Raw genomic sequence first — 54943 nt, forward strand, 5'->3', positions numbered from 1 at the left:
CGGGCGATTTCACGCCGCTCTCGGCCCTGCAGTCGTTCAAGGCGTTGGGCTGAGCGAGCGGCTCAGGCGCCCACTTGAAGATCGGCGCTGGCCACCGCCAGCACACGTGGCCCGAAGCTGGTGATGTTGGTCAAGGTGGCGTTGTGGTGATCGATCACCTGACGCAGCGAGAGCACCGCGTTGCCGGCCGAGGTGTCGCCGTCAGACACCAGCGTCACCGGGTAGCCCAGCGCCAGTGCGCGTCGGGTGGTGGTGTCGACACAAAACTCGCTGTGCATGCCGCAAACGATCAGCCTGGTCACGCCGTGCGCCTTGAGGAGCGCGTCGAGGTCGGTGCCCTGGAAGGCGTCCGGTGTGGTCTTGCGCACGCGCCAATCACCCGGCTCCGCCTGCAAACCATCGGCCAGTTGCCATTCGCGGCTGGCGTGCTCCAGGTAGCCAGCCACGGACTCGTGCTGGATGAACACCACCGGCGCCCGCGCAGCGCGGGCCCGGACCGCCACCTGGTTGATGCGCGCGATCACCGCATCGGACTCGAAGGCGCGGCCCTCACCTTCGCACAGGCCTCGTTGAACGTCGATGATGAGCAGCGTGGTTTTCATGCGTTTGAGACGGAGGTGTTCAGGGTGAACCGCTTGCGCGGGGTCAAGCCATGGTGTGCGTGAAAAGTTGTTCGTTGACTTCCTTGCCCCACCGCGACCCCCGCTGCGTTTGCGCCAGCACGAAGCCGTGCTTCTCGTACAGGTGGCGCGCCGCGTGCAGTTCGTCGAACGTCCAGAGGAACACCTTGCGGTAACCGCGCTCGCGGAAGAAGTCCATGGCGGTGGCCAGCAGTTGGGTCCCCACGCCCTGGCCCCGCGCAGCGTCGGACGTGATGAACCACCGCAGGTGTGCTCCCGCCGTGTCGTGGTGCGCGCCATCGATGATCACCGAGCCCTGGATGCCGGTGGCGTTTTCGGCCAGCCAGAGTCCGTCGCGGCGGGCATCGAAACGCAGGCAGAAAGCCGCCAGCTCGGTGGCCACCTTGGCCTCGAACGGGGCGCCAAAACCAACCGTTCGCGCATAGAAGCTGGCGTGCATGTCCACCACACGACCGATGCAACCAGGCAGGTAACCCGAGTGGATGTTCATGTTGTTCACGGGAGGGGCCGAACCACCAGTTCGTTGAATCCGGTGGCCGGATCGTGCTCGCGGGTGAGCGTGCCGTTCGGCAGCAGCGCCAACAGGATCTCGGCGGTGGTCCTCACGGTGCTGCCGTGGCCCAGGTGCCCGCCGAACACACGACCCGATGCATCGGACATCGACACGTGCAGGTGTGCACCGGCCGCGCTCAACGTGCCGGACAGGCTCACGATCTCCAGCGGCCCGGCGAGCGTCACGTTGTCGGGAGCGTCGGCGTACCGAAGGCTGGCCTCCACGAGGCTGCCGATGCCGGCCACCACAAAGGCGGCGTCGGTGCCGTGGCTGGCCGGGAGCGCTTCCAGAGCGCGCCGCAGATCGGTTCCGGGGGAGAGTCGAAGAGGGACGAGCAGCATGAAGTGGCTGAGGTTCGGCTGGTTGGGTGGTCAATGTCGGCAGGCGAACAGAGAACCGCCCGACCCCAGATGCCAAGAGGGGCAAATCCTCATCTCGACTGCTTCCATGCGACACGAAGCTTTCGTGGACCCTTGGCAAGAAATGACTCCATGTTTTCAATCACTTCTTTGCGTCTCGCCTCATCGGCGGGAATGTCAAGTTCCCACAGAAGAACATCTCCATGGACGTCGTACTCGACGACAACGGAAAACTGACCTTGAGCATCTTCGTACCGCAGTGTCTTGCAATACATGTGCAAGGGTTCGATGCTGACGGTGCAGGCTTGCGGGGACAAAGGTTTGAACATGGCGTGCATCTCTGAAGCTCAACCAGCAAACAGGTGGAGGTGCTGCCCATCAGCGCTGGTTTTGAATCATTCTGCATGCGTTTGGAGATACAACACACGCATACCACAACCAGAATCCAACCCCTCCATGAAAACCTTCCACAACCCCCACCACGCCGCCCACGCCGGCCAGCAAGAAATGTTTCGCGGCCGCCTGGTGCCTTGCCACGAGGTGCCCGCGCGGCTGGACTTTGTACTGGCCGAGCTGCAGCGCCGCCCACTCGGTGCGCTGCAAACACCCAAGGTGGACGACGCCACGCTGGACGCTGCGATCGGCCGCGTGCACAGCGCACGCTATGTGGACTTTCTGCGTGGGGCCTGGGCCGAGTGGGTGGCCATGGACCCGAGCAACGCCGCGCGCGATGCCCTGCCCTCGGTGTGGCCGCTGCCCAACCGCCATGGCTTTCGCAACGACGTGTTGCCCACCAACTTTGCGGCGCGCCTGGGCCTCTTCAGCTTCGATTCGGGCTCACCGCTCACGGCGGGCACCTGGGTTGCAGCGCGCGGCGGGGCCGCTTGCGCGCTGGCGGCGGCGCGGGACGTGGCCGCTGGTGCGCGCAGCGCGTTGGCACTTTCTCGTCCCCCGGGACACCATGCCGGGCCCGATTTTTTCGGTGGTTATTGTTTCTTGAACAACGCGGCCATCGCAGCGCAGGCGCTGCGCGCCGCGGGCCACGCCCAAGTGGCGGTGCTGGACGTGGACTACCACCACGGCAACGGCACACAGACCATCTTTTACGAGCGGGCCGACGTGTTGACCGTTTCCATCCATGGCGACCCGGCCACCGAGTACCCGTTTTTTCTGGGCCACGCGGACGAGCGCGGTGCGGGTGCGGGTGCGGGTTTCAACCTCAATCTGCCGCTGCCAAGGGGCACCGGCTTCGGCACCTGGCGCGACACCCTGGACACCGCCCTGCAAGCGGTCCAGCGATTCGGCGCCACGGCCCTCGTGGTGCCCATGGGGCTGGACACCTTCGAGGGCGACCCGATCTCGGGCTTCACCCTGAAGAGCGCCGACTACTTCGCCGTGGGCAAAGCCCTGGCGGGTGCCGGGCTGCCCACGGTGTTCACGTTTGAAGGCGGCTACGCCGTGGACGCCGTGGGCACCAACGCGGTGAACCTGCTGGAAGGTTTTCAGCACGCGGCTTGAGGGCGCGCCGGGTTGTGCGCCGGCCCTTGGCAGACGGGTTCCGTGGCGCAGGGTGCTGTGAGAAGCGTCACGCCTGGCAAGCAAACCGGGCCGCCGGGCTCGAAAAACGCACGTTTTTCCATCTGAATCAACGTGAGGTGAATCCAGCAGTGGGTGTGGGCGCGTACTCAGAGGGTCAGGCCATACCGCCCCTCCCTGGGGGCTTTCGTCAACACCCCACGACCCGTTCACCATGCTGCACCCGAGAAACCTCACCACCTCCACCGCGGCGCGCTTGCTGCCCCTGGCTGCGGCCGCCGCGCTGCTGACCACATTCCCTGCCCACGCCGACACCGGCAAGCTGCTGCTCACGGGTGGTGTGAGCAGCGTCGAAGGCGCAGCGGGCGGGGGCATTTCGCCCTGGGCCGTCATCGGCAGCCAGGCCACCGAAGGCGAGGTCGGCGTGTCGGCCTACGCCAGCCGCGCCGTGACCCGGGACCACGGCCTCAGCGCCTACGGCGTGGCCGTGGGCATCCACGACCGCGTCGAACTCTCGCTGGGTCACCAGAACTTCGACACCGGTGTCACCGGCACGGCGCTGATGCTGCCGGGACTGCGCCTGAAGCAGGACATCGTGGGCGCCAAGGTGCGCGTGGCCGGCGACGCCGTGCTGGACAGCGACAGCCTCATGCCACAGATCGCCGTGGGCGTGCAGTTCAAACGCCTGCAGTCCTCCGGTCTGGACAGCACGCTCAACGCGCTGGGCGCCCAGCGCAGCGGCGCCGACGTGTACGTGAGCGCCACCAAACTCTTTCTCGCGCAAGGCATTCTGGTGAACGGCACGCTGCGCGCCACCAAGGCGAACCAGGGCGGTCTGCTGGGCTTTGGTGCCACGCTGGGCGGTGCGGACAACGGCTACGAGCTGCAGCCCGAGTTCTCGGTCGCCTACCTGATCAACAGCAAGCTGGCGGTGGGTTTTGAGTACCGCGGCATGCCCAACAAACTGCAGCGCGCTGGACAGGCCGCCGGCTTGAGCGACGGCCTTCGCGCCGACGACTGGAAAGACATCTTCATCGCCTACGCACCGAGCAAGAACGTCTCGCTCACCGCCGCCTACGTGGACCTGGGTCGCATCGTTCCGGCCACCACCGGTGGGCGCAAACAGACCGGCGTGTACCTCTCGGCCCAGATCGCTTTCTGAACCTTTCCCCTTTGAGCCTCACCATGAAAAACCTCATCACCTCCGCCGCCCTCACCCTGCTGGCCCTGGCCAGCGGTGCCACGCTCGCCCAGTCCATGCGGCCCGCGCCGTCGGCCGCCAGTGCCTACCCCGTGGCACCGGCCGCCGGTCTCTACCAGGCCTTTGGCGAAGAAGCCGGCATCCGCAGCCTCATGGACGACTTCGTGGTGCGCCTCAAGGCGGACCCACGCATCGGCGAGCAGTTCCAGGACACCAACCTGACCAACCTGGCGAAGTCGCTCAGCGACCAGCTCTGCCAGCTCTCGGGCGGCCCCTGTGTCTACAAGGGCCCCGACATGAAGACCGCACATGCCGACCGCGACACAACGCGCGCCCAGTTCAACGCGCTGGTGGAAGTGCTGCAGCAAAGCATGAACGCGCGCGGCATTCCGTTCACCCGTCAGAACCAGATGCTGGCCCTGCTGGCGCCCATGCACCGCGACGTGGTCACCGTTCGCTGAAACACCCCCGGGACCCACCATGACACGCTCGCACACCGCCGCATGGCTGATCGCCGCTGCCCTGTTGCCCCTGGCCGCCCAGGCCGCCACCGTGCAGGTGACGGTGCTCGGTCGCGACGGCAAACCCCTGGCCGACGCGGTGGTGGTCATCGAGCCCGGCGCGGGCGCCAGGCCGGCGGCACCGGCACCGGTCTCCGCCGTCATCAACCAGCAAAAAATGCAGTTCTTGCCCGGCACCATGGTGCTGCCGGTGGGCTCCAAGGTGACCTTCACCAACCTGGACTCGTGGGAACACCACGTCCGTGGGACGCCCGCGGGCCTGGCTTCCCTGAACCCGGGCACCCAGCCCGGGTTTGAACTGCGCCTGGACGGAAAAGTCGACGGCAAGGAACCCGCGAGCGCCGAGGTCACGCTGAGCAAGGCGGGTGGGGTGCAGCTCGGCTGCCACCTGCACGGCTCCATGCGCGGTTTCATCTTCGTGGCCGACTCACCCTGGACGCTGCAGACCGACGCCAACGGCGTGGCCACCTTGCAAGGCGTGCCCGAGGGCGCTGCCAAGGTGCGCGTGGTGCACGCCGACCAGATCCTCGAAGGTCCGCCCGTGGCCGTCAACATCACGTCCGTCACGGCCCTGAGCCTGCCCACGCAGGTGCAGCCACGTCGACGCCGGCCATGAACATGACGCCCGCTTTCCACCAAGCCCCGGTGTGGGCATGGGGCCAAGCGGTGCAGCACAATGCCTGCATGAGCGCACAACCCGATGACCTGCTGATGGACTTGATCGACCGCGTCGCCCGGCGCGACGAAGCCGCCCTCAAGGCCCTCTACGACCTGACCTCGTCCAAGCTGTATGGCCTGTCCATGCGCGTGGTCGGCAAGGCCGAATGGGCCGAAGACGCGCTGCAGGAAACTTTTCTGCAGATCTGGCGCAGCGCGGGCGATTACCGCGCCTCGCTCAGCCCACCCATGGCGTGGTTGGGGCTGATCGTGCGCAGCCGTTCGCTCGACTACCTGCGCCGGCGCAGTGCCGAACGCATTCACCTCACCGACGAAATCGACGACGCGATGTCCGACACCCTGGAAGGCGATTCGCCCAACCCGATGGACACCACGCTGGCCAGCCAACAGGCCTGGGCGCTGCACCAGTGCCTGGGCCAGCTGGAGAACCGCCAGCGCGAGGTGGTGAGCCTGGCCTACCTGCGCGACCTGAGCCACGGCGAACTGGCCGAGCAGCTCAGCCTGCCCCTGGGCACGGTGAAGACCTGGATCCGCCGTGGACTGGACCAGCTGCGCACCTGCATGTCGCGCTTTGCGTGAAGAGACCGTCATGAACCTGATCCAACACCCCGAACTGCTCGACCGGCTGGCCGCGGCCCATGCGCTGGGCACCTTGCGCGGGGGCGCCCGCCGCCGCTTCGAAGCCATGGCGCGCGAGCAAGCCCCGGTGCGCGCCGCCGCCCTGGTGTGGCAAAGCCGCGTGGCCAGCATGAACGAGCTTCAAACGCCGCAGCAACCCGCGCCCGCCGTGTGGACGCGCATTGAAAACCTGGTGCAGGGCGAGCGCCAGCAGCAGGCCATGGCCGCTGCGCGCGCCCCAGCTGTGAAGCCCCAGCCCGGCGGCTGGTTGCGCAGTCTCGCGCTGTGGCGCGGCGCCGCCGGTGCCGGCGCACTGGCCACGGTGTTCGCCATCGTCACGGCCGTCGGCCTGCGCGACAACCTCGGTGCGCAGATCGACGAACTGCAGGCCCAACTCTCGGCCACCCCGCAGATCGAATACGTGGCGGTGCTCAACGACGACCAGGCCAGTGCTTCGATGCTGGTCACCTTCGACCCGAAGAACGGCAAACTCACGCTTCAGCGCGTGGGTGGTTTCCAGGAAGCGAGCGACAAGTCGCTGCAGCTCTGGGCCCTGCCGCCCTCGGGTGGCCCGCGCTCGCTCGGCGTGCTGAGTCAGGAGCGCCTGTTGCAACTCACCGCGGGGGCGGGTGACGTGCGCGAAGTGCCCACCCTGGCCATCAGCCTGGAACCCAAGGGCGGTGTGCCCAGCGAACGCGGACCGACCGGACCGGTGCTGTTCAAGGGTGCGCTGATCCAGAAGATGCTCTGAACCCGCAACGCCGCGCGGTCACTGCCGCGCCGTGCGCACGTTCGCCGGTGGCGACTGCGGGTGGCTGGTGCGCCAGGGGTTGATGTCCAGCCCGCCACGGCGCGTGTAGCGCGCGTACACCGCCAGCTTGGTGGGCTTGCAGCGTGCCAGCACATCCATGTAGATGCGCTCCACGCACTGCTCGTGGAATTCGTTGTGGTTGCGGAAACTCACGATGTACTGCAGCAGCCCGGCCTGGTCGATCTGCGGGCCGCTGTAACTGATCTGCACGCTGCCCCAGTCGGGCTGGCCGGTCACCAGGCAATTGCTCTTGAGCAGGTGGCTCACCAGGATTTCGTCGACCGGTTTTTCGTCGAACGCAGCGGTGAGCAGCTCCGGCGCGGGCTGGTAGCGCGTGCACTCCACATCGAGCCGGTCGATCGACAGACCGGCCAGTTCCTGAACCTTCTCGCGCTCCAGCTGTTCGGGCAACAGCAGCCTTACGCCGGCGCTGGACTGCAGGCTGCCGCCGTGCCAGATGGCGGCGCTCACGTCCGTGCGGATGCGGTCTCGCACCGCGTCGGCGCTGGCAAACGCGGTGTTGTTGAAGCTGTTGAGGTAGAGCTTGAACGACTTGCTCTCCACGATGTGCGTGCTCTCGCAGGGAATGGTGATGTGGGCCAGGGCCACCTGCGGTTTGCCACGCGGGTTCAGCCAGCTGAGCTCGAACGCGGTCCACAGGTCGGCACCGAGAAACGGCACGCTGCCGGTGATGCCGATCTCGCGGCGTTTGGTCTCGCGCGGCAGGGGAAACAGCAGGCCGGCGTCGTACTGGTCCACGTAGGCCGAGGCCTGGCCAAGCTGCGATTGTTCGGGGGTGTTCTGGGTCATGTCGGGGCGGTGTTTGAGGCGCTGGTTGCGAAGGCCTGCGCGGCCTGGAGGTGCGGAACGATGTGGTCGGCCAGCAAGGCGGCCACGCCGGGCGGCCAGTCGTGGCCCATGCCGTCGATGGACTCGAAGCGTGCACCGGCGATGCGGGCGGCGGTGTCCTGGCCACAGGCCAGCGGCACCAGGGGATCCGCCGTGCCGTGCAGGACGAGCGTGGGGCACGCGATGCCTCTGAGCACGGTGTGGCGACCGGTGTCGGACGCCACGGCAAGCAACTGCCTCGCCACACCGGCGGGGTTGTGGCTGCGCAACGCATCGGCCAGCACGCGTTGCTCGAACGCCGGCACATCTTGCGGGAACGCCGGGCTGCCGATCAGGCGGAACAGGTGGAGTGCGTGCGCTGCCACGTGCTCGGGGCGCCGGCTGCGTGGGCGTTTGAGCAGGGCACGGGTGACAGGCGGGCGCGGGCCCGGCAGACCGGGCGCACCGCTGGAACTCATGACGCTGGTGAGGCTGAGCACGCGCTGGGGCACGGTGGCGGCCACGCGCTGCGAGATCATGCCGCCCATGGACACGCCCACCAGGTGGGCGCGCTGCACGCCCAGCGCATCGAGCAGCCCGATGGTGTCCAGCGCCATGTCTTGCAGGCTGTAAGGCGATCGGATCGGCAGACCCAGGCGGGAGCGCACCAGCTGCCAGCCGATGTTGGGCACGCCCAGGTGGTCCAGCTGGGTGGAGAGACCGATGTCGCGGTTGTCGAAACGGATGACGCGGTAGCCGGCCTGCACGATGGCCTGCACCAGCGAGGTGGGCCAGGCCGTGAGTTGCATGCCCAGGCCCATGGTGAGCACCACGGCGGGGGCACGCTCGTCACCGTCGCTCTCGAATTCGAGGCGCAGGCCGTTGTGGGTGATGTTCAAGGCGGGCATGTCAGATGAACTCGCGTTCGCGCAGCCACTTGGTGGCGACCCATTTGTCACCCTCGATCACGGGCGCGCCGCCGTGCAACGTGCGGGTGGACGGGTGCGGCCGGTCGTAGCTGAAAAACACGGCGTTGCCGCGCACGGGTGCCACTTCCAGCCCCGCGTCGGGAAAGGTGGTGCCGCCGCCGCGCGCAGGTTCGCTCAGGTACATCACCAGCGTGGCCAGGCGTTGCCCGCCGCGCTTGAGGATGTTGGGCGTGCCGGGTTCGTCGGGGTCGAAGTAGTCGTAGTGCGGCTTGTACTCGGCGCCAGGGCGGTAGTGCAACACCTGCAGGCCTTCGCCGTGTTCCACCGGCCAGTTCAGCAGACGGGCGATGCGCGCCTCGATGCGCGCGACCTCGGGCGTCTGCCCACGCGCGAAAAACGTGCCGCTGCTGGTGCGGTCGGGGTTGAGCTCCTCGCCGCCTGTCTTGGTGGCCACGGTGAGCGAGCGCGCCAGTTGCGGGCGGGCCGATTCGATCAGCGCATCGCATTCGTCGGCACCCAGCAGGTTGCCCAGCACCACCACCCGCGGTTGGCTGAGGGAGGCAATCACCTGGACCATGCGATCGCCCGCGTCGATCTGGCGGGGCGATCGGCTCAGATCGAGGTCGGGCAGGTGCCGGGCGCCTTCGCGGCGCAGCACCGGGGTGGACCGATGCGGGGCGGTCGCCGGCTCTTTCCAGGTGGCCTGCAGCGCCTTGAGCGCCACCGACTCCTGCCAACCCGACGCCACCATGGAGGCCATCACCGTCTCGCGCGAGAACCCGGCCGCGGCCTGCTCCACGATCCACTGGCGCAATTCGATGGTGACGGACTGGTTCATGGCAGGGCCTTCAGGCTTTGGCCTCGCGGCGGAACACGAGGCGGTCAGGTCCGGAGGCGGCGGCGTTGAACCGGTAGCCTTCGAGGTCAAAGTGTTTGAGCTGATCGGGTGTGCTGACCCGTTGCTGCACCGCATACCGCACCATGAGACCGCGCGCGCGTTTGGCCATGAAGCTGATGATCTTGTACCCGTCGGCCTTGCGCTCTTCAAACACGCAGGTGACCACGCGCGGCAGCAGCACCTTGCGGTCCACCGACTTGAAGTATTCCTCGCTGGCGAGGTTCACCACCACCGGACTCACGTCGGCCCGGGCGCGTTCGTTGAGGTGGTCGGCGATGGTGCGGCCCCAGAACGCATAGAGGTTCTTGCCGTGGCTGGTGGCCAGGCGGGTGCCCATTTCCAAACGGTAGGGCTGCATGAGGTCGAGCGGACGCAGCACGCCATACAGGCCACTCAGGATGCACAGGTGTTGCTGCAGCCAGTCAAGATCGGGCTCGGCCAGCGTCTTCGCGTCGAGCCCGCCGTAGACGTCGCCGTCAAAAGCCAGCACCGCCTGCTTGGAATTCCGGGTGTTGAACTGGGGGCGCCAGGCCTGGTAGCGCGCCACGTTCAAGCCCGAGAGCGTGTCCGACAGGCTCATGAGTTCGGCGATCTGCTGCGGCGACTGTTCGCGCAGCACATCGATCAGCTCGGCCGCCCGTTTCACGAACAGGGGCTGGGTGTGGGTGGCCACGTGGGGTGGCGTCTCGTGGTCGAGCGCCTTGGCGGGAGAGATCAGGAAGAGCATGCTGTGAAGACGGGAGGAGGCGGGGGTCTGGACCACGGACGGTGGCCGGCTCGGACAGGTGGAATGCGCCCCAGAGGCGCTGACGATTATCGCCAACGCCATACCTTGCCAGACAGCATCCAGGCCCCGGTGGTCAAGCGGCAAACTGGAGTGAAACGCAAGTGCTTACGATTACGATAAGAGAAATGCATTGCATAATGTTGAATCGCTTTGGCTTTTGAGGAGACCTTCATGAACGCATCCACCTTGCCCGCCCCGGCACCGATCCAGCAGCTGCACCACTACGCCCACCGGGCGAAAGACGCCGAGGAAACGCGCCGCTTCTACGAGGACATCCTGGGTCTGCCGCTGTACCACATCATCCAGAGCGATCACGTGCCCAGCACGGGCGAGTACTGCCCGTACACCCATTTTTTCTTCCGCCTGCAGGACGGCTCGTTCATCGCCTTTTTCGACCTCGGAGACGACGAGGCCGCGCTGCCGAGCCCGAACACGCCGAAGTGGGTGAACCACATCAGCTTTCGCGTGAACACCGAGCAGGAGTTGGAGAACACCAAGGCTCGCCTGGAGGCCAGCGGCATCGAGGTGCTGGGTGTGACGGACCACCACATCTTCAAGAGCATCTACTTCTTCGACCCCAACGGCATCCGCCTGGAGCTCACGGCGCAGCTGGCCGACGAGTTCGAGATGCTGGAAGAGAGCAAGACAGCGCACGCGCGGCTGGCCGAATGGAACAAACGCAAGGAACAGTGGCGGCGCGAGCGGGCCGAAGGCAAGACCGCGGCACCGCTGAAGCCGCAGCAGAACGACCGGCCTGAAGTTGGCGGGCTTGTGAAGGGCTGATTTTTTGGCGTTGGCGTGGGTGCCACCGTTGTGCCCCGCACCACCGATGCGCGAAACAAGGCGAAACGAAACACGAGGAGCAAGACTTCATGACCGCGTACCGCGAAACAGCTCACACCAACAGCTACGAGTTCACCGCCGGCGCCGGCTACCAACTGCCCGAGTACCCGTTTGTCGAACCCCCGGAGCTGCACAGCCCCACCCCCGTGCGCCACCCGGTGGTCATCGTGGGTGGCGGCATCACCGGCCTCACGCTGGCCTGCTCGCTGGCCCAGCTCGGTGTGCGCGCGGTGCTGATCGACGAGGACAACACGGTGGGCGTCAAAGGCGCCTCGTCGCGCGGCATCTGCTACACCCAGAAGTCGCTCGAAATCTTCGAACGCCTGGGGCTGTACAAACGCATCGCAGCCAAAGGCGTGCAGTGGAGCGTGGGCCGCACCTTCGCGGGCGTTGATGAGGTCTACAGCTTTGACTTGCGTCAACAAGGCAACTTCCACCTCTCCAGCCAGCCGCCCTTCATCAACATCCAGCAGTTCTACATCGAAGGGTTTCTCGTCGAGCGCATTCAGGAACTGGGCGCGGTCGAGTTGCGATGGCAGAACCGGCTCACCGCGTTTGAACAGAACGCCGACTTCGCCACCCTCACGGTGGAGACGCCTGCCGGCAGCTACCGCATGGAAGCCGAGCAGGTGATCGACGCCACCGGCTCGAACAGCCCGCTGCGCAAATGGCTCAACGTGCCGTTTGACAGCAAGCGCGGCGATGACCGCTGGTGCATCGCCGACGTGCGCTTCACCACCCATCCACCGCAGGAGCGCCACACCTGGATCGAAGCCCCGTTCAACGACAACCGTGCGGTCTGGCAGCACCTGATGGCAGACGACGTGTGGCGCATCGACTACCAGATGGCACCCGACGCCGACCCCGCCTACGTGAGCCGCGAAGACGTGGTGCGCGAACGGCTGGCGCGCCAGTTCGGGTCCGATGTCGACGTGGAGATCGTCTGGGTCGGGCCCTACGCCTACCGCAGTGAGTGCGTGCACGCCATGCGCCACGGCCGCGTGTTCCTCATGGGGGATTCGGCCAAGGTGGTCAGCCCGTTCGGCGCCCGGGGGGGCAACACCGGTGTGGCCGACGCGGACAACCTCGCCTGGAAACTCGCCGCCGTGCTCAGCGGCAAGGCCGACGCCGCGCTGCTGGAGAGCTACAACGACGAGCGCCTGGACGCGGCACAGCAAAACGTGTGCGTGACCAACCGCACCGCGCGTTTCCTGCGCGCAGCCGAGGGAGCGGAACGTGTCTTTCGTCAAGCCGCCATCGGTCTGGCCAAACAGCATCCGTTTGCCCGCTCCCTGATCAACACCGGCCGCATGGCCGTGGCCAATCCCTATGGCCGCTCGCGTGCCTGCAGCTATGCCGCGACCAGTGCCGCAGGTCAGTCGGTGCAGAACGTGGGGTTTGCATGGGCCGACGGCTCGCAAGGCCACGTGAACGACCTGCTCAACTGGGCCCGCGGCGACCTGCTGGTGCTGGTGTTCGGCGACCTGCCGGGCGCCGAAGCGCAACGCCTGCGCCACCTGTGTCTGGACGCCCCCGTGCGCGGCGTGCAGGTGCTCGGCGCCAAGGGTGCGGCACAGGCGCTGGAGCATGTGCGCGACGCCAAAGGTCATGTGCGGGGTGCCTGCCAGGCCTCTGCGGGCGGATGGGCGCTGGTGCGCCCCGACGGCTACCTCGCGGCCACCGGAGAAACCATCAATGCCCAGTTGGTGCGGGCGATCGAACGATCCCTGGGCCTGCGCGGAGACCCAGCATGAACACCCACCCCCACTTTCAAGACGCCGACGCCTTCTACGAACAGCTGCTCGACGCCCACGCGGGGCTCAGCCGCGAGGACTCGGAGCTGCTCAACGCGCGCCTGATCCTGCTGCTGGCCAACCAGATCGGCGACGCCGCTGTGCTCAAGGCCTGCGTTGACGCCGCGCGCGACAGGCCCACCCCATCGGCCTGAGGAGCCTGTCGAATAAAATTCGCCGGTATCCCCCTTTCCCCTGACGGCATCCTGCGGGATGCCGTTTCCACTTCTGGCGCGCCCCATGACCGACACCCTGAACCAACCCGGCCTGCAATCCCTGGCCAAATCGTTCGAACCCGCTCCAATCGAGGCCCGCTGGGGCCCCGAATGGGAACAGCGCGGCTACGGCGTGGCGGGCTTTCGCGGCACGGGCGCACCCCAGGCGGACGCGCCCTCGTTCGCGATCCAGCTCCCGCCACCCAACGTGACCGGCACGCTGCACATGGGCCACGCGTTCAACCAGACCATCATGGACTCGCTCACGCGCTACCACCGCATGTCCGGCGCGAACACGGTGTGGGTGCCGGGCACCGACCACGCCGGCATTGCCACGCAGATCGTGGTGGAGCGCCAGCTGCAGGCCCAGGGCATCAGCCGCCACGACATGGGCCCCACGCCCGCCGAGGCGCGCAAGAACTTCGTGGCCAAGGTGTGGGAGTGGAAGGAAGAAAGCGGCAACACCATCACCACGCAGATGCGCCGCATGGGCGACAGCGTGGACTGGAGCCGCGAGTACTTCACCATGGACCCGAAGCTCTCGACCGTGGTCACCGAAACCTTTGTGCGCCTGTACGAACAAGGCCTGATCTACCGCGGCAAGCGCCTGGTGAACTGGGACCCGGTGCTGATGTCGGCCGTGTCCGACCTCGAAGTGGAAAGCGAGGAAGAAGACGGTTTCCTCTGGCACATCGCCTACCCGCTGAGTGATGGCAGCGGCTCCCTCACCGTGGCCACCACCCGCCCCGAAACCCTGCTGGGCGACGTGGCGGTGATGGTGCATCCGGAGGACGAGCGCTACACGCACCTGATCGGCAAGACCGTGAAGCTGCCGCTGTGCGACCGCGACATTCCGGTGATCGCCGACGACTACGTGGACCGCGCTTTCGGCACCGGCGTGGTCAAGGTCACGCCCGCGCACGATACCAACGACTACGCCGTGGGCCAACGCCACAGCCTGCCCATCATCGGCGTGCTCACGCTGCAAGCCGCCATCAACGAGAACGCGCCAGCCAAGTACCAGGGCATGGACCGGTTTGTGGCGCGCAAGGCCGTGGTGGCCGACCTGGAAGCCGCCGGCCTGCTGGTGGAGACCAAGAAACACAAGCTCATGGTGCCGCGCTGCGCGCGCACCGGCCAGGTGATCGAACCCATGCTCACCGACCAGTGGTTCGTGGCCATGCAGTCCAAGGGCAACGAGAAGAACACCAGCGGCACATCGATTGCCGACAAGGCGATTGCGGCCGTGCAGTCGGGCGAGGTCAAGTTCGTGCCCGAGAACTGGGTCAACACCTACAACCAGTGGATGAACAACATCCAGGACTGGTGCATCAGCCGCCAGCTCTGGTGGGGCCACCAGATCCCCGCCTGGTACGACGAAGCGGGCAACGTGATCGTGGCGCGCAACGAAGCCGAGGCGCAGGCGAAAGCCCCGGGTCAGACGCTCGTGCGCGACCCCGACGTGCTCGACACCTGGTACTCGTCGGCGCTGGTCCCCTTCAGCACCATGGGCTGGCCCAACCAGAAGGACGGCGCGACCGAGGACTTCAACCTCTACCTGCCCAGCACCGTGCTCGTGACGGGCTACGACATCATCTTTTTCTGGGTCGCCCGGATGATCATGATGACGACGCACTTCACCGGACGCGTGCCGTTCAAGCACGTCTACATCCACGGCCTGGTGCGCGACGCGCAGGGCCAGAAGATGAGCAAGTGCGAAGGCAACGTGCTCGACCCGGTGGACCTGATCGACGGCATTTCGCTCGCTCCCCTGCTGGACAAACGCACCACCGGCCTGCGCAAGCCCGAGACCGCGCCCAAGGTGCGCAAGCAGACCGAAAAGGAATTCCCCGAGGGCATTCCGGCGTACGGCGCCGACGCGCTGCGCTTCACCTTCGCCGCACTCGCTTCGCTGGGCCGCAGCATCAACTTTGACAGCAAGCGCTGCGAGGGCTACCGCAACTTCTGCAACAAGCTCTGGAACGCCACGCGCTTCACGCTGATGAACTGCGAGGGCCAGGACTGCGGCCTGGAAGACCACACCAAGGCCGAATGCGCGGTGGGCCAACCCTTCCACGGCTACCTCAGCTTCAGCCAGGCCGACCGCTGGATTTCTTCGCTGCTGCAGAAGACCGAGGCCGAGGTGGCGAAGGGCTTCGCCGAGTACCGGCTCGACAACGTGGCCAACACCCTCTACGACTTCGTCTGGAACGAGTTCTGCGACTGGTACCTGGAGATCGCCAAGGTGCAGATCCAGACCGGCGATGCCTCACAGCAGCGCGCCACCCGCCGCACGCTGATCCGCACGCTGGAAGCCATCCTGCGTCTGGCGCATCCGGTGATCCCCTTCATCACCGAAGAGCTGTGGCAGAAGGTCGCGCCGGTGGCCGGCCTGCCGGGAGAATCGGTGAGCATCGCGCGCTATCCGCAAGCCCAGCTCAACAAGATCGATGAGGCATCGATTGCCCACGTCACCAAGCTCAAGTCGCTGGTGGACGCCTGCCGCAACCTGCGCGGCGAGATGAGCGTGTCACCCGCCACGCGACTGCCGCTGTACGTGTTGGGTGACACTGCTTACATGCAGGCCATGGGCCCGGTGCTGCAGGGGCTGGCCAAGTTGAACGAAGTGAAGGTGTTCACCGACGAGGCCGCATGGGCCGCTGCCGCGCAGGCGGCGCCGGTGGCCGTGGTCGGCGAAGCCCGCCTGTGCCTGTTCATGGAGATCGATCTGGCGGCCGAGAAATTGCGCCTGGGCAAGGAAGCCACGCGTCTCGAAGGCGAGATCACCAAGGCCACCGCCAAGCTGTCCAACGAAGCCTTCGTGGCCAAGGCGCCACCGGCGGTGATCGATCAGGAGAGAAAACGCGTCGCCGACTTCACCGCAACGCTGGAGAAGATGCGCGAGCAGCTGCAACGGCTGGGCACTTGAGCGAGAAAGAACTCGAGAGGAAAGGCGCAGGCAAGCCTCTCCGGCGAGAGGTGCCTTGACCAAGAATGCCGCGGGACTGGCTCCGCCAGACCGCAGGCAGTGCCCCCCTTTCAAGGGGGGTCGCGCGAAGCGCGGCGGGGGGTTACGCCTGCTCTGCGCGGCGGGGGGTCAGCTCCTGTGCAACGCGATCGAGCCCCACTGCGAGGGTGTCACCGCCTGCGGATCCTCGGGCTCGCTGTACTCCAGGCTGTCCAGCACGGAAAAATCACTCACCCGCCCTTCCTGACCCACCGCGTGCGGCGAGAGGGTTTCGTGGATCCGGTGCGCCACGTACCAGCTCGCGCGCAGCTTGGCTTCGCGCGTGTGTGAACCCAGACGCGGCGTGAGATGCAGGTTGGGTATGCCGTGCAGGGGGGTGCCCTCGGCGGCGAACTGCGGGTTGGCACCATCCATCAAACAGGCGTCGATGCGCCCGTCGCACAGCGCCAGCGCCAGGGCATCGGCATCGAAGAGCGTGCTGCGGCTCACCCCCACCCAGAGTTGACCAGGCTTGCAGTGGTTGAGCAGGCGCTCGTTGATCCAGCCACGGAAACGCGAGGCATAGACCATCTGCAGCGAAATCGCGTCCGATCGCGACAGCAAGTCCTGCAAGGTGACAGGCTCGACGTTCAACTTGTTCCAGATGGAAGCAGCGTGGTGCACGGCGGGGTCGTAACCCAGCAAGCGCACGCCCAGGCTCTTGAGCATGGGTGCGAGGGTGTGGGCCACGGGCGCCAGTCCCAACAGACCCACGGTGCTGCCGGAGAGCTCCCGACCCATGCGCACCTGGGAGATCTTGCGGCCCAGCAGCGCGCTGATCATGCCGCGGCGGTACAGCATGAGCAACCCGTACAGCAGGTACTCGGCATTGGATCGCACCGTGGCGCTTCGTGCCTGCAGCACGCGCACGTTGCGCCGGGAGCAGGCATCCAGGTCGGTGTTGTCGCTGGAGATCTGCATGCGCGCCACGATCTCGAGTTTGGGCGAAAAGTTCAGGAACTCTTCGGACACCACCACGTGGGGCGGCAGCACGATGGCGCGCGTTTTGTAGGTGGCCTTGCGCAACTCCACCGGATCGTCGCCCAGCTCGGGACGGTACGTAACCTCGTGCCGCTCCTGCAGCCAGGACAGGGCCTCAGGGACCAGAGGGTCAACGAGCAGGACTTCCATGAGAGCAGGCTTGTGCAAGCCGGCTTCAGCGGCGCTTGAGCAAGGTCAAGTGTTCGTCGCCCACCGTTTGCTGCTCAACCAGCAAATTGCCGGTTTGCTTGGCAAAGGCCTGGAAATCGCGGACCGAACCGGCGTCGGTGGAAATCACCTTCAGGGTCTGGCCGCTGTGCATGTCGGCCAGCGCTTTTTTGGCTTTCAGGATGGGCAGCGGGCAGTTCAAACCGCGGGCATCAAGTTCTTTGTCGGCGTGCATGGGGACTTTCCTTGGAATGGTCCATTCTAAGCGGCGCGTCTTTTCCATGCAGCGCGCTTTCGCGCTACAGGACCGGGTCCGCAGGCCGCTGAAAGTCTTCCATGAACACCGGATCCAGGCCGCGACTGCGCAACCAGTCGGCCAGCGCAAACCCAGTGCCGGCGCGCCAGCAGCGAATGCGGACGGGATCCATGAGCTTGTATTCGACCAGCTCGGGCGAGAGCTTGACCTCGCCGTGGGCGACCGCGTGATAGGTCACGATCACCTGGTTCATGCGCTGAAAATCGTGCACACCAACCAACGTGAGTTTTGTCACGTCCAGCGATGTTTCTTCGGCGATTTCGCGACGGATGCCCTCTTCGGGCGACTCCCCGGCCTCCATGAAGCCGGTGATGAGTCCGAACATGCGGCCCGACCAGGCCGCATTGCGCGCGAGCAGGACCCGGCCATCCACTTCGACGATGGCGGCCAGCACCGGCGTGGGATTGTTCCAGTGGGTGAAGCCGCAGGCGGGGCAGCGCAGACGCTGCTTGTCCCCACCATCTTCGGCCTGCGTGATGAGCGCCAGCCCGGTGGCGCACTGGGGACAGTAGCGGAATGCGCTGGCGGACATGGCGTTCGTCAGGCGGGGAACACGCCGGTGGACAGGTATCGATCGCCGCGATCGCACACGATGAACGCAATGGTCGCGTTCTCCACCTCAGCCGCGATCTGCTGCGCCACCCAGCAAGCACCGGCCGCCGAGATGCCCGCGAAGATGCCCTCCTCCCTCGCCAGCTGCCGGCACATCGCCTCGGCATCCGATTGGCTCACGTAGACCAGCTCGTCAACCGCGCTCGGGTCATAGATCTTCGGCAGGTATTCGGTCGGCCACTTGCGGATGCCGGGAATGCGCGAGCCCTCGCTGGGCTGTGCGCCGATGATGCGCACAGCGGGGTTCTTTTCCTTCAGGAAACGCGACACGCCGGTGATGGTGCCGGTGGTGCCCATGGCGCTCACGAAGTGCGTGATGCGCCCGTCTGTCTGTGCCCAGAGTTCGGGGCCCGTGGTCTCGTAGTGCACCCGCGGGTTGTCGGCGTTGGCGAACTGGTCCAGCACACGGCCCTTGCCTTCGGCCTGCATTCTTTCAGCCAGATCGCGGGCCGATTCCATGCCGCCGCTCTTGGAGGTGAGGATGAGCTCGGCACCAAATGCCTTCATGGTCTGGGCGCGTTCGATGGACAGGTCCTCCGGCATGATCAGCACCATGCGGTAGCCCTTGATGGCCGCGGCCATGGCCAGCGCGATACCGGTGTTGCCCGAGGTGGCTTCGATCAGCGTGTCGCCGGGCTTGATCTCGCCGCGCTCCTCGGCGCGCTGGATCATCGAGACAGCGGGCCGGTCCTTCACCGAGCCGGCCGGGTTGTTGCCTTCGAGCTTGCCCAGCACCACATTGCCCCGTTGGGCGTTGGCCTGGACTCCGATGCGCTGCAGGGCCACCAGCGGGGTGTTGCCAATCGCGTCTTCAATCGTGGGGTAGTTCATCGTTTGCACTGTGCCATAATTTGCAACCCCTTTCAGAGCGCCCGGGTGGTGAAATTGGTAGACGCAGGGGACTCAAAATCCCCCGCCGCAAGGCGTGCCGGTTCGATTCCGGCCCCGGGCACCACAGAACAGGCCGCACAAGTTTCTTGTGCGGCTTTTTTGTTGTCTGTTCAGTTCCGTGAACCGGCCAGGCCTTGAGCCACGGTGGGGTAGTGCAATCGAAGACCGAGTTCTTGCCGCATGCGCCCGTTGTGCAGCCGGCGCGACTCGCTCATGAAGCTCAGCAACACCAAGGGCAGCTGGTCACCTGCCGCGTCGCGCGCCACACGCGGTGGGCGTGGCAGTCCATACAGATCGGCTGCCAGGTCGAAGTAGTCGCCCATCTTCAGCTCGGTGTCGTCCACCACGTTCACGTTGCGCTGCGGCCGCCCGCGCCACAGCGCCAGCACGCAGGCGCGCGCCAGATCGTCGGCGTGGATGTGGTTGGTGAACACATCGTCCTCGGCTCGCAGCACCGGCGTTCCGCGTCGCAAGCGTTCGCGCGGCGTGCCGCCTTCGCGGTCGGGCGCGTAAATGCCGGGGATGCGCAGCACCGTGGTGCGCACGCCGGTGGCTCGACCCAACCAGTGCACGGCGGCCTCGGCGTCCACCCTTCGCCAGGCCCTTGGTGTGAGTGGTTTCGCCGGGGTGCTCTCATCGACCCAACGGCCCTGGCAATCGCCGTACACCCCCGAGGTGGAGCCATAGACCAGCGTCGACGGCAGCGAGCGCTGGATCAAGGCGCGGGTCAGTGCCCGGGTGCGTGGGTCCAGGCGCCAGTCTGCGAGCTCCCCCGATGGCGGTGGCGCGAGGTGGAGCACCCGGGTGGCCAGACCGGCGAGGCGGCGCAGGCTCTGCGGCTGGTCCAGGTTGCCCTGCAAGGGCGTGATGCCCTGCGCGCGCAACGCGGGTGCGCGCTCTGGGCTGGAGGTCAGTGCGAGCACGCGCACACGCGGCGAGCTTCCCAGCTCGCGCGCGGCCCGTTGGCCCACGTCGCCACAACCAATGATCAACACCCGTTCACGCCGGAAGCGTGCGGGCAAAGCGCCAAGGAGGCTCATGCATTTTCCGAATTTGAGACAATGACCGGCTGCCGGACAGGCGCTGCAGTGCTGTCGGGACTCTCCATTCATCAAGTGCCAGTATGACATTCACCATCACCGTCGAGCCCAGTGGGCGCACCTTCACCGCCCAGCCCGACGAGGCCATGCTGGCCGCCGGCATCCGCCAGGGCATCGGCCTGCCCTATGGCTGCAAGGACGGCGCCTGCGGTTCGTGCAAGTGCAAGCTGGTCTCGGGCACCGTGGTGCACGGGGCGCACCAGAGCAAGGCCCTGAGCGCCGACGAAGAAGCTGCGGGCTATGTGCTCACCTGCTGCGGCGTGGCGCAGAGCGATGTGGTGATCGAATCGCGGCAGGTCACCGAGATCGGCGCCTTCCCGATCAAGAAAATGCCGGTGCGGGTGAGTGCGCTGGAGCGCGCCTCGCACGACGTGATGGTGATGCGCCTGCAGCTGCCCGCCAGCGATGCCTTCCAGTACCACGCCGGCCAGTACGTGGAATTCCTGCTGCGCGATGGCGACCGCCGCAGCTACTCGATGGCCAACGCGCCCCACACCCAGTCGGCACAACCTTCGCTGGAGCTGCATGTGCGTCACATGCCCGGCGGCAAGTTCACCGACCACGTGTTCGGACCGATGAAGGAGAAGGACATCCTTCGCATCGAAGGACCTTACGGCAGTTTTTTCCTGCGTGAGGACAGCACCAAGCCCATGGTGCTGCTGGCCTCGGGCACGGGCTTCGCACCCATCAAGGCCATCATCGAGCACATGCAGTTCAAGGGCATTACCAGGGAAGCCACGCTGTACTGGGGCGGCCGCCGTCCGGCCGACCTGTACCAGAGCGCCTGGATCGAGGCGAAGCTGGCCGAGATGCCGAACCTGCGCTACGTACCGGTGGTGTCCAACGCGCTGCCCGACGACGCCTGGACCGGTCGCACCGGGTTTGTCCACGAGGCGGTGCTGCAGGACATCCCGGACCTCTCGGGCCACGAGGTGTATGCGTGCGGCGCGCCCATCGTGATCGAGTCGGCCAGACGCGACTACACGGGGCAAGCTGGTCTGCGCGAGGAAGCCTTCTTCGCCGACGCCTTCACCAGCGCTGCGGACAAGGTCTGAGCCCCCAAAGACAGCGCCAGAGGGTGCTGTCTTTGTTGGTGCTCAAGGTTTACCCAGCGAGCAGTTTTTTCAGGTCCGCCGCCAGCGCCGGCGCGCCGGTGCCGTAGCGGTGGTAGAGGCGGATGCGCCCTTGGGGGTCGTACACGTAGCTGCCGGCCGAGTGGTCCATCGTGTAGCTGGTGGGCGTGGGACCGTCGACTTTCTTGTAGTAGATCTTGTAGCTCTTGGCCAGCTCGGGCAATCTGTCGGCGGGAGCGTACAGCGCGAGAAAGCTGGGATCAAAGCTGGCCATGTACTGTTTCATGATCTCAGGCGTGTCTCGCTCGGGATCGATGCTGACAAACAGGCCCTGCACGCGCTCTCCCTCGGGCCCCAGCAAGCGCTTGGCCTCGGCCAGTTCGCTCATGGTCGTGGGGCACACGTCGGGGCACTGGGTGAAGCCGAAGAACAGCACCACCGCCTTGCCTTTGAAGTCGGCGAGCGTGCGCGCTTGACCGTTGTGGTCGGTCAGTGAAAATCCGGTCGCGTAGTCGGCGCCGGTGATGTCGATGCCGGTGAAACTGGCGGCCGGCTCGCTGCAGCCAGCCATCAACAGACCGGTGGCGCCGAGCGTGGCGCCCAGCAGGTGGCGGCGTGTGAGTGCGGAACGGGATGGCATGGCGGTCACAGGTAGTGGTCGATCAGGAGCGCGGCGAACAGCAGCGACAGATGGATCAGTGAAAAACGGAAGGTCTTGCGCGCGAGCGCATCGGAGTAGTTGCGCCACAGCGCCCACGCGTAGCCGCAGAAGCCGATGCTCAGGGCGATGGCGCTGGCCAGGTAGAACCAGCCGCTCATGCGCATCATGAAGGGCATGAGGCAGGCGGCGAACAGCACGAAGGTGTAGAGCAGGATCTGCAGGCGGGTGAACTCCGAGCCGTGCGTGACCGGCAGCATGGGCAGGCCCGACTTGCGGTAGTCCTCCACACGGTACAGCGCGAGCGCCCAGAAGTGCGGCGGCGTCCAGAGAAAGATGATCAGGAACAGGATGAGCGCCTCGGGCGCGACCACGCCGGTCATGGCGGCCCAGCCCAGCACCGGCGGCATGGCGCCCGACGCGCCCCCGATCACGATGTTCTGCGGCGTGAGCGGCTTGAGGATCACGGTGTAGACCACCGCGTAGCCCACGAAGGTGGCGAAGGTCAGCCACATGGTCAGCGGGTTGACCGCGAAATACAGCACCGCCGAACCGGCCGCGCACAGCACCGCCGAGAAAGAGAGCGTCTTGCCGTTGGTGAGCTGCCCTTTGGCGGTGGGGCGCCAGGCGGTGCGCTTCATCTTCGCGTCGATGTGCTGCTCGACCACGCAATTGAACGCCGCAGCGGCACCCGCGACGAGCCAGATGCCGAAGCATGCGATGGCTGCGAGCTGCACCTGCGCCCAGGTGGGCACGCCGGGCACGGCCAGCACCATGCCGATGAGCGCACAAAACACGATGAGCTGGATCACGCGAGGTTTGGTCAGCGCGTGGTACTGGCGCCAGACCGAGGGCAAGGCCACGGCCACGGGGGGTGAGGAAGTGGCGCTCATGGGGTCGATCGGAACATGTTCAGGGCACGGGCACCCGTGGTTTCAACGCGGTGCGGGGCCGCGCTGCGCGTGCCGCTGAGCGCGCCGGTGAAGACGATCACCAGCGCGGCCGCGCCGGCCGTGTGGCCCACCGCGGCCAGCAGCGGCCAGTCGAGCACCACGTTGGTCAGGCCGCTGGCGAACTGCCAGAGGGCGAGCAGAAACAAGGCTCGCGCCGTGCGACCCATGCCCGGCACTCGCCACAGACGCCAGCCGAGCCACACCATGGCGCCCAGCACCACAAAGGCCATGAGACGGTGCACGTAGTGAATGGCGGTGAGTGCGGGAAAGGCAATGGCCTCACCGGCACTGTTCATGCCCAGATGGCGCCACAGCGTGAAGCCCTCGCGGAAATCCATGCTCGGCCACCAGCTGCCCTGGCAAGTGGGGAATTCGCTGCAGGCCAACACGGCGTAGTTGGTGCTGACCCAGCCACCCAGCGCGATCTGCAGCCACAGCAATGCCGTGACCGCCACCAGCGCCAAGCGCAGGCGCCCCGGCAGCGCGATCGGCCCGCGATCGCCGGGTCTGGCCAGCTGGTAGGCCACCGACTGCGCACGCAGCAGCGCCAGCAAACCCAGACCACCGAGCAGGTGCAAGGTGACGATGGCGGGGAACAGCTTCATGGTGACCGTGAGCGCACCGAAAGCACCCTGCACGCAGACCCACACCAGCGTGACCAGCGGCCACACGAACGACACCGACAGGCGCTTGCGTTCGATCCAGCTGACCAGCGCCAGCACCAGGATCAACACGCCCACCGCGGTGGCGAGGTACCGGTGGATCATCTCGATCCACGCCTTGGAGAAGGTGACCGGGCCGGTCGGCATCGCGTCCTGGGCGGCGGCGATGGCCGAGCTGGCGCCCACCGGGCTCACGCTGCCATAGCAGCCCGGCCAGTCGGGGCAACCCAGACCCGAATCCGTCAGGCGCGTGAAGGCACCGAAAAGGACGAGGTCAAACGTGAGGAACAAGGTGACCAGCGTGAGCACCCGCAGGCGCTGCGCAGGCGGCGCGTGGCGGTTGCGCACCCACACCCAGGCCAACGGGCCGAGCGCAAGGACCACACCCAGCAACATGATGCGGGCGATGGGGGCCAGGTCGTAGAGGGGCTGGGCGTCCATGTCACCGACCTTCCTTGTCCCAGAAAGCGGAGGCGCGCAGCAAGCGATCCAGGTCGCTCTTGGCTTTTTTGGGATCGATGTTGGCGGGGAAGCGCATCATCCAGTTGCCCAGGGGATCGACCACGTAGAGGTGGTCCTCGATTTTTTGACCAGGCGCTGGCTGCAGCCATGCGGCGAGGGCTTGCGCGTCGACCTGCAGCACCTGGGCCGCAGCGGTGGCTTGCTTCAGGGGCTCGCTCAGTGGCGAGTCGCCGGTGCGCAACCAGACCCAGTCCATGCGTTCTTTCTCACGGCCGAGGGTTTCACGCAGTTGGCGCTGCATCAGCAGGTGCTCCTGGCACACATCGGTGCAGGCGCTGTCGGCCACGCTGATCAGCAACCACTGGTCCTTCAGGGCCGCCAAGGGCACGGTCTGGCCCTGGGCGTTGACCGCGGTGATGGCCGGCAACGGGCGCTGCGGGTCGATCAACTCGCCGTAGTTGCGTCGGCCCTCGGGACGGATCACGTAGTAGGTGAGGTAAGACGCCACCACCGGCGCCACGCACACCAACGCCAGGCCCAGCAGCTTCCAGCGCCCGGATCGCGCATTCACCACGGCGCCGGCACCGGCCTGATCGAGTGGCGGCAGGCTGTGCACGGTGAGGGTCAGGGGTTCATCGGGCGTCTGGGCCATGGGACATGCGCTTTCGGCGGGGGGAGATGATTTGAAACCAGAGATAGAGCAGGCCAGCCAGCGCGCACAAGCCAAACCACTGGAAGGCATAGCCGTGGTGCTTGTCGACCCCGATCGCTGCTCGCGGCCATTCGCGCAGAAGACCTTCGGGGGAAGCGCCGGTTTGCTGCACGGAAACCGGCATCAGGATGAGACCGGTTTCCAGGGCGAAAGTGCCAAGGTCGATATTTTGCCGGATCGCACCCGTGCCCGCCTCCCCCAGCTCGTATAGCTTGCCCGGCGGCGGGGCCAAGCGTCCTTCGAGCTCCACCTCGCCCGAGGGCGTGTCGATGGTGGGCACGCGGCTGCGGTCGGTGAAATCGCGCGGCACCCACCCCCGCTGCACCAGCACAGCGCTTGCACTGCCAGCCAGCTTCAGCGGCGTGACCAGAATAAATCCGTTGCGGGTCGCCATCTGCCGGTTGTCCAGGAACACGGACGCCTCTTTCACCCACTGCCCGCGCAACCGCACCGGCCGGTGCACACCGTCCTTGGGATCTCCTGCCTGCAGCAGATCGGCGGTCTGCCAAGCGGGCAGCCGGGCGCGCTGGTCGATCTGGTCCTGCAAGGCGATCTTCTGGCGGGCACGATCGAGCTGCCAGAAACCCAGCGAGGCCGTGACCGCCATGGTGAACACGGTGGCCAGGGTGACCACCACCCAGCGGACACGCGACGACATCATGACCCTGCTCCCGGCGCTGGAGCGATGTCCGTCGCAGCACCGCGCAGACCAGCTCCCGCGATAATCCGGGTCATGAAATATCTGGCCATCGCAGCGTTCATTGCCATCCTCGGGAGTCTGGGCGCAGCCCTTGTGTTCATGATGCGCGGCGGCCAACCCGGAGCAGACGACGCGCCCGAGGGCCTACCGCGCAAAAACCACATGGCCAGGGCACTGGCGTTTCGCGTGGGGTTTTCCATTTTGCTGTTCGTGGTCGTGCTCATCAGCTACCTGATGGGCTGGATTCAGCCCACCGGCCTGCCCCTGCAGCGCTGATCAGACCCGTTGCCACCCGCTGCGCAGCGGCAACAAAAAAGCGCCCGATGGCGCTTTTTTGTTGAGCCACCCGGGGTTGCCGAGCAACCCGGACACCGCTCACAGCCAGTACACAAGGATGTAGAGGCCCAACCACACCACGTCCACAAAATGCCAGTACCAGGCAGCACCTTCGAAGCCGAAATGACGTTCTTTGGTGAAGTGGCCTTTCTGCAGGCGCAGGGTGATGAACAGCAGCATCAGCATGCCCACGAACACGTGGAAGCCGTGGAAGCCGGTCAACATGAAGAAGGTGGAGCCGAAGATGCCGGAGCTGAGCTTGAGGTTCAGGTCGGTGTAGGCGTGGTAGTACTCGTAGCCCTGAACGAACAAGAACACGATGCCCAGCACCACCGTCATCCACATGAAAGCAATGGTCCGGCCACGGTTGCCCGCCTGCAGTGCGTGGTGAGCCACGGTGAGGGTGACGCCCGAGGTCAGCAGCAAGGCCGTGTTGATCGTGGGCAACCAGAACGGACCCATGGTCTGGAAGGGCTCGACGATGCCACCGGGCGATGCCGTGGCACCGGCCTGAACGCTGGGCCAAACGGCCGAGAAATCGGGCCAGATCAGCGAATTCTCGAAGCCACCCAAAGCGGGCACCGAGTGCACGCGGGCCCACCAGAGCGCGGTGAAAAATGCGCCGAAGAACATCACTTCCGAAAAGATGAACCAGCTCATGCTCCAGCGGAAGGACAGATCGATCTTGCGACCGTACATGCCGCTTTCGCTCTCATGTACCGACTCGCTGAACCACTGAAACAGCACGAAGAGCCAGAAGGCCATGCCGAAAGCAAGCGAATACGCGCCCCAGCCCGCACCGTTGATCCATTGACCTGCGCCCAAAATGACAAAGAACAGGCCGATCGACGCCATCACCGGGTGCCGTGACGGACCCGGAACGTAGTAGTAGGGCGTTGTGCCGTGGGATGCTGCTGACATGCTCACTCCAATGTTGTCGCTTGTTTGAATAATGAAAAAAGGCTCAAAGTGAACGGCGGCTTCAGCCCGCCACCCAGTTCACCAACAGGATCAGGATCACCACGAACAGAAAGGCCATACCAACGCCCACTGCGATCAGGTGCAACGGGTTGAGCTTGGCAATGTCGGCCTGGTAGTCGGCGTTGCGGCGCACACCCAGAAATCCCCACAGCACGGCTTTGACCGTCCCGACGAAGGACCCCTTGCGCTTGTACAGCGGCTCGTTCATACGGCACCGGCCGGCTTCATGGTGATGGCCGGCTCGAAAGCCACGTCGGCGGGCGCTGCCGGTACCTTGCCGCCCACCTCAAAGAAGGTGTAAGACAAAGTGATCGTGGTCACGTCTTTGGGCAGACGGGGATCGATCACGAAGGCCACGGGCCATTCCTTCTTCTCACCCGCCTGCAAGGTGTACTGCGTGAAGCAGAAACACTCCAGCTTGTTGAAGTGCGCCATGGCCTGTTTGGGCGCGTAGCTCGGAATGGCCTGGGCGGCCATGGTGCGGTTCTGGATGTTCTGGAACTCGTACATCACCGTGGTCAGCTCACCCGGATGCACCTGAACGGATCGGACGGCGGGCTTGAAATGCCAGGGCCCGCGGCTGTTCACGTCGAATTCGACCGTGATGGTTCGGCTGGTGTCCACCTGCGTGTTGGCCGCCGCCTTGGACGTGGCACCGGGGATCTGTCGGTCCGACAGCGAGAGGATGTTGATCCCGGTTGCTTCGCAGATCGCGTTGTAGATCGGCACCAGTGCGTAGCCGAAGGCGAACATGCCCAGCGTGATCACGCCGAGCTTGCCCACCATCTTGAAGTTTTCGCTGCGCAGTCCCACGATCCGCTCCTGTGTTGTGTGTGCCCGGGCGTCAGCCGCCCAGGAACACCATCTTGCCCATGAACCCGAGGAAGAACACGAGCGCCACGGAGCCCAAAATCAAAGCCAGTCGGCGGTTGTGCTTCTTCTGATCGGGTGTCATGTTGCGAACCATCGTCGGATCAGCCAATCACCTTGGTGGCGGTGGCGTCGAGCTTGGGCGGGTTCTCGAAGGTGTGGAACGGAGCCGGCGATGGCACCTCCCACTCCAGACCTTCGGCACCTTCCCAAGGCTTCTGCGAGGCTTTCTCACCCTTGCCGGCCATGGCGGGCAGGATCACGGCCACGAAGAAATACACCTGTGCGATACCGAAACCGAACGCGCCCACCGAGGCGATGGCGTTGAAGTCGGCGAACTGCATCGGATAGTCGGCATAGCGGCGCGGCATGCCGGCCAGACCGAGGAAGTGCATCGGGAAGAAGGTGATGTTGAACGAGATCATCGACCACCAGAAGTGGATCTTGCCGCGCGTTTCGCTGTACATCACACCGGTCCACTTGGGCAGCCAGTAGTAGATGCCGGAGAACATGGCGAACAGAGAACCGGCCACCAGCACGTAGTGGAAGTGGGCCACCACGTAGTAGGTGTCCTGCATCTGGATGTCGATCGGCGCCACGGACAGGATCAGACCGGTGAAGCCGCCGATGGTGAACACGAAGATGAAGCCCACGGCCCACAGCATCGGGGTCTCGAAGGTCATCGAACCCTTCCACATGGTCGCGATCCAGTTGAAGATCTTCACGCCCGTCGGCACGGCGATCAGCATGGTCGAGTACATGAAGAACAGCTGGCCCGTCACCGGCATGCCGGTGGTGAACATGTGGTGCGCCCACACGACGAAGGACAGGATGGCGATGGAGCCGGTGGCGTACACCATGGAGGCGTAGCCGAACAGCTTCTTGCGGGAGAACGCGGGCACGACCTGGCTCACGATGCCGAAGGCCGGCAAGATCATGATGTAGACCTCGGGGTGGCCGAAGAACCAGAAGATGTGCTGGTACATCACCGGGTCGCCGCCACCGGCGGGGTTGAAGAAACTGGTGCCGAAATGGCGATCGGTCAGCGTCATGGTGATGGCACCGGCCAGCACGGGCATCACGGCGATCAGCAGGTAGGCGGTGATGAGCCAGGTCCAGCAGAACATGGGCATCTTCATCAGCGTCATGCCGGGCGCGCGCATGTTCAGGATGGTCACGATGATGTTGATCGAACCCATGATCGACGATGCGCCCAGGATGTGCATGGCAAAGATGCCGGCGTCCATCGAGGGACCCATCTGCAGGGTCAGCGGTGCGTACAGTGTCCAGCCGGCGGCGGGGGCGCCACCGGGCATGAAGAACGACGACACCAACATCAGTGCGGCAGGAATCATCAGCCAGAAGCTGAAGTTGTTCATGCGGGCAAAGGCCATGTCGGACGCGCCGATCTGCAGCGGGATCATCCAGTTCGCGAAGCCCACGAAGGCCGGCATGATGGCGCCGAACACCATGATCAGGCCGTGCATGGTGGTCAGCTGATTGAACAGCCCGGGGTTCACCAGTTGCAGCCCGGGCTGGAACAGCTCGGCGCGGATCAGCAGGGCCAGCACACCGCCCACCATGAGCATGGTGAACGAGAACAGCAGGTACAGCGTGCCGATGTCCTTGTGGTTGGTCGCGAAGACCCAGCGGCGCCAGCCCGTGGGGGCGTGGTGGTCGTGGTCGTGGCCGTGGGCGTCGTGGTGGTCGAGAACAGCACTCATGGTCGGTTTCCTTGGAAGCTCAATGTTTGTTCAACGCGATCACTTGCGGGCGGCTTGCACTTCGGCCGGCTGCACGATCTGCTGGGTCTGGTTCGACCAGGTGTTCTTGGCGTAGGTCATGACCGCAGCCAACTCGGTGTCGCTGAGCTGTTTCCAGGCGGGCATGGCACCGTTGTTCTGACCGTTGAGCAACACGTTGATGAACTTGGCTTTATCGGCATCGACCACCAGGGCCGAGCCGTCCAGCGGCTTGATGGGGCCAGCTCCCTTGCCGCTGGCCTGGTGGCAGGCGACGCAGTTGGCGGCGTACACGGACTCGCCGCGCTTGACCAGATCGGCCAGCACCCAGACCTTGGATGGGTCATCGGCCGCGGCGGCCATGGCCTTCTGCTTCTCGCCCACCCAGGCGCTGTATTCCTCGGCCGTCACCACTTTCACGTGGATGGGCATGTAGGCGTGCTCCTTGCCGCACAACTCGGCGCACTGGCCGTAGAAATCACCGGTTTTCTCGGCACGGAACCAGGTGTCGCGCACGAAGCCGGGGATGGCGTCCTGCTTGACGCCGAAAGCGGGCACCATCCAAGCGTGAATGACATCGTTGGCGGTGGTGATGATGCGCACCTTCTTGCCCACCGGCACCACCAGCGGGTTGTCCACCTTGAGCAGGTAGTCGTCGGTGGCGTCGGGCTTGCCGCTGTTGGACATCACGCGGTGGTTGTTGTCCAGCGTGGAGAGGAAGCCGATGCCCTCGCCTTCGCCCTTGATGTAGTCATAGCCCCACTTCCACTGCATGCCCGTGGCCTTGATGGTCAGGTCGCTGTTGGTGGTGTCTTTCTGGGCCACCAGCACCTTGGTGGCGGGCAGCGCCATGCCGATGACGATGAGCAGGGGAACAATGGTCCAGCCCAACTCGACCCAGATGGGTTCTGCCAGCGCCTGGGACTTGTGACCCACCGACTTGCGGTGCTTCAGGATGGAATAGAACATCACGCCGAAGACGATCAGGAAGATGACGGCGCACAAGGCCATCATGAACCAGTGCAGCCAGTGCTGCTCTTCGGCAATGCGGGTGACAGGCGGTGCAAAGTTGAGCTGATTGACGGCTGGACCACCCGGAAGGTCGTTGACCTTTTGTGCTGCGACCGTGGTCCAGGCACCGAGGCCCAGTGTCAGCGTGGTGGCAGCGGCACAAAGCCTGGCCCATGGGTTCCGTGGGGAATGCACCGTTTTCTTCGTCGTACTCACTTTTTCCGCCTCAAATATAAGTATTGATTTATATCAATGCCGATTAGAACAAATTTTCAGAGCCACAGACACCCGTCAAACCAACCCGACCACGCTTCAGGCATCGCTCATGCCCCTCGCAGCGCCAGGCGAATCTCCCGTGCCAGCACCGGTCGCAGGTCCGACCGCACAAAGCGGCCTACCTGCACCGACTGGCCACCGCCGCGCACCTCGATCAACTGACCGGCATCCTGCCTGGGCTCCACCCGAACCCATTCGCGGGCGAATTCGCACCGCGACAGTCTGCCGGCCGTCTCACGTTCCACCACCAGCCGACCGCCCAACAAACAGATGCGCTCGTTGTCGGTCGCGTGGCGGGCGTACACGAGAAAAGCCGTCCCCACCGCCATCAGCTCAAGCACAGCGAAAGGCAACACCAGGGTGGCACCTTGCAACCAGAAAAACCCCGCCACCCCCATTGAAAGGAGGCACAGGGAAGCGTAGAGGTAGCCCAATTGAGCCGGGGTGACCGAGCAGTTGCGCTTCAGGGTCCACTCGATGCCTTGTTCAGACAGCGTCGCGAATCGGAATGCGTTGTTTGCCTGGCTCACCATCCACCACCGGTACTGGTCGCGACCATCCCGAAAGATGGCGCACTGGCAAAGGGAAAATGCCCTTGAAAATCTGGCCAACGTCGATTGTAGCGGCGTGAAACCGTGTCTCCCCTGACAAAGGCGTCACTCCCGAGTGGGAAAAGGTGTCATCCCGGTGTCAGCGCCGACCGGATCGCAACATGGCCCGCATGTCCTCCACCGCAAGCGATGTGCTCGATGCCACCGGCACCCGCGGCACCGGCTTGAAGGCATGGCCGTAAATGATTTCGAAGGTCAGGCCGATGCGTCCATCCGCCGATCGGGGCATTCTGGACTCGATGGCGGCGCACAGCCTGGCGTGCCAGTGGCGCGAGCGGCAGGCGCCGAAACGCTGGTCGCTCAGGTTGTGGCCCAGAGCCCTCAACTCGGCCAGCAGGGGTGCTGCGCCGCTGAAGGTCAGGGTCATGCGCTCCATGTCCATCACCGGCTCGGCAAAACCGGCGTGCACCAGCATGTCGCCCCAATCGTGCATGTCGGTGAACGCGTGCGAGGGCAACGGCCAGCCTTCGTCCGCGTACACCGCGCGGAGCTCTTTCAGCGTGTCGGGGCCCAGGCAGGAAAACATGAGGAAGCCATCGGTGTCGATCTGCCGGTGCCATTGCGCCAGCAAGGTCTGCGGTTTCGGCTCCATGTGCAACGCCATGTTGGCCCACAGCATGCGAACCCGGGTGTCGTTTGTCGAGGCCGTCGGGCCGCTTGCCTTTCCCCATTGCAGAGGATTCCAGGACCGCTGCGGGGCCTCGCGGGTGGCCGACAGCGCCTCACTGATCCGACGCGCGCTCACGTGGCACGAGGCTGCGGGCAGCATGTGACGCAGCTTTCGATGCACCTCAAGTCCGCCCTGCACCGGCTCCCAGTGCAGCCAGCTCGTGGGGGGGTCGCGGAACCAGGGGAGCCGATCGGCCATGCGCGAGCCCACCTCTTCGTGCAACCAGGGGCTGGTGGACGCGGCGCGTTGCAGCCAGCGTTGCGCAGCGACCAGGTCCATGCCGGGTACGGGATGTTCAGCGTCGACGTGAGTGTTCAAGCGAAGGATTCGGGCGCTCGACCCATGGGGTATCGGTCGGAGCGCGCCAGTATATTGGTCCGATGCTCGCCGCCCGACACGCCATGGGGAAAGCCTTGCCTGGCACCTGCCAGGTCTGCGCCGCGTGGCCAGCGCAACCGGTGTGCGAGGACTGCATCCAGCGGTTCGCCACACCCCGGCCTCGCTGCGGGGTTTGCGCCGTTGCGATGCCGGACGACCGGGGCCTCTGCGGCGCGTGCCTGACCCGCCCCGACTCACCGGCGGTGCAGCAATGCGTGGCGGCCGTGGAGTACGCCTACCCTTGGGACACCCTGATCGCGCGCTTCAAGTTCCGCTCCGAGCCAGGATGGGCGCGGCCCTTCGCACAGCTGATGCTGAACGCGCCGCACACCGTCGCGATGCTGCACACCCGACCGCTGGTGGTGCCCATCCCGCTCACGGCCGCCCGGCTGGGTGAGCGGGGCTACAACCAGGCCTGGGAGCTGGTGAAGGCGCTGCGTGGGCTGTGCCGGGGAGGCCAACCCGCATGGCCCTTCGATTCGCTGGCCACCGCGCTCGTGCGCCTGGGCGAAACGCCCGACCAGCACAGCCTGGGTCGCGAGGCGCGCCTGCGCAACCTGCGTGGCGTGTTCGCCGCCCATCCCCACCACGCGCGGCAGCTCGACGGCCGACACGTGCTGCTGGTGGACGACGTGACCACCACCGGCGCCACGCTGCACACCGCCGCGCAGGCCCTGCAGCAAGCGGGTGCCGCTCGGGTCAGCGCACTGGTGTTCGCACGCACGCCGCCGAACCGCTAAGCTCGGCGGCCATGTTCAACATCGTTCTTGTCCACCCCGAGATCCCGCCCAACACGGGCAACGTGATCCGCCTGAGTGCCAACACGGGCTGCAGCTTGCACCTGATTGAACCGCTGGGTTTTTCGATGGACGACAAGCACATGAAGCGCGCCGGGCTCGATTACCACGAGTACGCCTCGCTGTGCCGCCATGCCGACTGGGCCGCCTTCCTGCAAACCGAACAACCCGATCCCACGCGCTTGTTCGCCTTCACCACACGGGGCAGCCACAGCGCTTTCAGCAACACGTTTCAACCCGGCGACTGGCTGGTGTTCGGCTCCGAGACCAGCGGCCTGCCCGAAGCGCTGCGGGAATCCATCCCCACCCCTCAGCGCCTGCGCCTGCCCATGATGGCGGGCCAACGCAGCCTGAACCTGTCCAATGCGGTGGCGGTGACGGTGTTCGAGGCCTGGCGCCAGCAGGCATTTGCGGGCGCGCTTTCGTGACGCAGGTCACGCGCTGGGCCAAAGGCGTCGTTCACCCCGGCCCTGGCCCGTCCGATAATTTCGCATGATCATGCGCACCGCCCCCGCAACCAGCCCGACCCGACCCAGGGTGCCGGCTGCGCAGCGCGCCCGGAGCGCTTCGTGATCACCGCCATGGCCCGTTGGCTGGGCGCTCACCTCACCTCCCGCAAGCGCGGCACCCACAAAGCCACGCTCAAGGACCTCGCGGTCATCCGCCGTCCCTTGCTGCGCTGCATTGAAGATTGCCTGGACCTGCAGGCCTTGCGGTTGCGCAAGAAAATTGAATCGGCGCGCACACCGCAAGAGCTGTGGCTGCTGAGGAACGACGCGTTTCAAGTCATTTCGCAACAGCACAACCAATCCGTGGCTGCCGAGCGCATCAACGCGCTGATCCAGGCTTTTGAAGGTTGGCTCGAGCCCAAGCAGCTCGTGCGCATCAAGTAAGTCCGACCGTCAGGGATAGCGCCGGACCAGCGATTCGGCGAAGCACACCGGTTTGTCCGCGCCCTCGCGCTCCACCACCACGCCCCAGGTCATCTGCTGACCACCGTGTTCGATGGCTTCGCAGGCCTGCAGCGTCAGGCGCGCGCGCACCCGACTGCCCACGGGCACGGGCGAGGTGAATCGCACACGGTTCAGGCCGTAGTTCACGCCCATGCTGGAGCCCTTGATGTCCAGCGCCGATTCAAAAAACACCGGCAACAGGGACAGCGTGAGGAAACCGTGCGCGATCGGCGCACCGAACGGGCCGGCCTTGGCACGCTCCACGTCCACATGGATCCACTGGTGGTCCCCCGTGGCTTCGGCAAAGCGGTTGACCTGCTCCTGGGTGATGGTGACCCAGTCGCTCACGGCCACTTCCTGGCCAACGCAGGCGGCCACATCGGCCAAGGATTCGAATGTTTTCATGCCGGCCACTGTACGGCCGACCGGCGCCGGGAGATGTCGGCACCGGGACAGCGTGGGCGCCTCAGGCGTCGAGCCACCGGCAGATGGCCTGCCACTGCTGCAGGTCTTTCTCGACCCGGCCGGGCGCCACATCGAACAGCGTGAGTCCGCGAGCCGCGAGGTGGATGTAGTTCTGCGTGTCGCGCAGCGTCCCCAGCACCGGCAGGCCCAGGCTGGCCACAAACTCGTTGAGCTTGTCGGCGGAGATGGTGCGCGGGTCGACCCGCATGCCGACGATGCCGATCTGCAATTTGTCGGCGCGGCGTGTCTCGGCCAGTTCGTCGAGAAATGCGCGCGTGGCGTAGATGTCGAAGATGCTGGGTTGCAGCGGCACCAGCACCTTGTCGGCGATTTTCAGCACGTCCTTGAAGCGCCAGCCGTGCAGGCCGGCGGGCGTGTCGAGCACCACGTGCGTGGTTTCCTTGGGTGGTCGGGCGATCAGGTCGTGGGAAACCTGCCAGGTCTGGATCGGCCGTGCGGCCGGGGGACGCAGTTTCAGCCACAGGGCCGAGGATTGCTGGCGGTCCACGTCGCCCAGCATCACCGGGTGGCCCTGGCGGGCAAAGTAGCCGGCCACGTTGGTCGACAGCGTGGATTTGCCCACGCCTCCTTTGGGATTGGCAACCACCACGATCGGCATCAGGAGCTCCTTGGCTGGGAAACGGCCCGCACGGCGGGGGCGTGGCGCGGGGCTGGCACGGCGAGCGCCTATGTTATGCCAGCGCGTCCCAGACGAGTTTGCAGCCGGTGAGGAACATGCCGGCATAAACCATGCGGTAAAAAAGCAGCGGTTTGATGCGGTGCGCGATGCGAACGCCCACCCACACGCCGATGGGCGCGAACGGGAGCAAAGCCAGCGACGTCGTCATGTTGCGCACATCGAGCAGGCCCAGCCAGGCATAGGGAATCCACTTGGCCAGGTTGATGAAGAAGAAGAAAAAGGCCATCGTGCCGGTGAACAGCAGGGGCGACAGGCGCAGCGGGATCACGTAGGCATTGATCGGCGGCCCGCCGGCGTGCGCAATGAAGCTGGTGAAACCCGAGGTCACACTGAGCAGACCGCCGACCCATTTGGGCGGCGGTGGGCTGTCGGGTTGGGGCGGGAACACCAGGCGCTGCGCCAGAAAGAGCAGCGTGAAGACCCCCACGATGCCGGCCACCACGCGCGCATCCAGCAGTTTGAAGAGCAACGCGCCGATGACGATGCCCGCCAGCCCGAAGGGCAAGAGGAACATCAGCAGGCGCCGGTCCACGTTCTTGCGAAACGCGGCCATGCCCAGCAAATCCATGAGCAGCAGCACCGGCATGAGGATGGCCGCAGCCTGCGGCACGGTGACCGCCAGCGCCATCATGGGCACGGCCAGCGAGCCGAAGCCGGCGCCGAATCCACTCTTGCTCACGCCGAGCAACAGCACGGCGGGAATCGACACGGCATAGAAATACGGATCGGTGATGAGGGACAGGGCCACGAGGTTCAGACAAAAGAAGAGCCCGCATCTGATGGCGGGCTCGTTGAGTGGGTTGGATGATCGGCCGGTGCCTCCGGATGGCCAGTGGCACGCAACGCGCACACGCCGGAAAACGGGCCGTTCAGACGCGTTCGATCACCAGCGCAATGCCCTGCCCCACGCCGATGCACATGGTGCACAAGGCGTAGCGCCCACCCGTGGCGTGCAGGCGGTTCACCGCCGTGGTGGCCAGGCGCGCGCCGCTGGCGCCCAGCGGGTGGCCCAGCGCAATGGCGCCGCCCCAGGCGTTCACCCGCTCGTCGTCGTCGGGCAGGCCCAGCATGCGCAGCACGGCCAGGCCTTGCGCGGCAAAGGCTTCGTTGAGTTCGATCACGTCCATCTGCGCCAGCGACAGGCCGGTGAGCGCCAGCACCTTCTGCGTCGCCGGTGCGGGGCCGATGCCCATGATGCGCGGCGCCACACCCACCGTGGCCATGCCGACCACGCGGGCGCGCGGCGTCAGACCGTTTTTCTTGGCACTCGCTTCATCGGCCAGCAGCAAGGCGCAGGCGCCGTCGTTCACGCCGCTGGCGTTGCCGGCGGTCACGCTGCCGTCGGGCCGCACCACGCCCTTGAGCTTGGCGAGCGACTCCAGGGTGGTGGCACGCGGGTGTTCGTCGTGCTCCACCACGATCGCATCGCCCTTTTTCTGGGGGATGGTGACCGCCACGATTTCACGCGCCAGGTGCCCGGCCTTCTGCGCGGCCACGGCCTTGGTCTGGCTGGCCAGGGCCATGCGGTCCTGCGCCTCGCGCTCGATCTTGAACTCGGTCGCCACGTTCTCGGCCGTCTCGGGCATGGAGTCCACGCCGTACTTTTCCTTCATCAGCTTGTTGACGAAACGCCAGCCGATGGTGGTGTCGTACACAGCGTTGTTGCGCCCGAAGGCACTCTCGGCTTTGGGCATCACAAACGGTGCGCGGCTCATGCTTTCCACGCCGCCGGCGATCATGAGGCTGGCCTCGCCCGCACGGATGGCGCGTGCCGCGGTGCCCAGGGCATCGAGGCCCGAACCGCACAGGCGGTTGAGGGTGGCACCGGGCACTTCCATCGGCAGGCCGGCCAGCAGGCTGGCCATGTGGGCCACGTTGCGGTTGTCTTCGCCGGCCTGGTTGGCGCAGCCGAAGATCACGTCGGTGATGCTGGCCCAGTCCACGCCCGGGTTGCGCTGCATCAGCGCACGCAGGGGGATGGCGCCGAGGTCGTCGGTGCGCACGCTGGAGAGCGCGCCGCCGTAGCGGCCGATGGGGGTGCGGATGGCGTCGCAGATGAAGGCTTGGGTCATGAAGGTCTCCGGTGTTGTGGGGTCAGGCGGCGATGGGCAGGCCCACCAGGCGTTCGAGTTCGGCGTGCGCCAGGCCATCGACCTTGTCGATGAGCTGCAGGCCCTGCGGCGTGCAGGCGAGTGTGGCGAGATCGGTGTAAATGCGTTTCACGCAGGCGACACCGGTGAGCGGGTAGGTGCAGGCTTGCACCACCTTGCTGCGGCCTTGTTTGTCGAGCAGATCCATCATCACCCAGGTCTGCTTGGCGCCCACGGCCAGGTCCATCGCGCCGCCCACGGCGGGAATGGCGCCGGGCTCGCCGGTGCTCCAGTTCGCCAGATCACCGGTGGCCGAGACCTGGAACGCGCCGAGCACACAGATGTCCAGGTGGCCGCCGCGCATCATGCCGAAGCTGTCGGCGTGGTGAAAGTAAGAGCCGCCGGGGAGGAGCGTCACCGGCTGTTTGCCGGCGTTGATGAGGTCGTAGTCTTCAGCCCCTGCGGCCGGTGCCGGGCCCATGCCCAGGATGCCGTTTTCGCTGTGCAACACCACCTCGATGCCCGGGGCCAGGTGGTTCGCCACCTGCGTGGGCATGCCGATGCCCAAGTTCACATAGGCGCCGTCGTGGATGTCGCGCGCCACGCGCTGCGCGAGTTCGGCCTTGCTGCGTTTCTGGTAAATCATACAGACCCTTTGAAGCCGCCGGCCTGCGTGGCCACGCGGTCGATGCAAACGATCTTTCCCACGTGGATGCCGGGCGTGACGATGGTCTCGGGGTCGAGCGCACCGAGTTCAACGATTTGGTGCACGGTGGCGATGGTGTGGCGCGCGGCCATGGCCATCACCGGTCCGAAATTGCGCGCGGCCTTGCGGTAAGTGAGGTTGCCCCAGCGGTCGCCGCGCTCGGCCTTGATGAGCGCTACGTCGCCGGCCAGCGGCGACTCGAACACGTAATGGCGGCCGTTGATCTCGCGCGTTTCCTTGCCCTCGGCCAGCGCGGTGCCGTAGCCGGTGGGCGTGAAGAAGCCGCCGATGCCGGCACCGGCGGCGCGCAGCCGCTCGGCCAGGTTGCCCTGGGGCACGAGTTCCAGTTCGATCTGGCCGGCACGGTAAAGGCCGTCGAAGACGTGGCTGTCGGCCTGGCGCGGGAAGCTGCAGATGATCTTGCGCACCCGCCCGGCGGCCAGCAGCGCGGCGAGACCCGTGTCGCCGTTGCCGGCGTTGTTGTTCACCACGGTGAGCTCGCGCGCGCCGTGTTCGATCAGGCCGTCGATCAGCTCGGCGGGAATGCCCGAGGTGCCGAAGCCGCCGATGAGCACGGTGTGCCCGTCGCGCACCACCGAAAGTGCGTCGGCGATCGACGGGGAAATCTTGTTGATCACGCTGTCTCCTGTTCGGCTGCTTGGCCTTGTTCTGAAATTTTGTTCGCCTGAAGAACAAATGTTCGCAGATTGAATTATAAACAGGCATTCGTCGAAACGACCCATGTCTTCAACCACCACCCCACCCCGCCCCGGCGACAGCTACGTGCAATCGTTCGCGCGCGGGCTCGAGGTCATCCGCAGCTTCAGCGCCCAGGCGCCGCGCCAGACGCTGAGCGAAGTGGCCGCGCGCAGCGGCCTCACACGCGCCGGCGCGCGCCGCATCCTGCTCACGCTGCAGACGCTGGGCTATGTGGAGAGCGACGGCCGCGACTTCCGCCTCACCGCGCGCATCCTCGATCTGGGCTTTGCCTACCTTTCGTCGATGCCGATCTGGAACCTGGCCGAGCCGGTGGTCGAGGCGCTGGTCGAATCGGTCAAGGAATCGAGCTCGGCCGCGGTGCTCGACGGCACCGACATCGTCTATGTGATGCGCGTGCCCACCCACAAGATCATGAAGAACTCGCTGGGCATCGGCTCGCGCCTCCCGGCCCACTGCACCTCCCTGGGCCGCATGCTGCTGGCGGGCCTGAGCGACGACGAAGTGCTCGAACGCCTCAAGGTGTCCGACCTCAAGCCGCTCACCCGCCACACCCTCACCGACCCGGCCGCCGTGCTCACCCGCGTCCAACAGGCGCGCAAGCAGGGCTGGTGTCTGGTGAACCAGGAACTGGAAGAAGGCCTGATTTCGCTGGCCGCACCGCTGGTGGACGCCAGCGGCCGCACCGTGGCCGCGCTCAACCTGAGCGGCCAGGCCAACCGCACCAGCGCCCGCGTGGTGCAAGACACGCTGCTGCCCCCGCTGCTGGACGCCACCCGCCAGATCTCCGCCCTGCTGGCGTTGAAGGGCAGCGCATGAACCCGGCCTTGAACAACGTGGCGCTCTGGGGCGAAGGCCTGCGCCTGCTGGTCGAGATCAGCGCCACAGCCGCCTTTGCGCTCTCAGGCGTGATGGCGGGCGCGCGCAAGCAGCTCGACGCGGTGGGCGTGTGCGTGGTGGGCTTTCTGGCAGCGTTTGGCGGCGGCACGCTGCGAGACCTGCTGCTGGACCAACGCCCTTTCTTCTGGGTGCGCCACGTGGAGCTGCTGTGGGGCGTGTTCGCGCTGTGCGTGCTGGCCATGCTGTTCCTGCGCTCGCGCCATTTCCCGATCACCGAACGCGCCATGCAGTGGCCCGACGCGCTGGGCCTCGGCCTGTTTGCCGCCACCGGCGTGCACCAGGCGCTGCTGCTGGACATGCCGGCGCTGGTGGCGGTGCTCATGGGCCTGACCACCGGCGTGTTCGGCGGCGTGCTGCGCGACGTGGTGTGCAACGAGATCCCCACCGCCTTCCACGACCACCGGCCCTACGCGGTGTGTGCGTTTGCCGGCAGCTGGGTCTATGTGGGCCTGTGGCAGCTGCAGGCGCCGGGCTGGCTGGCGCTGCTGGGGTGCGTGGGTGTCACGGCCGGGCTGCGCGGTCTGGCCCTGTGGCGCAACTGGCAACTGCCCGCCTGGCGGCTCTGACACGCGCGCTGCGGGACAATCGCTCCCATGTTCAATCCGACCCAAGCCGATGTGCGCCGCTTCTTCTGCGCGGTGCACGCCAAGACGCTGCAGCAGCAGCCCATGGAAGCCATCGAGTCGCTGGCCAGCCAGTGGATCGCCGAGCACCCCGAGTACCACGCCGAGCTGAGCGATGTGGACGCGGCACTGGAGCGCATGGGTCAGCCGGGCACTGACCGCGACAACCCGTTCCTGCACCTGTCCATGCACCTGTCGATCAGCGAGCAGTGCAGCATCGACCAGCCCCCCGGCATCCGCCAGGCGGTGGAGCTGCTCACCGCCAGACGCGACGACCTGCACAGCGCCCACCACGAGGTGATGGAATGCCTGGGCACCATGCTCTGGGAAAGCCAGCGCGCCGGAAGGCCGCCTGATGGTCAGGCTTACATCGACCAGGTGCGCCGACGGGCGACCCAGGACTGAAACAAAAAAGCCGCTCGGTGAGCGGCTTTTTTGCGGGGCAGTCGGCGCTTACTTGAAGCGGGGCTGCGCCACCACCTTCATTTCGCCTTCCAGCGAGCCCAGGTACTTGGCGATCTCGCGCATTTCGGCGGTGGAATACTGCTTGGCGATGCCGGCCATGATGCCGTTGGAACGGCCCACCACCGCGTTGCCTTCGACCGTGTAGGCCTTGAGCGCGAAGAAGAGGTAGTCGGCGTGCTGGCCGGCCAGCTTGGGGTAGCTGGGGTCGATCGGCTTGCTGAAGTTGGCGCCGTGGCACGAAGCGCAGGCGCCTTTTTCGATCAGCGCGGCGGCCGTCGTGCTGGCGGTGCGGGGGGTGTCGGGTGCGGTCTTGTCGGCGTGCGAGGCGTAGTAAGCGGCCAGGTCGGCCATGTCCTGCTCGGTCAGCGAACCCGCAATGCCGCGCATGGTGGGGTGCTTGCGGTCGCCCTTTTTGTAGGCGTTGAGCGCCGACACGATGTAGGCACCCGACTGGCCCGAAATCATGGGCACCTTGTGGATTTCAGGGAAGCTGTTCTGGTAACCCGGGATGCCGTGGCAGCCGATGCACATCTCGGCCTTCTTCTGACCGGCCGCCACGTCACCCGTGGCACCCTGGGCGTGAACCGAAAAAGCGGCTGCGGAAAGCGTCGCAGCGGCGACAAGGGTGCGGGTGATCGTGGAGAACAGTGAGGTCATTTTGCAAGCACAATGAATGAATCAGCGGGGGAAAATCAACCGCTGATTATATAGACCGGTCAAGGCACCCCTCGCCTCAAAACCCCCGCCGGTGCGGGTCCTGTCAGGCGGCTGCCAGCAGCCTGGGGGCCGGATCACCCAGGATTTCGCCACCCGTTCAACCCTTCCAGCAGAACAACCCATGAAATTCCAAGGCTCCGAGAACTACGTCGCCACGCAGGACCTGATGCTGGCCGTCAACGCCGCGATCACACTCAAACGCCCGCTGCTGGTCAAAGGCGAGCCCGGCACCGGCAAGACCATGCTGGCCGAAGAGGTGTCCACGGCGCTCAAACTGCCGCTGCTGCAGTGGCACATCAAGAGCACCACCAAGGCGCAGCAGGGCCTGTACGAATACGACGCGGTGAGCCGGCTGCGCGACAGCCAGCTGGCCGACATCGACGGCGGCGCCAAGGTGCGCGACATCCGCAACTACATCGTGCAGGGCGTGCTGTGGAAGGCGTTCACCGCCGACGCGCCGGTGGTGCTGCTGATCGACGAGATCGACAAGGCCGACATCGAATTCCCGAACGACCTGCTGCGCGAACTCGACCGCATGGAGTTCTATTGCTATGAGACGCGCGAGCTGGTGCGCGCCAAACACCGCCCGCTGGTGTTCATCACCTCCAACAACGAGAAGGAGCTGCCCGACGCGTTTTTGCGCCGCTGCTTCTTCCACTACATCAAGTTCCCCGAAGCGGAGACCATGCAGCGCATCGTGGACGTGCACTTCCCGAGCCTCAAGAAAGAGCTGCTGGCCGCGGCCATGAAAACCTTCTACGACGTGCGCAACCTGCCCGGCCTGAAGAAAAAGCCCAGCACCTCCGAACTGCTCGACTGGCTCAAGCTGCTGATGGCCGAAGACATCCCGCTCGAAGCGCTGCAAAGCGCTGACAGCAAGGTCAGCATCCCGCCACTGGTGGGTGCGCTGCTGAAAAACGAGCAGGACACGACCTTGTTTGAAAAGCTGGTGTTCATGAACCAAAGGAACCGTTGAACGGCTTTGACATGTCATTCGTTGAACCCGTCACCCTCCGCAACAACGGCATGGCCCTGGTCCCGCTCTCGCTGGACCACGAAGACGGCTTGCGCGCCGCTGCGGCCGATGGCGAACTCTGGAAGCTGCGCATCACCTCGGTGCCCGAACCGCACGAGACACGCGGCTACATCGAGACGGCGCTGAAGATGCTCGACGAAGGCCACCGCTTTGCCTTTGCCGTGACAGAGGAAGCCACGGGAAAAGTGCTCGGCAGCACCAGCTTCCACGACATCCTGCCGGCGGTGAAACGCGTGGAGATCGGCTACACCTGGTACGCGAAAAGCGTGCAGCGCAGCCATGTCAACACCACCTGCAAGCTGCTCATGATGGGGCACGCCTTCGACGCCCTGGGCTGCCACGTGGTGGGCTGGCGCACCGACAACTACAACTTCGCGTCGCAAAAAGCCATCGAGCGGCTCGGCGCAAAAAAAGACGGCGTGATCCGCGGCCACGCCCTGCGACGCGACGGGACCATCCGCGACACGGTCATGTACAGCATGCGCTCGGGCGAGTGGCCGGAGGCGAAAGCCCAGCTGCTGTACCTGCGTGGCCTTCACGCCTGACAACGGGAGATCACCATGCTGATCGACTTCTTCTACACCCTGCGCTCGGCCAAACTGCCGGTGTCCGTCAAGGAATACCTGATGCTGCTGGAGGCGTTGCAGGCCGACGTGGTCGGGCCGCGCAACCCCGACGCCTGCAGCATGGACGACTTCTACTTCCTGGCGCGCACGGCGCTGGTGAAGGACGAGAAGCACTACGACAAGTTCGACCGCGCGTTTGCCGCCTACTTCAAGGGCGTGGAAATGATCGCGGACTTCACCAAGCCCATCCCGGCCGACTGGTTGCGCCAGGAGTTGGAACGCATCCTGTCCGACGAGCAGAAGGCCAACGCGCCCAAGATGGACTGGGACGAGCTCATGGAGACGCTGAAGAAGCGGCTGGAAGAGCAGAAGGAACGCCACGAAGGCGGCAGCAAGTGGATCGGCACCGGCGGCACCTCGCCGTTCGGCAACAGCGGGCAGAACCCGCAAGGCGTGCGCATCGGCGGCAAGGGCGGCAACAAGAGCGGCGTGAAGGTGTGGGAGCAGCGCGCCTACCGCGACTACGACGACACGCAGGAGCTCGGCACGCGCAACATCAAGGTGGCGCTGCGCCGCCTGCGCAAGTTCGCGCGCGAGGGCAACGAATTCGAGCTGGACCTGCCCGACACCATCCGAGCCACGGCGGCCAACGCCGGCTACCTCGACATCAAGATGATCCCGGAGCGGCACAACAACGTGAAGGTGCTGCTGCTCATGGACGTGGGCGGCACCATGGACGAGCACATCCAGCGGGTGGAGGAGCTGTTCTCGGCGGTCAAGGGCGAGTTCAAGCACCTGGACTTTTATTACTTCCACAACTGCGTCTACGACTTCATGTGGAAGAACAACCGCCGCCGCTACGCCGAGAAGTTCCCCACCTGGGACATCATCCGCAAGTACAACAAGGACTACAAACTCATCTTCGTGGGCGATGCCACCATGAGTCCTTACGAAATCTTGCAACCCGGCGGCAGCGTGGAATACAACAACGAGGAGGCCGGCGCCGAGTGGCTGCAGCGCCTCACGCACGCTTTTCCCAAGTACGCGTGGATCAACCCGGAACCTCAGGGCGTGTGGCAGTATCGACAGAGCATCAGCGTGATCCAGCAACTCATGAGCCAGCGCATGTTCCCGCTGACCTTGAAGGGACTGGAAGACACGATGAGATTGCTCTCCAAATAACTGCATGAAATGTTTTGTCGCGGACCCCGCCCGTTGGGCGGGGTCCTTTCTGTTTTGCGTCGCCTTCTTGTGTCCACCGGGTGCACGGGCGCAAGCCGTGGAGGCGCCTGTGGCACCCGCGGCCAGCGCCCTGCAGGACGCGGTGGACGCGGCCGATGCCGATGCGCCAGCCGCGCCCACCACCCGCGAGCGCACCACGCCCCGCACGCCCCGCCCACCGGCCGAGCCCCGCTTCGAGATCGACCTGCAGGCCCCCGACGAGGTGCGCGAGTTTTTGCTGCGCCACCTCGAACTGCAACGCTTTCGCCTGCTGCGCAACCTCGATGCCAACGAACTCACCCGCCTGCTGGCCGCGGCCCCCGCCAACCTGCGCGAGCTGCTCGCGACGCTGGGTCACTTTTCACCCGTGGTGGACGTGATCGGGCCGCCCGCCCTGACCGCGGCGGCCGACGCCGCTGGCGGCAATGGCAATGGCAACCGGCCTCTGGGCACGGTGACCATCCGGGTGTCGCCGGGCCCCGTCACCCGGGTGGCGTCGGTGAACGTGTCCTTTGTGGGCGACATCGCCACCGCACCCGAGGCCAGCGAGCAACGCGACACCATCCAGCGCGAGGTGAGCGTGATGCAGGGCCTGCCGTTTTCGCAAAGCGACTGGGACCGCACCAAGGACGCCGCCCTGCGCGCCCTGATCGCTCGGCGCTATCCCGCCGGTCGCGTGCAGAACAGCTTGGCCGACATCGACGCCGACAACCGCCAGGCCAACCTCTACATCGAACTCGACTCGGGCCGTGCCTTTCAAATGGGCGAAGTCGTGGTGGAAGGGGCACAGCGCTACGACAAGGTGACGGTGGAGCGCCTGGTGCGCCTCTCGGGCGTGGTGCCCGGCAGCGACTACGACCTGGCCCAGCTGCAAGCGGCGCAGCAGCGCCTGATCGAGAGCGGCTACTACGACTCGGCCTTCGTCTTCGTGGAGCCGAGCATGGACGGCGAGTCCCTGCCGGTGAAGGTGCAACTGCGCGAGAGCCTGCGCCAGAAGCTGGTGCTCGGCGTGGGCGGCAGCACCGACAGCGGCGCGCGCCTGTCGATCGAGCACACGCACCACAGCGTGCCGGGCATCCAATGGCGCGCCGTGAGTGCGCTCAAGATCGAGCGCGTGGACCAGCTCGCCAGCACCGACTGGAGTTCACCGCCCAGCAACGACGGCTGGCGCTGGATCGCCGGCGGGCGCCTGCTGCGGGAGCAGGACGACTTCAACATCACCACCAGCCAGCGGCTGCGTGCGGGCCAGTCGCAAGACGGCATCGAGTACGACCGCAGCTTCTATCTGCAGTACGACCGCGCGAGTGTCTTCAACGAAGCCACGCAGACCTTGCGCACCGCCGAGGCCAACTCGTCGATCACCGCCAACTACGCCTGGACGCGCCGCCGCTTCGACGACCCGATCTCGCCCAACGCGGGCTATGGCCTCGCGGTGGAACTCGGTGTGGGCTACACGCTGGGCACCACCCGCCTGCCCTTCACACGCACGCAGGCGCGCTGGCTGGGGTATTGGCCGCTGGGCGACCGTTCGCCACCGCCCGAGGCCAAGCCGGGTGAAGCGCGCATGGTGAACACGTTCAACAACCGCACCAACCTCGGCCGCCTGGCGCTGCGGGTGGAAGGTGGCGCGGTGCTCGCCCAACGCAACGCCGCCATTCCCGACACCCAGCTCTTCCTCACCGGCGGTGACGCGACGGTGCGCGGCTACGGCCTGCGCGACATCGGCGTGCGCCAGGCCGACGGCAGCGTGCTGCCGGGTCGCTACAAGGGCGTGGTGAGCCTGGAGTGGCAGCGCCCGATCTTCAACGCCAACGGCCGCTCACCGGTGGAAAGCGTGCTGTTCATCGACGGCGGTGCCGTGGCCAACCGCGCCGGCGACCTCAAGCCCCTGTGGGGCGTGGGCACCGGCGTGCGCTACAACAGCCCGGTGGGCCCGCTGCAGCTCGATCTGGCCTACGGGCTGGAGACCAAACGCCTGCGCCTGCACCTCAACGTCGGCTTCACCTTCTGAGGTCTCGATGAACGCCGAGACCCCGCCCCAGGCAGACCCGAAGCGCACACGCAGCGGCTGGCGCAGGGTCGCGCTCTGGCTGCCCGTCGGGCTGCTGGGGGTGTTGCTGTCGGTGGCCCTGGCGGCCTGGGTCTGGGCCGGCACGGCGGGCTCGCTGGCGCAGGCCATTGGCTGGGGCCAGGGCCACATGGCGAAACAAGGCCAGAGCGCGGGCACGCTCAGCGTGGCCGAGGTGCAGGGCAGCCTGCGCAACGGCGGCGAGATCGGGCGGCTGCAATGGCAGCGCGACGAACTGATCGTGCAGGCCACCAGCGTGCGCATTGCGCTGGACAACCGCTTCTGGCTGGACGCCCTGCTCGCGCGCGGCCTGCGCCTCTCGCAACTCGACATCGACCGCCTGCAGATCACCGACCGCCGCCCGCCCAGCCCGGTGGAGCCGCTGCAACCCATCACCCTGCCCGTGGGCGTGACGCTGCCGTGGTCGGTGGGTGAGCTGGTGCTCGACGGCAACCAGGCGATCGCGCTCAGCGGTCTCAAGGGCCAGTACCGCTACCGCCCGGCCGACAGCCTGTGGAACCTGGGCGTGGCCGACGCGCACCAGCTCGATCTGGAGAACCTGCAGGTGGCCGGCGGGCTGTACCAGATCCAGGCGGTGCTGGGCGCTCAAGCCCCGATGCCGCTGCGGGTGGACGCGCAGGGCGAGGTGAAGGCCACCGTGCCCGGCGGCGAAGACCTCGTGCTCAAGGCCATCGGCAAAGTGACCGGCCAGTTGGCCGAGTCCGACGCAGCGCTGGACGCCACCGCCAACCTCACCACCAGCACATCCGACACGCCGGTGCTCGACGCCTCCGCGCGCATCCGCCCCTGGAAGACCCAGCCGATCGAGGCGGCCAACGCGCGCATGAACCGGCTCAACCTCGCCGCGCTCTGGCCGCAAGCGCCGGTGACGGAACTCAGCGGCACGGTGGTGGCGCAGCCCGAGGGCGAGGCCTGGCGTGCGCAGGTGCGCCTGACCAACGCCGTGCCCGGCCCCGCCGACCAACAACGCCTGCCGCTGCAAAGCCTGCAAGCCGATCTGGAGCAGCGCGGCGCGCGCTGGACGCTCGCCAACCTCGATGCCCAGCTCGGGGGTGGCCGCGTGCAAGGCCAGGGCTGGCGCGAACCGGCCGCCTCGCCGCTCGGTGACTTCCAGGGCGAACTGAAAGCCAGCCGCATCAACCCCGCCGCGCTGTGGAGCAGCATCGCACCGGCCGCGCTCGACGGCTCGTTCGCCGCCCGCGCGGTCAACGCCGAATCCGCCAACCCGGCGATCGACCTCAGCGCCGTGGTCAAACCTTCCGGCACGCAGCCCAAGGCCGGCCAACTCGCCGGCCTGCGCCTGCGGGACCTGAACCTGCAGGGCCGCTGGACGCCCCAGCCCGACAACGCCGCGCTCGGCGTGCTCGACCTGCGCACCCTCAGCGCCGGCCTGGCCGACGCCACGCTGGACGGCCAGGGCCAGCTCGATGTGGGCGCGCGCCGCTTCGACGGGCGCCTCGCGCTCAAACTGCCCGGCGCCCAGGGCGACTGGCAAGGCCGGGTGGCCCATGCCCAAGGCAAGGGTGCGCTGACCCTCGCGCTGGACGACGCATCGCGCGTGCTCGCCTGGGTGAAGAGCCTGCAGACGCTGCCGGTGGTGGGCCCGCTGCTGCGCGCGCAGCTCGACGCACAGCCCGGCTTGCAGGCCGAGGGCAACGCCCGCCTCACCGCCAGCTGGGACGGCGGCCTGGGCGTGCTCGGCTACCCCGCGCCCGTGACAGGTGCGACCACCGCTGCGCCACCGCGCGTGCAAGCCCGCCTGCAGGCAGCACGACTCGTCATCGCACGCGGCAGCGCAGCGCGCGCCGCCGACCCGGCCAACGGCGCCGATGCGGTGGTGGGCACGCTGCAAACACTGAGCCTCGCCAACCTGAACCTGCAGGCCGGCGGCCAGCCCCACCAGCTCGACATCACCGCCACCGGCCAGGCCGCACAAGGCCCCTGGCGCGGCACGCTGGACACCCAGGGCCAGCTGCAGTTGGGCAGCGCGCAACGGCCCGACATCGACAGCGGACGCCTGGACCTCAGCCGCCTGCAACTGCGTGCCACCGACAGCGCGCGCAAGGACCGCGTGGTGGACTGGACGCTGCAAAGCGTGGCCGCGCTCGGCCTGCGCTGGCAGGACGCGCGCACCGCCATCAACCTGCAGGCCGACGCCGGCCGGTTGCGCCTGCAGCCCACCTTCAGCAACCGCGTGGGCGGCGCACCAAGCGCCACCGCCATCACCACCGCCCCCATGGCCCTGGCCTGGGACCAGCTCAGCTGGCAAAAGGGCGCGCTGGCGACGCGCGGCCAGCTCACCGGCTTGCCGCTCTCCTGGGTGGACGCCTTCACCACCGCCGAGGGCGCGAAGAGCGGCCCCCTGAGCCAGGCCGGCCTGGGCGGTGACGTGGTGTTCGATGGCAACTGGGATTTTTTCCTGCCCGCCGACGCCACCACAACCCCGCGCCTGAGCGCCCAGCTGCAACGCCGCAGCGGCGACCTGTCGGTGCAGACCGATGGCGCGTTCGACGAGAACACCACCTCCACCCAGCGGCTGCAGACCGGCATCCAGGACGCGCGGCTGAGCGTGACCACCCAGGGCGCCAACGTGCAGGCCAGCCTGCGCTGGGACACCGAGCGCCTGGGACAGGCCAGCGCCGATCTGGTCACCACGCTCAGCCCGCCCAATGGCGAGCAGACCGCGTGGCACTGGGCGCCCGACGCGCCCTTGCGCGGCACCATCACGGCCAGCCTGCCGCAGGTGGGCGTGTGGTCGGCGCTGGCGCCACCCGGCTGGCGCGTGCGCGGCACGCTGGCCGCCAGCGCCACGCTCAGCGGCACGCGCGCCAACCCGCTGTGGAACGGCACGCTGCAGGCCGACCAGTTGGCGCTGCGCTCCATCGTCAACGGCATCTCGTTCTCGCGCGGCGAACTGCGGGCCACGCTGGCCGGCGAACGCATCACCATCGACCGCTTCTACCTGCAAGGCCGCGGCGGTGTGGAAACCGGCGGCACGCTGCTGGCCAGCGGCACCACCGAGTTCAAGCGCGTCACGGTGGACGGCGTGAGCCAGCGCCAGCCCTACATCAACCTGCAGGCCACGGCGACGAAGCTGCGCGTGTCGTCCCGCGCCGACCGCCGCCTCACGCTCTCGGGCCAGCTGCAGGCCGAGCTGGTGGGCACGGCGCTGCAGATCCGTGGCGGGCTGCGGGCCGACTCCGCGCTCTTTGTGCTGCCCGACGAATCCACCCCCAGCCTGGGCGCCGACGTGGTGGTGCGCGGCACCGAAACCGCGCTGGAAACACCGGGCGCGTTCCGCGTGCGACCCGATGTGCTGATCGACATCGACCTGGGCGACGACTTCCAGGTGAGCGGCCAGGGCCTGCAGACGCGTTTGGCGGGCCAGATCAATGTGCGCAGCACGCCCGAACTGCCGACACCGCGCGTGTTGGGTGACGTGCGCACCGAACGCGGCTCTTACCGCGCTTACGGCCAGCAGCTCACGATTGAAAACGGCGTGCTGCGTTTCACCGGGCCCTACGACAACCCCACGCTGGACATCACCGCCGTGCGCCCCAACAGCAGCCAGCGCGTGGGCGTGCAGATCAGCGGCACCGCGCAGTCGCCGCGCGTGCGCCTGTTCTCGGACCCCGAACTGCCCGACAGCGAAAAACTCGCCTGGCTGGTGCTGGGTCGCCCCGCCAGCGGCGCCGGGGCCGAGGCCGCCGTGCTGCAACAAGCCGCGCTGGCCTTGCTGGCAGGGCGCGACGGCCGGCTCGACGGTGGCCTGGCCAGTGCGCTGGGCCTGGACGAGGTGTCATTTGCCGGCAGTGGCACCAACGCCGACGGCACGACCGCCGCGGCCGCGCTCACGCTGGGCAAGCGCCTGTCCAACAACCTCTACCTCAGCTACGAACGCAGCCTGGCCGGGGCGTTGGGCACGGTCAGCATCTTCTACGACGTGTCGCGCCGCCTCACGGTGCGGGCTCGGGCGGGCGAAGAGAACGCGCTGGATCTGATCTTCACCATCCAGTACGACTGAGGCCGCCCCGCAGCGGCTCGCTCGGAACCGCCCCCGTACAATGCGCGCACACCTGTGCGGCCATAGTTCAACGGATAGAACGGGCCCCTCCTAAGGGCCAGATAGGGGTTCGATTCCCTTTGGCCGCACCACCTGACAACGGCATCGCTGGCCCGCTTCAGCGCAGCATGGCGTAGCCCACACCGATCGCCGCCGCCAACCCCACCGCATCCGCAAACAGCGCACAGGCCAGTGCATGCCGCGCGTGCTGAATGCCCACGCTGCCGAAGTACACCGCGAGCACATAGAAGGTGGTTTCGGTCGAGCCCTGCACGATGGCCGCCAGACGCCCGGCGAACGAATCCACACCGTGCGTCTGCATCACATCGATCATCAGACCGCGCGCACCCGCGCCCGAGAGCACCTTCATCAGACCCACCGGCAGCGCCGGGAGAAAGTCGGTGTCCCAACCCATCGCCGCCACCCCCGCACCGATGCCCGAGAGCAGGAAGTCCATGCACCCGGCCGCGCGAAACACGCCGATGGCGATCAGGATGGCGATGAGGTAGGGCACGATCTGGATCGCCACACCGAAGCCTTCCTTCGCACCATCGATGAAGGCGTCGTACACGTTGATGCGCTTGAAGGCCCCCGCCAGCACGAACAGCATCACCACGCTCAGGATCACGCCCGCACCGGTGGTGCCGGCCACCCGCGCGGCCTGCTCGGCGGGCAGGCGGGCCAACGCGGTCACGGCCATGGCCAGCAGACCCGCGACCGCTCCCACCGGCAACAGAAAGCGCGCGCGCCACAACGGCAGCCGCTGGCACACCGCGACCGCCAGCACACCGGCCATCAACGACATGAAGGTGACCAGCAGCGTGGGCAGGAAAATGTCGGCTGCGTTGAAGTCCGCACCGAGTCCTTGTTTGAGCGCGATGCTCTGGCGGATGGCAATGACCGAGGTGGGGATCAGCGTGAGGCCCGCGGTGTTCATGACCACGAACATGATCTGCGCGTTGCTCGCCGTGCCGGGCGCCCCGGTGTTGAGCGTCTGCAGCTCGCGCATCGCCTTGAGGCCCAGCGGCGTGGCGGCGTTGTCCAGACCCAGCAGGTTGGCCGAGATGTTCATGGTCATCGCACCCTGCGCCGGGTGGCCTTGCGGCACCGCGGGAAACAGCCGCCGCAACAAGGGTCCGGCCAGTCGCGCGAGCAGCTCGATCATCCCGGCGCGCTCGCCCACGCGCATGAGCCCCAGCCACAGCGCCATCACGCCAGCCAGACCCAGCGAAATCTCGAAGCCCGAGCGTGCGCCGTCGAACATGGCCGTCATGAGCGCCTGCAGGATGCCGTGCTCGCCAAGCAACCATCGCACCACGGCGGTGGCAAATGCCACGGTGAAGAAACCGACCCAGACCCAGTTGAGCGCCATGGACAGGGATGGTAGTCGGTGCGTGCATATTGTCTTGAGGGTGGCGATCTTTCAATCGCAATTACACGACCAGTCGCTCACTCTAAACCTCAGCAGCTCGTCTTAAGGTCGGTGTTGTGGGTCAATCCTCTCAAAGAAAAGAGCCTCCTCAAAACCCGGGGCGGTTCAGCCCCCATTGCCACCGAGCCCTTGTTTGATCTGCACATCGTTGGCCACCGACACACGCAATGAGTTGCCCGCCGGCACGCTCACGTCGGCCACATGAGTAGGCACCTGAGGAAGGGCGTACTTGCTGGCAATCTGCTCACGCGAGAGGCCTGCGATGTGATTCTGGCCAGCCAGACCCATGCACTGGAGATCGGTGCCACCTGCTCGGCTGTGGGATTTGCGGTGGCCATCCGTTGGTAAGCCCCCCACCGGCATATCTCACTTCACCTGATCCCCGGTGCAGGTGGCCACCCCCGTCTCGGGATCCAGCACATAGCTCCACCAGCGCGTGAGCAGATAGACCACGCAGCCAGGGCGCCACACACCTTCGGGTTCAGGCTCGACCGCGCCGTGCTCATCCATGCCCAGACTGGTGAACGGGTCCAGGTAGCCTTGCTCTGTGTAGGCGCCGTCGATCCTTCCTTCCCGCCTCAATCGTTTGGCCATCTCGTGCAGCTGATCCCATGGCATGTGCGTGGGGTTCTCGATCCGCCTCACCTGCCAGACCACCTCATTCTTCGCGTTCAGGCGGAAGACGTTGTGGTTGGCGAGTTCGATGTCTGGCCAGTCTTTGCCGGTCGGAAACTCAGGTGTCGAATATGGACTTGCATGAACGATTCGTCCCCCATCGGCAAGTTTCACCATATCAATGACGCGAAGGTCGCAAAAGGAGAGTATTTCTCGGGTCATTTGAGTGGCCTTGAATTGGAAAACCAGTTGCGGAACTCTGCGATTTCTTTAGGCGCAGTGGTCACCTCAAACTGCACCCCACCCCCGCCCCCATTGCCCCCGAGTCCTTGTTTGATCTGCACATCGTTGGCCACGGACACACGCAGAGAGTTGCCCGCCGGCACGCTCACGTCGGCCACATGGGTGGGCACCTGGGGGAGGGCGTACTTGCTGGCAATCTGCTCACGCGAGAGGCCTGCTATGTCATCGGCCCGCATCATCCAGCTGCCTGCCAGTTCAGACTTGTTGGCGACCTCCATGTAAACGCGAACGAACGATTCCGGTTGGGTGGTTTGCACTGCCACGATTTGGGTATTGGGTGTGTAGGGCGGCTTGAACCGCACGTCCGCTGCCAGCACCTCGGCGTTGACTTTATCTGCTGCAATGACCTCGGTCACCCGCGCCCCTTGTGGCAACCGCTGCGCAATCATCACATCGGCTTCATGTTTGCCGATCAGAACGGCAGGCTTCCAGTCACCCAGCGGCGACATCGCCCGAGCCGGGTCGGCAATCGAGTCCTCGCGGTAGATGTTGTTGGCGATTCGGTAGGCCTGCGCCTCACCGATCTCCTTGCCGGTTCTGGCCAGCACTAGCTCACGCACGATGGTGGTGGTCAAGGCCTTGGCCACAGCGAGCTGGCCCATGGCGACCACATCCAGGGCGATGAGCCCTAGTTCGGCTGCATCGCGCAGCGCCGGTGAGCGCTGAATCACGTTGATGGCCTTGTCCAGTTCCGTGATGCTGCGCCGCGCCTCTGCCTTGGCCGCCTCACTGACAGCGGGATCGGCCAGCAGCCTTTCAAGCGAGCCTTTTTCTGCCTGCAGCGAGCTCTCGCTCAAGATGCTCCTGTAGTCGATGGCTGCGGTGTTGCGCGCGTTCTTAAGTTCGTACTCCCTGAGCACCTTGACCTCGCACGCGCCGTCGCCCGCAGCGCGGCAGTCGCTGATCTTCTGGTGTTTGCTGCGCAGATCGGCGGCACTCAGATAGTTCTGTGATGTCGCGCCGAGCGCCGAGGCGGCCCCTGTGCTGCCGCCGGCTGCCGCTCCCAGCGCCAGCGCTGCGGTCTGCACCAGGGCTTGCTTGATCTGTACCGGCACATCCAGGGCAGCGATGTGCTCACCCAATGCGGGAATCGCGGTTTGCGTAAGGCCGGCACCTGCTGCGCCCCCAACACCACCGCCCAAGGCGCCCGCCACCATGTGCAAGGCCACACGCCCCGCACCGCCTTCTTTCCATGCCTCTTCCAGTGCCAAGGCTTCACCGAGCAAGGCATCGCGAGAAGCGGCGTCGCCCGCCTGTGCGGCCTGGCGCTTGAGGTCCTTCGCTTTCTCCAGTTGATCATTGGAGTACTGGCCAACGGCCTTGCTCGCCTGCTGGGTGAACGCCTTGGTGATGGCCACCTGTGCGGCGACCTCCTTCTGCACCCGCTCCTTTTCAAAGATGCGCTGAATGCCCGTCTCGGCATCGGTGCTGCGCACGGCGGTGTCCCCCGCGATACCACTGATGCCCGCGGTGGTGGTGCTCGCAGCCGATCCGCTGTCCGAGCCGATGCCCATACCGCTGGAGCCAAGCTGGCCACCTACACCGACGCTCACCCCGCTGGCGCTGGCCTTGTACTGCGCGGTATTGGCGATGTCGCTGGTGCTCAGTCCCTGCGTGCTGAAGCTGTTGAGGCCCTTGTCCACAGCCGCCTGGTTGCTGGCGATGGCACCACCGATGAGCTCGGTGTCTCCCGCCACACGCACCCCGAAGCCACCATCGCCGGCCTTCAAGCCACTTTGCTCGGTCACGCTGGCAAAGTCGCTTTGCGCGCCGCTCTTGCTCGCACTGAGCGATCCACCGGCACCGGCGCCGATGGTCACACTGGCGCTGGCGCTCTTTTGCTGAGCCGTGTATGTGCTCCTGTCCTTCAGGCTCTCGATGGTGAGGTCCCCACCCACCTCGGCCCGGATCAACGGTGCCTTGACCACCGCACCGCGCAGGGTGGTGTCACCCCCGCTGTCCATGCGCACAGCATCCCCTGCGGTGATGCGCGTGTTGCTGTGGGTGAGGTCGTCCCCAGCTTCCTTGCCACGGCCACCTCCGGCGCTGACGGTGACCCCCATGCCGCTGGTGCCCAAGCTCAAACCGATGCTGCCCGAGCTGG

60 protein-coding genes and 2 tRNA genes (1 of these 62 cut by a window edge) are annotated in these 54943 nt (G+C 66.2%); 25 read left to right on the forward strand and 37 right to left on the reverse strand.

What is annotated here, in order from left to right; all coding sequences use genetic code 11:
* Positions 1–62: 62 nt before the first annotated feature.
* The 4 genes from Q1W68_RS02445 to Q1W68_RS02460 form a co-directional block, all read right to left on the reverse strand.
* Complete coding sequence (locus Q1W68_RS02445) at positions 63–602, reverse strand: isochorismatase family protein (RefSeq protein ID WP_300655693.1); 540 nt, start codon at positions 600–602, stop codon at positions 63–65.
* 43 nt (positions 603–645) lie between these two features.
* Positions 646–1131, reverse strand: coding sequence for a GNAT family N-acetyltransferase (locus tag Q1W68_RS02450; protein WP_300655695.1), 486 nt, complete (start codon positions 1129–1131; stop codon positions 646–648).
* A 5-nt stretch (positions 1132–1136) separates the two neighbouring features.
* A complete protein-coding gene (locus Q1W68_RS02455; RefSeq protein ID WP_300655697.1) occupies positions 1137–1535 on the reverse strand; it encodes a PPC domain-containing DNA-binding protein in 399 nt (132 codons plus the stop codon).
* 89 nt (positions 1536–1624) lie between these two features.
* The gene (locus tag Q1W68_RS02460) at positions 1625–1891 is read right to left on the reverse strand and encodes a hypothetical protein (protein WP_300655699.1); all 267 of its coding nucleotides are present in this window, start codon (positions 1889–1891) and stop codon (positions 1625–1627) included.
* A 118-nt stretch (positions 1892–2009) separates the two neighbouring features.
* On the opposite strand from Q1W68_RS02460, the gene Q1W68_RS02465 reads away from it, so the two are divergent.
* The 6 genes from Q1W68_RS02465 (at position 2010) to Q1W68_RS02490 (ending at position 6858) form a co-directional block, all read left to right on the forward strand.
* Positions 2010–3071, forward strand: coding sequence for a histone deacetylase family protein (locus Q1W68_RS02465; RefSeq protein ID WP_300659915.1), 1062 nt, complete (start codon positions 2010–2012; stop codon positions 3069–3071).
* 232 nt (positions 3072–3303) lie between these two features.
* Positions 3304–4251 carry a DUF3034 family protein gene (locus Q1W68_RS02470; protein WP_300659918.1) on the forward strand — a complete coding sequence of 316 codons (948 nt, stop codon included), beginning with the start codon at positions 3304–3306 and terminating at the stop codon, positions 4249–4251.
* A 23-nt stretch (positions 4252–4274) separates the two neighbouring features.
* On the forward strand, positions 4275–4751 hold the full coding sequence (locus Q1W68_RS02475) for a group 1 truncated hemoglobin (RefSeq protein ID WP_300652557.1): 477 nt from the start codon (positions 4275–4277) through the stop codon (positions 4749–4751).
* Between the two features lie 19 nt (positions 4752–4770).
* Positions 4771–5427 (forward strand): plastocyanin, encoded by a 657-nt coding sequence (locus Q1W68_RS02480; protein ID WP_300652558.1) that lies wholly within the window; start codon positions 4771–4773, stop codon positions 5425–5427.
* Between the two features lie 68 nt (positions 5428–5495).
* Positions 5496–6068, forward strand: a complete 573-nt coding sequence (locus tag Q1W68_RS02485; RefSeq protein WP_300652560.1) for a sigma-70 family RNA polymerase sigma factor — start codon at positions 5496–5498, stop codon at positions 6066–6068.
* A 10-nt stretch (positions 6069–6078) separates the two neighbouring features.
* Positions 6079–6858, forward strand: a complete 780-nt coding sequence (locus tag Q1W68_RS02490; RefSeq protein WP_300652562.1) for an anti-sigma factor — start codon at positions 6079–6081, stop codon at positions 6856–6858.
* An 18-nt stretch (positions 6859–6876) separates the two neighbouring features.
* On the opposite strand, the gene queF is transcribed toward Q1W68_RS02490, so the two are convergent.
* From queF to yaaA, 4 genes are read right to left on the reverse strand one after another with little or no spacing between them, the layout of a single operon-like run.
* Positions 6877–7728, reverse strand: coding sequence for an NADPH-dependent 7-cyano-7-deazaguanine reductase QueF (queF, locus tag Q1W68_RS02495; RefSeq protein ID WP_300715519.1), 852 nt, complete (start codon positions 7726–7728; stop codon positions 6877–6879).
* The gene (locus Q1W68_RS02500) at positions 7725–8654 is read right to left on the reverse strand and encodes an alpha/beta hydrolase (protein WP_366146689.1); all 930 of its coding nucleotides are present in this window, start codon (positions 8652–8654) and stop codon (positions 7725–7727) included. Before Q1W68_RS02500 ends, queF begins: the two co-directional genes overlap by 4 nt.
* Before the next feature lies 1 nt (position 8655).
* Positions 8656–9513 (reverse strand): 2OG-Fe(II) oxygenase, encoded by an 858-nt coding sequence (locus Q1W68_RS02505; protein WP_300655089.1) that lies wholly within the window; start codon positions 9511–9513, stop codon positions 8656–8658.
* 10 nt (positions 9514–9523) lie between these two features.
* Complete coding sequence (gene yaaA, locus Q1W68_RS02510) at positions 9524–10300, reverse strand: peroxide stress protein YaaA (protein WP_300659927.1); 777 nt, start codon at positions 10298–10300, stop codon at positions 9524–9526.
* A 231-nt stretch (positions 10301–10531) separates the two neighbouring features.
* On the opposite strand from yaaA, the gene Q1W68_RS02515 reads away from it, so the two are divergent.
* The 4 genes from Q1W68_RS02515 to Q1W68_RS02530 all read left to right on the forward strand — a co-directional run bounded on the left by Q1W68_RS02515 (position 10532) and on the right by Q1W68_RS02530 (position 16140).
* Positions 10532–11143, forward strand: coding sequence for a VOC family protein (locus tag Q1W68_RS02515; protein ID WP_300652807.1), 612 nt, complete (start codon positions 10532–10534; stop codon positions 11141–11143).
* 89 nt (positions 11144–11232) lie between these two features.
* Entirely contained in the window at positions 11233–12957 is a 1725-nt protein-coding gene (locus Q1W68_RS02520; RefSeq protein ID WP_300652804.1) for an FAD-dependent oxidoreductase, read from the forward strand.
* On the forward strand, positions 12954–13151 hold the full coding sequence (locus Q1W68_RS02525) for a DUF2783 domain-containing protein (RefSeq protein ID WP_300652801.1): 198 nt from the start codon (positions 12954–12956) through the stop codon (positions 13149–13151). The genes Q1W68_RS02520 and Q1W68_RS02525 overlap by 4 nt, the downstream gene beginning before the upstream one ends.
* Positions 13152–13236: 85 nt before the next feature.
* Positions 13237–16140 carry a valine--tRNA ligase gene (locus Q1W68_RS02530; protein ID WP_300715520.1) on the forward strand — a complete coding sequence of 968 codons (2904 nt, stop codon included), beginning with the start codon at positions 13237–13239 and terminating at the stop codon, positions 16138–16140.
* A gap of 168 nt (positions 16141–16308) precedes the next feature.
* Here Q1W68_RS02530 and Q1W68_RS02535 read toward each other — a convergent pair whose 3' ends face one another.
* The 4 genes from Q1W68_RS02535 to cysM all read right to left on the reverse strand — a co-directional run bounded on the left by Q1W68_RS02535 (position 16309) and on the right by cysM (position 19126).
* Complete coding sequence (locus tag Q1W68_RS02535; RefSeq protein ID WP_300715521.1) at positions 16309–17349, reverse strand: NAD(P)-dependent oxidoreductase; 1041 nt, start codon at positions 17347–17349, stop codon at positions 16309–16311.
* 25 nt (positions 17350–17374) lie between these two features.
* On the reverse strand, positions 17375–17602 hold the full coding sequence (locus Q1W68_RS02540) for a sulfurtransferase TusA family protein (protein WP_300659933.1): 228 nt from the start codon (positions 17600–17602) through the stop codon (positions 17375–17377).
* Positions 17603–17666: 64 nt separating this feature from the next.
* Positions 17667–18215, reverse strand: coding sequence for an NUDIX domain-containing protein (locus Q1W68_RS02545; RefSeq protein WP_300653386.1), 549 nt, complete (start codon positions 18213–18215; stop codon positions 17667–17669).
* A gap of 8 nt (positions 18216–18223) precedes the next feature.
* A complete protein-coding gene (gene cysM / locus Q1W68_RS02550; RefSeq protein ID WP_300715522.1) occupies positions 18224–19126 on the reverse strand; it encodes a cysteine synthase CysM in 903 nt (300 codons plus the stop codon).
* A 39-nt stretch (positions 19127–19165) separates the two neighbouring features.
* On the opposite strand from cysM, the gene Q1W68_RS02555 reads away from it, so the two are divergent.
* A tRNA-Leu gene (locus Q1W68_RS02555) sits at positions 19166–19250 on the forward strand.
* A gap of 46 nt (positions 19251–19296) precedes the next feature.
* Here Q1W68_RS02555 and Q1W68_RS02560 read toward each other — a convergent pair.
* A complete protein-coding gene (locus Q1W68_RS02560) occupies positions 19297–20226 on the reverse strand; it encodes an SDR family oxidoreductase (RefSeq protein ID WP_300715523.1) in 930 nt (309 codons plus the stop codon).
* 83 nt (positions 20227–20309) lie between these two features.
* Here Q1W68_RS02560 and Q1W68_RS02565 point away from each other — a divergent pair, with 83 nt between their 5' ends.
* Complete coding sequence (locus tag Q1W68_RS02565) at positions 20310–21341, forward strand: CDP-6-deoxy-delta-3,4-glucoseen reductase (RefSeq protein ID WP_300715524.1); 1032 nt, start codon at positions 20310–20312, stop codon at positions 21339–21341.
* 49 nt (positions 21342–21390) lie between these two features.
* Here the strand turns inward: Q1W68_RS02565 and Q1W68_RS02570 are convergent, their stop codons facing one another.
* The 5 genes from Q1W68_RS02570 to Q1W68_RS02590 are packed head-to-tail and all read right to left on the reverse strand — an operon-like array spanning position 21391 to position 25440.
* Positions 21391–21999, reverse strand: a complete 609-nt coding sequence (locus Q1W68_RS02570) for an SCO family protein (protein ID WP_300654086.1) — start codon at positions 21997–21999, stop codon at positions 21391–21393.
* 5 nt (positions 22000–22004) lie between these two features.
* Positions 22005–22910, reverse strand: a complete 906-nt coding sequence (gene cyoE, locus Q1W68_RS02575; protein ID WP_300715525.1) for a heme o synthase — start codon at positions 22908–22910, stop codon at positions 22005–22007.
* Positions 22907–24073: a COX15/CtaA family protein gene (locus Q1W68_RS02580; RefSeq protein WP_300715526.1), complete on the reverse strand. Its 1167-nt coding sequence runs from the start codon at positions 24071–24073 to the stop codon at positions 22907–22909. Before Q1W68_RS02580 ends, cyoE begins: the two co-directional genes overlap by 4 nt.
* Before the next feature lies 1 nt (position 24074).
* Entirely contained in the window at positions 24075–24746 is a 672-nt protein-coding gene (locus Q1W68_RS02585; RefSeq protein ID WP_300654079.1) for a hypothetical protein, read from the reverse strand.
* Positions 24727–25440: an SURF1 family protein gene (locus tag Q1W68_RS02590; protein ID WP_366146690.1), complete on the reverse strand. Its 714-nt coding sequence runs from the start codon at positions 25438–25440 to the stop codon at positions 24727–24729. Before Q1W68_RS02590 ends, Q1W68_RS02585 begins: the two co-directional genes overlap by 20 nt.
* Positions 25441–25539: 99 nt before the next feature.
* Here Q1W68_RS02590 and Q1W68_RS02595 point away from each other — a divergent pair, with 99 nt between their 5' ends.
* Positions 25540–25782 (forward strand): twin transmembrane helix small protein, encoded by a 243-nt coding sequence (locus Q1W68_RS02595; RefSeq protein ID WP_300654073.1) that lies wholly within the window; start codon positions 25540–25542, stop codon positions 25780–25782.
* 99 nt (positions 25783–25881) lie between these two features.
* Here the strand turns inward: Q1W68_RS02595 and Q1W68_RS02600 are convergent, their stop codons facing one another.
* The 8 genes from Q1W68_RS02600 to Q1W68_RS02635 form a co-directional block, all read right to left on the reverse strand.
* Positions 25882–26763: a cytochrome c oxidase subunit 3 gene (locus tag Q1W68_RS02600; protein ID WP_300654070.1), complete on the reverse strand. Its 882-nt coding sequence runs from the start codon at positions 26761–26763 to the stop codon at positions 25882–25884.
* A gap of 61 nt (positions 26764–26824) precedes the next feature.
* Positions 26825–27031: a DUF2970 domain-containing protein gene (locus Q1W68_RS02605; RefSeq protein WP_300654067.1), complete on the reverse strand. Its 207-nt coding sequence runs from the start codon at positions 27029–27031 to the stop codon at positions 26825–26827.
* The gene (locus tag Q1W68_RS02610) at positions 27028–27636 is read right to left on the reverse strand and encodes a cytochrome c oxidase assembly protein (RefSeq protein ID WP_300654064.1); all 609 of its coding nucleotides are present in this window, start codon (positions 27634–27636) and stop codon (positions 27028–27030) included. The genes Q1W68_RS02605 and Q1W68_RS02610 overlap by 4 nt, the downstream gene beginning before the upstream one ends.
* A gap of 31 nt (positions 27637–27667) precedes the next feature.
* The gene (locus tag Q1W68_RS02615; RefSeq protein WP_300654061.1) at positions 27668–27778 is read right to left on the reverse strand and encodes a cytochrome oxidase small assembly protein; all 111 of its coding nucleotides are present in this window, start codon (positions 27776–27778) and stop codon (positions 27668–27670) included.
* Positions 27779–27797: 19 nt separating this feature from the next.
* Positions 27798–29417, reverse strand: a complete 1620-nt coding sequence (gene ctaD / locus Q1W68_RS02620) for a cytochrome c oxidase subunit I (protein ID WP_300659955.1) — start codon at positions 29415–29417, stop codon at positions 27798–27800.
* A 39-nt stretch (positions 29418–29456) separates the two neighbouring features.
* Positions 29457–30590 (reverse strand): cytochrome c oxidase subunit II, encoded by a 1134-nt coding sequence (gene coxB, locus Q1W68_RS02625; RefSeq protein WP_300715542.1) that lies wholly within the window; start codon positions 30588–30590, stop codon positions 29457–29459.
* A 179-nt stretch (positions 30591–30769) separates the two neighbouring features.
* Positions 30770–31255, reverse strand: coding sequence for a DUF2244 domain-containing protein (locus Q1W68_RS02630; protein ID WP_300654056.1), 486 nt, complete (start codon positions 31253–31255; stop codon positions 30770–30772).
* Between the two features lie 157 nt (positions 31256–31412).
* Positions 31413–32321: a biotin synthase gene (locus Q1W68_RS02635; RefSeq protein WP_300654053.1), complete on the reverse strand. Its 909-nt coding sequence runs from the start codon at positions 32319–32321 to the stop codon at positions 31413–31415.
* 62 nt (positions 32322–32383) lie between these two features.
* On the opposite strand from Q1W68_RS02635, the gene Q1W68_RS02640 reads away from it, so the two are divergent.
* From Q1W68_RS02640 to Q1W68_RS02650, 3 genes are all read left to right on the forward strand, one after another.
* Positions 32384–33121, forward strand: coding sequence for a phosphoribosyltransferase family protein (locus tag Q1W68_RS02640; RefSeq protein WP_300659957.1), 738 nt, complete (start codon positions 32384–32386; stop codon positions 33119–33121).
* 11 nt (positions 33122–33132) lie between these two features.
* Entirely contained in the window at positions 33133–33606 is a 474-nt protein-coding gene (gene trmL, locus Q1W68_RS02645) for a tRNA (uridine(34)/cytosine(34)/5-carboxymethylaminomethyluridine(34)-2'-O)-methyltransferase TrmL (protein ID WP_300654048.1), read from the forward strand.
* 141 nt (positions 33607–33747) lie between these two features.
* Positions 33748–34071, forward strand: a complete 324-nt coding sequence (locus Q1W68_RS02650; RefSeq protein WP_300654045.1) for a hypothetical protein — start codon at positions 33748–33750, stop codon at positions 34069–34071.
* 9 nt (positions 34072–34080) lie between these two features.
* Here the strand turns inward: Q1W68_RS02650 and Q1W68_RS02655 are convergent, their stop codons facing one another.
* The 6 genes from Q1W68_RS02655 to Q1W68_RS02680 all read right to left on the reverse strand — a co-directional run bounded on the left by Q1W68_RS02655 (position 34081) and on the right by Q1W68_RS02680 (position 38730).
* The gene (locus Q1W68_RS02655; protein ID WP_300715527.1) at positions 34081–34536 is read right to left on the reverse strand and encodes a MaoC family dehydratase; all 456 of its coding nucleotides are present in this window, start codon (positions 34534–34536) and stop codon (positions 34081–34083) included.
* Between the two features lie 61 nt (positions 34537–34597).
* Complete coding sequence (locus Q1W68_RS02660) at positions 34598–35215, reverse strand: ParA family protein (protein WP_300715528.1); 618 nt, start codon at positions 35213–35215, stop codon at positions 34598–34600.
* Positions 35216–35288: 73 nt separating this feature from the next.
* Positions 35289–36044, reverse strand: a complete 756-nt coding sequence (locus Q1W68_RS02665; RefSeq protein WP_300654040.1) for a sulfite exporter TauE/SafE family protein — start codon at positions 36042–36044, stop codon at positions 35289–35291.
* A 121-nt stretch (positions 36045–36165) separates the two neighbouring features.
* Positions 36166–37368 carry a 3-oxoadipyl-CoA thiolase gene (pcaF, locus tag Q1W68_RS02670; RefSeq protein ID WP_300654038.1) on the reverse strand — a complete coding sequence of 401 codons (1203 nt, stop codon included), beginning with the start codon at positions 37366–37368 and terminating at the stop codon, positions 36166–36168.
* Positions 37369–37390: 22 nt separating this feature from the next.
* Positions 37391–38032 (reverse strand): 3-oxoacid CoA-transferase subunit B, encoded by a 642-nt coding sequence (locus tag Q1W68_RS02675; protein WP_300715529.1) that lies wholly within the window; start codon positions 38030–38032, stop codon positions 37391–37393.
* Positions 38029–38730, reverse strand: a complete 702-nt coding sequence (locus Q1W68_RS02680; RefSeq protein ID WP_300654033.1) for a 3-oxoacid CoA-transferase subunit A — start codon at positions 38728–38730, stop codon at positions 38029–38031. Before Q1W68_RS02680 ends, Q1W68_RS02675 begins: the two co-directional genes overlap by 4 nt.
* A 103-nt stretch (positions 38731–38833) precedes the next feature.
* On the opposite strand from Q1W68_RS02680, the gene Q1W68_RS02685 reads away from it, so the two are divergent.
* From Q1W68_RS02685 to Q1W68_RS02695, 3 genes are read left to right on the forward strand one after another with little or no spacing between them, the layout of a single operon-like run.
* Positions 38834–39628 (forward strand): IclR family transcriptional regulator C-terminal domain-containing protein, encoded by a 795-nt coding sequence (locus tag Q1W68_RS02685; protein ID WP_300654031.1) that lies wholly within the window; start codon positions 38834–38836, stop codon positions 39626–39628.
* On the forward strand, positions 39625–40275 hold the full coding sequence (locus Q1W68_RS02690) for a trimeric intracellular cation channel family protein (protein WP_300654028.1): 651 nt from the start codon (positions 39625–39627) through the stop codon (positions 40273–40275). Before Q1W68_RS02685 ends, Q1W68_RS02690 begins: the two co-directional genes overlap by 4 nt.
* 27 nt (positions 40276–40302) lie before the next feature.
* A complete protein-coding gene (locus Q1W68_RS02695; protein WP_300715531.1) occupies positions 40303–40737 on the forward strand; it encodes a DUF1841 family protein in 435 nt (144 codons plus the stop codon).
* Positions 40738–40785: 48 nt separating this feature from the next.
* On the opposite strand, the gene Q1W68_RS02700 is transcribed toward Q1W68_RS02695, so the two are convergent.
* Complete coding sequence (locus Q1W68_RS02700) at positions 40786–41454, reverse strand: c-type cytochrome (protein WP_300659974.1); 669 nt, start codon at positions 41452–41454, stop codon at positions 40786–40788.
* Between the two features lie 181 nt (positions 41455–41635).
* Between Q1W68_RS02700 and Q1W68_RS02705 the strand changes: the two genes are divergently transcribed.
* The 6 genes from Q1W68_RS02705 to Q1W68_RS02730 all read left to right on the forward strand — a co-directional run bounded on the left by Q1W68_RS02705 (position 41636) and on the right by Q1W68_RS02730 (position 50581).
* Positions 41636–42490: a MoxR family ATPase gene (locus Q1W68_RS02705; RefSeq protein WP_300715532.1), complete on the forward strand. Its 855-nt coding sequence runs from the start codon at positions 41636–41638 to the stop codon at positions 42488–42490.
* A gap of 11 nt (positions 42491–42501) precedes the next feature.
* On the forward strand, positions 42502–43095 hold the full coding sequence (locus tag Q1W68_RS02710; RefSeq protein WP_300715533.1) for a GNAT family protein: 594 nt from the start codon (positions 42502–42504) through the stop codon (positions 43093–43095).
* Positions 43096–43110: 15 nt separating this feature from the next.
* Entirely contained in the window at positions 43111–44298 is a 1188-nt protein-coding gene (locus Q1W68_RS02715; protein WP_300715534.1) for a VWA domain-containing protein, read from the forward strand.
* A gap of 109 nt (positions 44299–44407) precedes the next feature.
* Positions 44408–46348, forward strand: coding sequence for a BamA/TamA family outer membrane protein (locus Q1W68_RS02720; RefSeq protein WP_300654013.1), 1941 nt, complete (start codon positions 44408–44410; stop codon positions 46346–46348).
* Positions 46349–46355: 7 nt separating this feature from the next.
* Positions 46356–50450 carry a translocation/assembly module TamB domain-containing protein gene (locus Q1W68_RS02725; protein WP_300715535.1) on the forward strand — a complete coding sequence of 1365 codons (4095 nt, stop codon included), beginning with the start codon at positions 46356–46358 and terminating at the stop codon, positions 50448–50450.
* A 56-nt stretch (positions 50451–50506) separates the two neighbouring features.
* Positions 50507–50581: transfer RNA gene (locus Q1W68_RS02730), tRNA-Arg, on the forward strand.
* Between the two features lie 26 nt (positions 50582–50607).
* On the opposite strand, the gene Q1W68_RS02735 is transcribed toward Q1W68_RS02730, so the two are convergent.
* The 4 genes from Q1W68_RS02735 to Q1W68_RS02750 all read right to left on the reverse strand — a co-directional run.
* Positions 50608–51861 (reverse strand): nucleoside recognition domain-containing protein, encoded by a 1254-nt coding sequence (locus Q1W68_RS02735; RefSeq protein WP_300654008.1) that lies wholly within the window; start codon positions 51859–51861, stop codon positions 50608–50610.
* A gap of 165 nt (positions 51862–52026) precedes the next feature.
* Complete coding sequence (locus Q1W68_RS02740; RefSeq protein WP_300654005.1) at positions 52027–52209, reverse strand: hypothetical protein; 183 nt, start codon at positions 52207–52209, stop codon at positions 52027–52029.
* A gap of 78 nt (positions 52210–52287) precedes the next feature.
* Complete coding sequence (locus tag Q1W68_RS02745) at positions 52288–52758, reverse strand: hypothetical protein (protein ID WP_300654003.1); 471 nt, start codon at positions 52756–52758, stop codon at positions 52288–52290.
* Positions 52755–54943, reverse strand: the 3' portion of a protein-coding gene (locus Q1W68_RS02750; protein ID WP_300654000.1) for a hemagglutinin repeat-containing protein. The gene runs 5551 nt beyond the window's last position; the window shows 2189 of its 7740 coding nt (coding positions 5552–7740); its start codon lies off the right edge, out of view; it ends in the stop codon at positions 52755–52757. The genes Q1W68_RS02745 and Q1W68_RS02750 overlap by 4 nt, the downstream gene beginning before the upstream one ends.

Source organism: Hydrogenophaga sp. (assembly GCF_030158645.1).
Classification (GTDB): domain Bacteria; phylum Pseudomonadota; class Gammaproteobacteria; order Burkholderiales; family Burkholderiaceae_C; genus Hydrogenophaga.

Bases quoted from the DNA above. Each gene is read 5' to 3' on its own strand.
- Q1W68_RS02615 (WP_300654061.1), bottom strand. From the start codon at position 27,778: ATGACACCCGATCAGAAGAAGCACAACCGCCGACTGGCTTTGATTTTG.
- Q1W68_RS02560 (WP_300715523.1), bottom strand. From the start codon at position 20,226: ATGAGCCTCCTTGGCGCTTTGCCCGCACGCTTCCGGCGTGAACGGGTG.
- Q1W68_RS02595 (WP_300654073.1), top strand. From the start codon at position 25,540: ATGAAATATCTGGCCATCGCAGCGTTCATTGCCATCCTCGGGAGTCTG.
- Q1W68_RS02490 (WP_300652562.1), top strand. From the start codon at position 6,079: ATGAACCTGATCCAACACCCCGAACTGCTCGACCGGCTGGCCGCGGCC.
- Q1W68_RS02605 (WP_300654067.1), bottom strand. From the start codon at position 27,031: ATGAACGAGCCGCTGTACAAGCGCAAGGGGTCCTTCGTCGGGACGGTC.
- Q1W68_RS02725 (WP_300715535.1), top strand. From the start codon at position 46,356: ATGAACGCCGAGACCCCGCCCCAGGCAGACCCGAAGCGCACACGCAGC.
- queF (WP_300715519.1), bottom strand. From the start codon at position 7,728: ATGACCCAGAACACCCCCGAACAATCGCAGCTTGGCCAGGCCTCGGCC.
- Q1W68_RS02570 (WP_300654086.1), bottom strand. From the start codon at position 21,999: ATGCCATCCCGTTCCGCACTCACACGCCGCCACCTGCTGGGCGCCACG.
- Q1W68_RS02470 (WP_300659918.1), top strand. From the start codon at position 3,304: ATGCTGCACCCGAGAAACCTCACCACCTCCACCGCGGCGCGCTTGCTG.
- Q1W68_RS02675 (WP_300715529.1), bottom strand. From the start codon at position 38,032: ATGATTTACCAGAAACGCAGCAAGGCCGAACTCGCGCAGCGCGTGGCG.
- Q1W68_RS02715 (WP_300715534.1), top strand. From the start codon at position 43,111: ATGCTGATCGACTTCTTCTACACCCTGCGCTCGGCCAAACTGCCGGTG.
- Q1W68_RS02450 (WP_300655695.1), bottom strand. From the start codon at position 1,131: ATGAACATCCACTCGGGTTACCTGCCTGGTTGCATCGGTCGTGTGGTG.
- Q1W68_RS02700 (WP_300659974.1), bottom strand. From the start codon at position 41,454: ATGACCTCACTGTTCTCCACGATCACCCGCACCCTTGTCGCCGCTGCG.
- Q1W68_RS02740 (WP_300654005.1), bottom strand. From the start codon at position 52,209: ATGGGTCTGGCTGGCCAGAATCACATCGCAGGCCTCTCGCGTGAGCAG.
- Q1W68_RS02600 (WP_300654070.1), bottom strand. From the start codon at position 26,763: ATGTCAGCAGCATCCCACGGCACAACGCCCTACTACTACGTTCCGGGT.
- Q1W68_RS02455 (WP_300655697.1), bottom strand. From the start codon at position 1,535: ATGCTGCTCGTCCCTCTTCGACTCTCCCCCGGAACCGATCTGCGGCGC.
- Q1W68_RS02585 (WP_300654079.1), bottom strand. From the start codon at position 24,746: ATGGCCCAGACGCCCGATGAACCCCTGACCCTCACCGTGCACAGCCTG.
- Q1W68_RS02445 (WP_300655693.1), bottom strand. From the start codon at position 602: ATGAAAACCACGCTGCTCATCATCGACGTTCAACGAGGCCTGTGCGAA.
- Q1W68_RS02480 (WP_300652558.1), top strand. From the start codon at position 4,771: ATGACACGCTCGCACACCGCCGCATGGCTGATCGCCGCTGCCCTGTTG.
- Q1W68_RS02580 (WP_300715526.1), bottom strand. From the start codon at position 24,073: ATGGACGCCCAGCCCCTCTACGACCTGGCCCCCATCGCCCGCATCATG.
- Q1W68_RS02535 (WP_300715521.1), bottom strand. From the start codon at position 17,349: ATGGAAGTCCTGCTCGTTGACCCTCTGGTCCCTGAGGCCCTGTCCTGG.
- Q1W68_RS02705 (WP_300715532.1), top strand. From the start codon at position 41,636: ATGAAATTCCAAGGCTCCGAGAACTACGTCGCCACGCAGGACCTGATG.
- cyoE (WP_300715525.1), bottom strand. From the start codon at position 22,910: ATGAGCGCCACTTCCTCACCCCCCGTGGCCGTGGCCTTGCCCTCGGTC.
- Q1W68_RS02530 (WP_300715520.1), top strand. From the start codon at position 13,237: ATGACCGACACCCTGAACCAACCCGGCCTGCAATCCCTGGCCAAATCG.
- Q1W68_RS02685 (WP_300654031.1), top strand. From the start codon at position 38,834: ATGTCTTCAACCACCACCCCACCCCGCCCCGGCGACAGCTACGTGCAA.
- Q1W68_RS02525 (WP_300652801.1), top strand. From the start codon at position 12,954: ATGAACACCCACCCCCACTTTCAAGACGCCGACGCCTTCTACGAACAG.
- Q1W68_RS02640 (WP_300659957.1), top strand. From the start codon at position 32,384: ATGCTCGCCGCCCGACACGCCATGGGGAAAGCCTTGCCTGGCACCTGC.
- ctaD (WP_300659955.1), bottom strand. From the start codon at position 29,417: ATGAGTGCTGTTCTCGACCACCACGACGCCCACGGCCACGACCACGAC.
- Q1W68_RS02745 (WP_300654003.1), bottom strand. From the start codon at position 52,758: ATGACCCGAGAAATACTCTCCTTTTGCGACCTTCGCGTCATTGATATG.
- Q1W68_RS02475 (WP_300652557.1), top strand. From the start codon at position 4,275: ATGAAAAACCTCATCACCTCCGCCGCCCTCACCCTGCTGGCCCTGGCC.
- pcaF (WP_300654038.1), bottom strand. From the start codon at position 37,368: ATGACCCAAGCCTTCATCTGCGACGCCATCCGCACCCCCATCGGCCGC.
- Q1W68_RS02735 (WP_300654008.1), bottom strand. From the start codon at position 51,861: ATGGCGCTCAACTGGGTCTGGGTCGGTTTCTTCACCGTGGCATTTGCC.
- Q1W68_RS02655 (WP_300715527.1), bottom strand. From the start codon at position 34,536: ATGAAAACATTCGAATCCTTGGCCGATGTGGCCGCCTGCGTTGGCCAG.
- Q1W68_RS02465 (WP_300659915.1), top strand. From the start codon at position 2,010: ATGAAAACCTTCCACAACCCCCACCACGCCGCCCACGCCGGCCAGCAA.
- Q1W68_RS02505 (WP_300655089.1), bottom strand. From the start codon at position 9,513: ATGAACCAGTCCGTCACCATCGAATTGCGCCAGTGGATCGTGGAGCAG.
- Q1W68_RS02515 (WP_300652807.1), top strand. From the start codon at position 10,532: ATGAACGCATCCACCTTGCCCGCCCCGGCACCGATCCAGCAGCTGCAC.
- Q1W68_RS02690 (WP_300654028.1), top strand. From the start codon at position 39,625: ATGAACCCGGCCTTGAACAACGTGGCGCTCTGGGGCGAAGGCCTGCGC.
- Q1W68_RS02500 (WP_366146689.1), bottom strand. From the start codon at position 8,654: ATGCCCGCCTTGAACATCACCCACAACGGCCTGCGCCTCGAATTCGAG.
- yaaA (WP_300659927.1), bottom strand. From the start codon at position 10,300: ATGCTCTTCCTGATCTCTCCCGCCAAGGCGCTCGACCACGAGACGCCA.
- trmL (WP_300654048.1), top strand. From the start codon at position 33,133: ATGTTCAACATCGTTCTTGTCCACCCCGAGATCCCGCCCAACACGGGC.
- Q1W68_RS02565 (WP_300715524.1), top strand. From the start codon at position 20,310: ATGACATTCACCATCACCGTCGAGCCCAGTGGGCGCACCTTCACCGCC.
- Q1W68_RS02710 (WP_300715533.1), top strand. From the start codon at position 42,502: ATGTCATTCGTTGAACCCGTCACCCTCCGCAACAACGGCATGGCCCTG.
- cysM (WP_300715522.1), bottom strand. From the start codon at position 19,126: ATGAACTACCCCACGATTGAAGACGCGATTGGCAACACCCCGCTGGTG.
- Q1W68_RS02695 (WP_300715531.1), top strand. From the start codon at position 40,303: ATGTTCAATCCGACCCAAGCCGATGTGCGCCGCTTCTTCTGCGCGGTG.
- Q1W68_RS02540 (WP_300659933.1), bottom strand. From the start codon at position 17,602: ATGCACGCCGACAAAGAACTTGATGCCCGCGGTTTGAACTGCCCGCTG.
- Q1W68_RS02630 (WP_300654056.1), bottom strand. From the start codon at position 31,255: ATGGTGAGCCAGGCAAACAACGCATTCCGATTCGCGACGCTGTCTGAA.
- Q1W68_RS02660 (WP_300715528.1), bottom strand. From the start codon at position 35,215: ATGCCGATCGTGGTGGTTGCCAATCCCAAAGGAGGCGTGGGCAAATCC.
- Q1W68_RS02520 (WP_300652804.1), top strand. From the start codon at position 11,233: ATGACCGCGTACCGCGAAACAGCTCACACCAACAGCTACGAGTTCACC.
- Q1W68_RS02545 (WP_300653386.1), bottom strand. From the start codon at position 18,215: ATGTCCGCCAGCGCATTCCGCTACTGTCCCCAGTGCGCCACCGGGCTG.
- Q1W68_RS02460 (WP_300655699.1), bottom strand. From the start codon at position 1,891: ATGCACGCCATGTTCAAACCTTTGTCCCCGCAAGCCTGCACCGTCAGC.
- Q1W68_RS02485 (WP_300652560.1), top strand. From the start codon at position 5,496: ATGAGCGCACAACCCGATGACCTGCTGATGGACTTGATCGACCGCGTC.